Origin of the sequence: Brucella sp. HL-2, assembly GCF_025846885.2 — a bacterium.
Lineage (GTDB): Bacteria > Pseudomonadota > Alphaproteobacteria > Rhizobiales > Rhizobiaceae > Brucella > Brucella quorumnocens.
The window spans coordinates 1-57,671 of record NZ_JAOYTK010000017.1; the positions used below are offsets into that span (position 1 = coordinate 1).

A 57,671-nucleotide genomic window follows, 5' to 3' on the forward strand; every position below is an offset into this window, starting at 1 on the left:
CTCAAGGCAACACTGATCGCCATCGCAGCCGGACACCCCCAAAGCCGCATCGACAACCTGCTCCCATGGAACTTTAATACGTCAAGCTAGATCACAGGTGCTCCGCAGCGAACGCTTACCTTCTTTCGTCGAGAACGCGCCGATCATCGAGTCGGGCGGCCGCACTCTTGCGGTTGGCAGCTACCACGATTGGCCGAAGCGACACAGCACTGGGTGCGTTTTACCGACGTTTGGCAGGGCGTATCGGCAAGCAGAAAGCAGTGACGGCGACTGCACGCAAGATCGCTGTGCTCTTCTTCAACGCCCTTCGCTTCGGCATGGCTTATTGTGATCCTGGTGCAGAGGCATATGATGAGCGACATCGTGGCCGGGTTCTGGCAAACCTACAGCGCCGTGCTCGAGCTTTGGGATATCAGCTTAATCCCATCCCCGTTGCAGAGAGTGTTTCTTAGGAAGGCCACTGTGTTCTTTGCGAACCAAAGCAAATGAGGTTTGCTTTCGTCGAAGAACACCGCAGTCAGATTTCAGTCCACCGGTTGTGCCAGATTATGGACGTTACATCACGTGGTTATCGTGCGTGGCGCAGACGGCCATTAAGCAAGCGGCAGAGACAGGATATGGTGCTCCTCGCGCATATTCGAGAGCAATATCATGTTAGCCTTAAATCTTATGGTCGTCCTCGCATGACGCAAGAGCTGCAAAGTATAGGATTATCTGTTGGGCATCGACGCGTTGGCCGTCTGATGCGCCAAAACAATATTTATGCTCTCAGAACTCGCAAATATAAAGTTACGACGGACAGCAACCATACTTTCAATATAGCGCCGAACTTGCTGGATCAGGATTTCTCAGCTGAAAAGCCCAATCGGAAATGGGCGGGTGATATCAGTTACTTATGGACACGAGAAGGATGGTTATATCTGGCTGTCATAATTGATCTTCATTCACGGCGCGTTGTGGGTTGGGCTGTCAGCGACCGTCTGAAACAAGATCTTGCATTACAGGCATTGAACAGAGCAATTGCTTTGCGCAATCCAGAGCCCGGCTGCATTCATCATACAGACCGCGGCAGTCAATACTGTGCTCATGACTATCAAAAGCGGCTGAAGCAGCTCGAATTCCAAGTCTCAATGAGTGGGAAAGGAAACTGCTGGGATAATGCTGTGCCAGAAACATTCTTCAAAACATTGAAAGCGGAGCTAATTTGGCGACATACGTGGCAAACACGTCAGCAGCTGACCGATACGCTTTTCAAATACATCAACGGATTTTACAACATACGCAGAAGGCATTCGACACTCGGAGGAATATCGCCCGCTCAATTCGAACAAATAACCGCCGAAAAGAGATGATGAGGAGGAAATAAAGCGGGACAAGTCCAAACCATCACACGCGCGAAACAATTCCGCGGCCTTCCTCGTATGCATACCTTCAAGCTGCGTCTTGTCCAACTTCATAACAATCTCCGGACGGTTCAATCCGTCATAGCAGGGCGATTGCTCGGACACACTTCAATTTACAGTCTCTAATTTGATCCGCTGTAAAACTTATTCAGGAAGAGTGCCTCACCAACAAACAGACCACTCATTCCGCTGAGAGCCCCAATCATCTCAAAACCAGTCAAACCGAAATTAGTAGTGATCCCGTATAACTCGGTTTCCTTGCGTATTTTCTTTAGTATTTGAGTGCTATCTAGGTCGAGTGCACGTGTGAGCCAATAATCGGCGATCATTCCATGGCAAAGGCAAAGGGACGATTGTGGGTCACCTAGTCGCGATTTAACAATTCGCATGTCCGCTTCGTATACCTTCTCAGGAATATAGGGGCGGATATGCAACCGCGAATAACCAAAACCCACTGTGCCGTGGCACCAGGAGGTATTCGGTGCATTTTCGGTGGACCACCCTTCATTCGTGCGATAGTAAGTTTCACGTTCAATGTTGTTATTAATAATGCTAATCGCTTGGGCATCACGTTGAGAATAGTAGCTCATGTATTCGGCAAGTGCTGCAGAAACGCCGGCAGTGCCATGGGCAAAGCCAAGCAGTGTTTCATCATTGACTAATGATTTGGACTTGTTCTTAATTATACTAAATATAAAATCAGACAATGATGTAATTTTCTTGCTGATAGGATAATCATAATAGAGCCGATGTAACCTAAGAAGCATCATCAGGGTTCCGCTAAGGCCATTTACAATATCTAACTCTTCATACTTTCCCCAAGTTCCTGTCAGTACTTGGAATGAAATTTTACTCAGTTCCTGTTCCACCATTGGTAAAAGCCGCAACAATTGATCGTTCATGATAGCACAGATCGCCCATACGGTTCCGCTCGTGCCGGCATATGAACCTGTCTTTGCCACAGGCGCTTCGCTAAGATGGCGCAATGCTTGCTTAGCAAGTTGGTCTGCAAAATTCTTAAAACGAGAGCACGAAAGGCGCTGTCCTACGACATGAAACGCGAGCGCCGCACCTGAAAAGCCATCATACAGATTGGCTTGGCTCAGGCCTAAGCGAATATTCCCATTGTCTGACACATGAATATTATTCCAATAACAATTGTCTTCGTGATATTGAGCATTATCTAACAGATGATTAAGAACAACGCGTCCCAGTTCATCAAACCACGTATCGACTGATAGTTCAGCTAGGTTTGCGTACGTTGGACCTTTTGCTAAATCAGGCTCTTTGTTTCTTGCCCGGTATATTAAGAAAGATTGCTCAATATCCCTCAATGTTTGTTCTATATAAGCATGTGTAATTCTTGAAAGCTGATAGACAACCTTTTGACGCGGTGATTGAAAAATTGGAGTTGCCAGTCGTTGACCATTAGCGTTGAATAATATTGGCTCATTAAAGCGCATAAAAAAGTAAGGAACATCTCCCTTGCGTAGTTCTGAAAACTCTGCTTCAAGAATATCTGGATCAGAATGCGATCCAGATAGGGATAAAATATCTCGCTCTGCTTCTTTATAAAAAAGCGAATCCGGATGATAAATGTTTTGGAGAACGTTTACATAATCTTCTGTAGCTCTATTGAGAATACGCACGGGGGCATTTCCCATGCACTTACTTAAGTAATATAAAAATATTTCTTTATTCTCAATCAAGAACAAGAATGTTGTCCGCGCGCCTTCGATTAATTCTTTTTCATACGAAAGAAAATTGACTGCATCCCCCTTGAATATCGGCTGACAGTTAAAGGTTCCTGTGAGAAACTTTCTGCATTCCATTTTTAATGAACTGCGGCGATTTTGGGGGTTCACCAGAACATCAATATCAGTTTTTATATTTGATTTAGCACTAAGTGGGCTTATTTCTATTTGTTCACTCATTAAATCGGTGGGCAATAGAAGAGACCGATAAATATGATAGTTTTCTGGCATACTTCTCCTACTGGTTAAAGTACACGAGAATAATGTCTCAATATCTACGATAACAGGAAATTCTGACGAAGAAATTAGGTTTTCCATGTGTAAATCAGTTGATGAAAACACATGTGTTAGTGCAATCAGAGATCCATATCGTCTATAGAATAAGAAAACCTGATGTTCTGTATCACATTCTATATGTTCTATGTGCTCTGACCATCCGTAATCGTCCTTCACAATAACTTTTGGAACAATTTGGTTTATGGGAAAATAACTATTCCACCAAACAAAAAAGTTATAAATACCCTCGTCTATTGATAAGTTCCTTGGTTTATAAAAAACTTTACGCGTCTGTCCAGTGCCATTTACAAACTCCACCCGCACCGATTGTTGCATACCCTTGTGTGGGTCTCCCACGGTAGTAATCCGGGAAACTTCGGAAACTGAGTAATCATTATAAAAATATTGTGCAACTTGCTCTATATCGGCAATAATACGAGTTATTAGAAGCTCTAAGCTTGCTCTGTAAATAGTGAGAGCTTGGAGCCATTTCTCCCAAAGAGCAGGATATTTCAGGCATAACATCGTCAAATTTTCTTGTTTGCAAAGTTCGCGCACAAAATATTCGAAGCGCTGGGCTTCCGTTTCTCCTTGCAGCAGTCTTTCGCGGTCGGCGAAATTCATTTCCAATATAAATAGCCGCTCCCACATTCTTCGCATAATGGGCAGAAAGGAATTTTCGATAAAACTAGAGATTGTTGTGGCCGGGAGAAAGTTTGTTTGAAGCAAAATTAATCTGTTATATTCATCTTCTATAAGAAGATTATATAATTTGGAGAATATTTGATCTTTAAATATAGTGTCTTTATCGGCCATTATTGTCAGTTCCCTTCAGAAACATATAGCGATTTGTCTAGGTATGTATATCTGGGGCGTTCATATGGTGAAATTTTAATCACTGTACTGACATAAACTTCTTTTCCAGTGCAAATGTATAAAGCTTTAATCCATTGCGAGTTCTTTTTTCGGGAACCGACATATTGGCTCTTCCACAACAGATCAGAATAATCAGAGTGTTTGCTGATATCATGTAGATATAAAGAAGGATCAGCAATCTTCACGGGGCGGTATGCTCCGCGATGAACTCACGGCGTGCGATATTCTAATTTCCATTTAGGAATGAATCGTATGATAGTGCATGACCTATACAGGCAACGAAGTGATGGTAGCTTCAGCGCCAGGCACTGAATATACACTTGAGTAATCTATTGGTTTCACAAAAGCCTCCGCAATCCCATTAGATTCTGGGCGTCTGACAAACGGTACTCTGCCCTCTATCCGATGCCCTTGAGAGGGACTTATAGTTTTATTGCAATGAAGCAAGACGATGATGCCGCCCCCGACATTAAAGCGTATGTCGGTCTATTGAATAAGATCGTCGCTCCGATCATTTGCTTTTGGGGGTATTTTTTGAAAACCGCTTCGCACTTATCGGATGCGCTCTAGATTTTCGATTATGCACGTTCAATCGGAGATGAGAGTAGATCACAACAGTATGATTAATCACTATCGCGAGGATAGGGGTGGTGGCGGTAAATCAGATCACCATCAATTATTTTCTCCGCCTGAAACCACCCACAGGTATTCAACAAACCACCAACTTTACAACGCCATCATGGTTCTTTCTGGCAGTCTCTACAGTTACACCAAAAACTTAAGGAGTTCCGTTGAGAGAAAAATTTCAATTGTCGAGGCTACCTCTAGTATGACAAGCGGAAATGTTGCCGATGACATCATAATCGAAATCAGATTGATCCAACTTGATATACAGATGCTTTAGAAAAGACATCGATGGTAACATTGAACCGCGCCTTGTTACCGTTCACTGACCCGATGAAGTGATACACAGTTTTCTTACCTTCTGGCAGGGCTGTATAATCCACTTCAAATTTAACAGGATGATTCGGACGAATGAAGCCTGTAAAACTCCAGCTCATACTTTTTATAAGCAGGAACCGAGCAAACTTTCCTTGCTGTTTTAAGATATAGGCAATCAAGGAAAACCCAAGAGATTGGGAAACCCTATCCAAGAGCAAAAGGGAGGCATGAATTTTATCGTGTGCAGTTAAATTAACGACACATGATATATGTCCAGTATCAACAAATAATTCATCTATAGAAAAATCCTCCGCCTTAAAATGATCTCTGAAATAATCGTATTCAACTACTGAATGCGTTTCTTTCTCAGAAACACGTTGCGATGAGTCCAAAATACTACTCCATTGTTCATTATCGACCATTTTGCTGACGATTAAATGCAATGTCGAAATTATTTGAGCGGCTCTTGAGCACAAACAAATATATTGCCATCGGATCCTGATGTTTAACAAGCAAAAGACTGGGTACAATATTCGCTACATAAGACATTAGATGAAATTACAGGTTTTCGCGAACCGATAATATCCGACGAATGCTTAATGTCATAATTCATAGATATCATATTATTTTCCTATCACTTAGGTGAACGATACTTACTTATACTAACTGAAATATACCCCGTTGCAAGGACAGGGGATTTATCTCGCTTAAGGTCGGACTAGAGAAGCCGTTACATTTTTGTATTGTGGATAAAATGACTAAGATGCAGTGTTCACATTGCGTGATGTGACGAATAAATCACACATATACTAAACCATATGGATTAATTGATCTACGTAACGCCCTGTTAATGAAAATTAATCCATTGAACTGAATCACACGGATTTTATCCGCATCCACCAAGCGTTACGCTTGTGCAAGTGTGACCTGTACACATAGTTTCTTGAGAAATCGTCCTAATTCGGTTTCCAACTATTTCCAATGCAATATTCAAATCATAATGTTTCGATATCATTGCTTTTATCCCACACTTACAATGGTTCCAGTTAAGACAGAATCGTTTGAGCCGCTGTAACTATTTGTTTTTGCGCATTATCCAACGCAAAACCGCTTCGCACTTTTTGGCTCAAATGCTTTAGAGCATAATTCCTTAAACTTGGATCAGTTTAAGGTAAAATTATGCTCTCATTTTAAAGTGTTAGAGCGACCTTTGTGCGCCCAAGTGGGCGCACGGCGCTCTAATTGACCATATAATGATATTACGCAAAAAGGTATTCTTCAAATTCAACTATTAGCTAGTATGATTTTTGGCATCGCCCCCTTAACTTCTGTGTGTATGTAAGCGGCCTGAAGAGGATGAATGGTTCTGATGGTGTGGACACCCCCCGACTGTGTTTCGGGCCTTTAGAGCGTTTCACCTTTTCACGGAACCATATTCGGCATTTTCCAAATAGTTTTGGCATTCGGCGGGCCGGATGGTTTCGACCAGCCTGCCGATATGACGCCATGTGTCTTCGATGGTGCGCTTTTGTGCATTTCTCATCCAATGCTTGATCTTGAAAAAGGCTTGTTCGATCGGATTGAGGTCCGGCGAATAGGGTGGCAGGAACCAGGCATGTGCTGGAAACAGGCATCATTTGCTCGACATAGCCATCAAAGGCCGCGCGAACAGGACGTAAACCTTGCTTCTCACGCTCAAAACATTCGGCAATTGTCTGTTCGCTATAAGCGGGATGCTTTACGCTTTTCCAGTTCAAGTCAACTCAGCAATCGATCTTCAAAACAACCAAGCCGCCGACCGGGTTTAACAGCCCGCGAATATACAGGCGGTGTCGTCGTCAACAGATGTTTGCGCACCGTCGGTCGCGAAAGGCCAACTGAACGTGAAAGCGCACTTATGCTCTCGCCACCGACAAAATGTCGGCGACGTATCTCGGCTATCAATTCCATTGTTATCACCACAGGTTCTCCGGATATTCACCCGCCTATCTGGTCGCTCGCGATGTTAATATTCAAGGTCCTCGAACAATCACTGTAAACGGCAAACTTTGCTCTTTCGGGAACATCTATGTCGATCCGAGCGGGCGCGTGGTTAAAAAAGGCAAGCTTCTGTCAGGGCGTGGGCCAAATGCGGAGCAGAGCGAATGAAGCTTTTCTGGAGGCGTATGGAAGACGTGCGCATACGGGCCTTTACAGGAACAATCCTCAAAAAAGACGGATCAGACTGGGGCGCTAAAGAATACACTGACCATGAAATTGTCGGTCTTTATGGCATTCAAACGAAGGTCGGTTTTTTTGGGTTCATGCGTCTTGGCAGGTGGGGCTTTGGACACATTAAGCACTCCGATGCCGAAGCCGCTCGCCAAGCCCTGAAAGGCGGTGAAGGATGACTGAAAAAAACAAGGAGGGAACCAACATGCACCATGAAAACGACAACGAAGCCGATCTCCTTATGGGCGTCGAACCTATTGCTAAGTATCTAGGGGTTACGAGGCGCCAAGCTTATAGGCTTGTCTACGACAAAATTATGCCAAGCTTCAAACTTGGCGGCACGGTCGCCGCTCGCAAGTCCAGCCTCAAAAAATGGATGGAAAACTTAGAATCAGAGCACGCTGCGTAACCCGTGTGCCATGTGCCAAACCATGTGCCGTCGATTCCCCGCGCATTCCTGAAAATGCATGTTTTTCTGGGAATTTCTTGAACATTTGCGGCACATGGCTGAAACAGCCACACCAAACTCAAACAATTGATATCATTGAATGATTTTGGTGAGCGCGCAGGGATTCGAACCCTGGACCTACTGATTAAAAGTCAGTTGCTCTACCGGCTGAGCTACGCGCTCCCTTGAGGAACAAATCGTCCCTGGAAGTGCGGCGGAACATAAGGGCGGCTTTCGCATTGGTCAACACCATAAAATCAAGTTTCTCCAACATAAATTCAAAAAAGCAGTGCCAATTGATAGAAACTTCGAGCCCACAGGGCTTGTCGGTGAAATTGCCACGCTTGAGTTCGGCTTTTTGGCAGAGAATTTGATCTATTGCCTTCCGAAAAGGTAGAATCGCGCAACTCAATAGCGGTTACAAAGAGCCAAAAATGATTCCAGAAATCGATTCCGGTTGTTGAAATGATACTGTAGGCTCTTCCGTGTAATTCATTCCAACGTTTCGGTTTTTCATGTCATTTGTCACAAACGCCTTTTTTCGTTTCAGACATTCCCTTTCCGGCATCGGGCTGGCCCTGGGTACTCTGCTATTCGCAGCAGCTCTCACCCCGAGCCTCGTTCCACGAACATATGTGATGCAAGGCATTTTGTGTGGCGTGGCATTTGGTTCAGGATATGGTCTTGGCGTTTTTTGGCGTTGGATTTGGCATTACCTCGAATTGCCTGAGCCCAACGATCGTTTGCGCAGCCGCGTTAATCTGATCGTCGGACTTACTTGTCTAGTGGTCGCGATAGTGGCGCTTTATCGGTCAGCCGGTTGGCAGAACTCCGTGCGATCCGCAATGAGCATGGAGCCTGTTCCAAGCGCCTACCCCGCAAGCGTTTGTGGGCTGGCTATCGTTACGTTTTTGATCTTGTTGCTGTTGGCTCGCGCCCTGATCTGGCTTGGACGCTACATTTCAGCAAAGATACACCATGTCGTCCCTAGACGAGTGGCTAATGTCGTTGGCATAGCGCTGACAGTCGTTCTGATCTGGACAGTTGCGAACGGTCTTCTTATCCAGTCAACCTTCGAGGTGCTCGATCGTTCATTCCGCGAGTTTGATGCATTGATCGAGCCAGACCGCCCTCAACCTGTTGCTGCCGATAAGACCGGAAGTGCTGCGTCTCTCCTGAAATGGGATGAACTGGGACGCGCGGGCCGTGAATTTGTGGCGTCAGGACCGACAGCAGACGAAATTTCGTCGTTAACAGGACGTCAGGCGGTTGATCCTATCCGCGTTTATGCCGGACTGAATGTTGCCGATGAACCAAAACAGCGTGCAGAACGCGCGCTTGAAGAACTGAAGCGGCAGAACGGATTTGATCGTTCCATCCTTGTCATCATCACACCAACAGGCACGGGATGGGTCGACCCGGCGGCAATGAACGGCCTCGAATTTCTTCATGATGGCAATGTTGCCAGCATCGCTATGCAATATTCCTATCTCAACAGTCCGCTTTCGTTGCTCTTCCAGCCCGAATATGGCGCTGACGCCTCGCGGGCACTGTTCACAACCGTTTATAACTACTGGAAGACCCTGCCGAAAGACCAGCGTCCGCGTCTGTATCTCTATGGTCTTAGTCTGGGTGCAATGAATTCCGAGAAGTCGGTTTCACTGTTTGAGATGCTGGAAGATCCGATCAACGGCGCATTGTGGAGTGGTCCGCCCTTCCCGAGCCGCGACTGGAAACAGATCACGCGTGACAGAAATGAAGGCACACCGGAATGGCTGCCGGTTTTCCGGGACGGCGCTTTCGCTCGTTTCATGAACCAGAATGGAGAGGCTCCCGGCAACGGGACACGTTGGGGACCACTTCGTATCGTCTATTTGCAATATGCGAGCGATGCGGTGGTCTTCTTTGACAGTCATGCGTTCTATCGCCAGCCAGAGTGGATGAATGCTCCTCGCGGACATGATGTTTCACCGCAACTGCGATGGTATCCGGTGGTTACGATGTTACAATTAGCGCTGGATATGGCTTTCGCGACGACAACTCCAATGGGGTATGGCCACGTTTATGCGCCAGAACACTATGTAGATGCTTGGATTGAAGTCGCAGACGTCGATGGCTGGAGCGAAGATCAGATCAACCGGCTCAAGCAGTATCTGCATCATAAAATGACCGGTGAGAGCGTCGAAGGGTACGACCAGCGCGGCGGCTAGAGCACGTTCGAATTACCCGCCAAACAAAAACAGCCGCCCTTTTGAGGCGGCTATTTTCAGAAAGCTTAGTTTATCAACGGTAAGGCGAATAGCACTGCTGACGCGGACCGTTGTAAGGCTGGAACGTATTGTCCGAAGCACGGTAAGACCTGTAGCGGTTATAGCACCACTGAACGTGGTTGTTGCTATAACGATAAACCGGCTGAGGCGCTGGCTGCGCAATCGCACCGCCTATGATTGCACCAGCACCAAAGGCTGCCAGCGGATACCACCAGCCGTCATTATGACGACGATAGCCATTACGATAGTGGTTATAGCCGCGATGACCGTTCCAATAACCTGGGCGTGGGCGATGGTTTCCATTCCAGCCTGGACGACCTGGACGGTGACCATTCCAGCCTGGACGACCCGGACGATGACCATTCCAATTGCCGTGACCGCGACGATCCCAACGATCATTCCGAACAGGAACGACGTTATCGCTGCCAGCGACCTGTGCAGTGAGCAAGACCGGAGCAGCAGAAACTGGTGCCATCGCACCGATCATAAAAGTTGCGCCGATTAAGCCAACCATCATTTTTTTCAAGGTGGTAATCATCTTGTTCTCCAGTTCAACTGCACACATCATGGCTGATGCTAGATGAACGTGTGCTGAATGATAGCTAGGAATATATAGCACGCTATATATCTGACAAGTGATGCGCCTGAGCTCAACTCAAACATAATTAACGTAAAACCTGCTTGGTGCCGTTCCAGCGTGATGATAGCTAAGAGTAAATGTGATTTTATTCGCAATTGCTGCAATTATCAGCTAGTTTCGCAACATTCTAACTAGAGTTGTAGCGGCTTGTGTGCGTTGGGGGTGTCGTGTCAACTGAATTGGAATCGGCCAGCAATTTCGCTTCAAGCTTGATGTCGAAAGATACCAACCCTTTTCTGGCTGCGGTAGAGCATACGCCTACCCCGATGCTCATCACTGATCCGCGCTTGTCGGATAACCCCATCGTCTATGCAAACAAGGCCTTCCTGCAAGTTACAGGCTATTCGGCAGATGAAATCATCGGAAAGAATTGCAGGTTTCTACAGGGTTCGGGCACCTGCCCTGAGCATGTGACTGCGATCCGGACCGCTTTAGCAGCGGAAAAGCCGATCGATATCGACATATTGAACTACAAAAAATCTGGCGAAGCCTTCTGGAACAGACTGCATATCTCACCAGTCAAAGGCCCTGATGGCATAATTCAGCATTTCGTCTCCACTCAGCTCGACGTTACGCTTGAACTCAAACGGCTTGTCGAACTTCAACACGAACGGGACACACTCTCCAATGAAACCAAGCGTCGTCAAAACCATCTCGATTATATCGTAGATGTTGCAAATATCGGCTATTGGACACGTGAACTAAATACCGGCAACGTCACTGGGTCAGCCGAGTGTCGGCGGATTTTTGGATTTAAGGAAAACGAGAATATCCATTTTGACCAGATCATCGATATGGTGGTGCTTGAAGACAGAATGGCAGTGCTACAACAAACTGAAGAGGCCTTCGCGACAGGCGAGCCTTATTCCATGGAATATCGGATCGTTAACAGAGCCGGTGAAACCATATGGGTGGAAACGCGCGCAAAAGCGCTGCTCGGTGAACACCCGACATTGCTTGGTGTCATGCTAGACGTCACTGAACGCAAGCAAACCGAAGCCGATAAAGCCCTCGTTACCCGAGAGATTTCCCATCGCTTCAAGAACTCGATGGCAATGGTGCAATCCATTGCCAACCAGACATTGCGCAATGCCAGCAATTCCGAGCAGGCAAGTCAGCTCTTCAACGAACGCCTGCATGCGCTCGCACAAGCGCACGATATGTTGCTCCAAGAGGATTGGGGCGGCGCGACCATCCCGCAAATATCCGACATGGCGCTGGCTCCATTCAACAGAACATTTGGCAACCGTATCCGCATGAGCGGTCCTTCATTGTTCGTGAGTGACCGCGTAACCGTGGCACTGTCGCTGGGGCTTTATGAGCTCGCTACCAATGCCGTCAAATATGGCGCTCTATCCAATGAACAAGGTAGCATCGATTTCAGCTGGAACATCGTCAATGATGAGGGTCAAAAGAAATTCCAGATGCGCTGGGTGGAAACCAACGGCCCGTCTGTCGCACGCCCATCCCGCCGCGGTTTTGGCCAGCGCCTGTTGCGGTTGGTGTTGGCAGAAGAACTGAAAGCACGATGCGACATTGATTTCGCACCATCAGGTCTGACAATCAATGTCCTGGCGCCGATCACGCCTGATGTGTTTCCTGGGTTCGACCACAAGATGAAGTCAGGTCAATTGATCGCCTGAGTTTATTCGACGTCGATACGTAGAGGCATTTTGACATCTGGCAAAGGCGCAAAAAAAGCGCCATATGCTGCGATCATGAACGATAGCTCAGCCCCCCTCTTCACAGTCCATACGGATGAACCATCGCCCTCCACACACAATGTTGCGACCGGTGAAGTGCATTTCCTGCCGACATCCGCCGACGCTCCGGCAGTCGAATGGCTGATCGCTGATGGTTTGACGGATTATGAAGAGGCACTCGCCTTCATGGAAGCGCGTGTACAGGCCATTCGTGAAGGCACAGCGAACGAACTTGTCTGGCTCGTCGAGCATCCATCACTTTATACAGCAGGCACAAGCGCCCACACTGAAGATCTGCTGACACCGGATCGTTTCCCGGTCTTTAACACCGGACGCGGAGGTGAATACACCTATCATGGCCCCGGTCAGCGGGTGGCTTACATCATGCTCGACCTCAAAAGGCGCCGTGAAGATGTGCGTGCTTTTGTAACCGCGCTCGAACAATGGATCGTCGAGACACTTGCACAATTCAACGTCAAGGGTGAGCGACGTGCGGATCGCGTTGGTGTGTGGGTTGTACGCCCTGAAAAGCCGCCGCTTGCCAATGGTGGCATGTGCGAAGACAAGATCGCAGCCATCGGCATTCGCCTCCGTCGCTGGGTCAGCTTTCATGGCATTGCAATCAATGTCGAGCCGGAACTCGAACATTTCGGCGGCATCGTCCCCTGCGGCATCGCCGAATATGGCGTTACCAGCCTGGTCGACCTGGGGCTGCCGGTGGCTATGGGCGACGTGGATGTCGCGCTCGGCAGGGCCTTCGAAAGCGTTTTTGGCCCTCGCCAGACAAAATAAGATCAGACCGGCTTTACGCGTCGCTCGCGCATGAAGACATAGAAGCCTGACCCGACGATGATTGCGATTCCGAACCATTTCGACGGCGTCGGAAAATCACCAAAAACAATCAGTCCGACCAGAACAGCGTTGACGATTTCCAGATATTGGAATGGCGCAAGCATGGATGCGGGCGCGAGCTTGAACGCCTGCACGACCAGCAGATGACTGACCGTGCCAATCGTGCCCAGCAAAAGTAACAATAACCATGGTTGCAGGCTGTGCGGCAGCGAGAACGTCAAATCCTCAATGCCGATGGCCGTACCAAGCACCATGGCCAGACCTGCGAGAAAAGCACCGCCAATGCCTGCATAGAGTTGCATGACGACAGGGCTTTCCTTAGCGCCATATTTCCGGTTCAGGATAAGATAGATTGCGAAGGTGACAGCAGTCGCCAATGGCAGCAGCGATACGGCCCCAAAAATCTCAAAACTCGGCTGAATGACGATCATCGTACCGATCAACCCGATTCCGACTGCACTGAAGCGGCGCCAGCCAACTTTTTCTTTCAAGAACACAGCAGAAAGCAGCGTCAGGATCAGTGGTTCGGCGAAAAACACCGCCATAGCATCCGCCAGAGGCATATATTTGACGGCGGTGAAAAAGCACGTTCCGCCAAACCCCATCAGTGCACCGCGAACCAGATTGCCGGTAAGGTGCGTCGTCCGCAAAGCGGCCAAGCCGCCCATGACGATCAACGCCAGAAACATCAGCACGGATTGGATGAAAAAACGCATAAAGGTGACTGTTGCGGGCGGCATATTATCCATCATGGCAAGCCATTTGCCGATGGCATCCATAAGCGGCAGCAACAACACCGAGAGCACCATGATTGCCATGCCCCTCACATGCGCTTCTACGCTAACTGCTGCCCTACTCTGCATTTCACCACTCGCAATTTCCTCGCTACCCCTTGCGCTTACGCGAATGGGCTCTTCGTTTCCATCTTAAACAGCCCCGGAAAAGCGTGCGGTTTGACTTTCGCCACGTTTCTGGTGCAAATCCTGGTGCGGATGAATAAAACCCTTTGATAAAGCCCGACAAGATCAGAACGTAAGGCGAACTTTGGTCGCCTTTCGTGATTTCCCGTGGCATCATCTATGTGATTCGCAGACACACTATTTTCGGCTTAAGCGTGTATGACGCAGCCATCGTAAATTCAGACAGAAAGCTTTTCGGACAAAGATGGACGATAACGATCTCTTTTCCAGAGTAGTCAACAATGCCCGCGAACGGGTGCAGGAGCGACAGTCTGAAAAGGCGCCCGCTCCGCGACCTGTTGCGCAGCCGGCAGCGACGCCGTTGCCATCTGCCCCAAAGTCCGCGCCTGCTGCCACCAAGGCACCACCTGCTTCGTCGGGAAGTGACGACTATAATGCGTCGTCCATTCGCGTTCTTGAGGGTTTGGAGCCTGTCCGTTTGCGCCCCGGCATGTATATCGGCGGCACGGACGAAAAGGCTCTGCATCATCTTTTCGCTGAAGTCATCGACAACTCGATGGACGAAGCGGTTGCAGGCCACGCCAACTTCATTGAAGTCAGCCTCGATGCTGAAGGCTTCATAACCGTCAGCGACAATGGTCGCGGCATTCCAGTGGATGAACACCCACAGGTGCCGGGAAAATCCACGCTTGAAGTCATCATGACCAAGCTGCATGCGGGCGGTAAGTTTGACGGCAAAGCTTATGAAACATCCGGTGGTCTGCACGGCGTCGGTGTGTCCGTCGTCAATGCGCTTTCCGATGTTCTGGAAGTGGAAGTCGCGCGCAATCGCCGCCTTTATCGCCAACGCTTTTCACGCGGTATTCCGCAGGGTGGTCTGGAAGACGCCGGTGAGGTGCATAACCGTCGTGGCACGCGCGTCCGCTTCCATCCAGACCCGGATATTTTTGGCAAAAGCGCGCATTTCGACCCGCACCGGCTTTATCGCATGGCGCGTTCGAAAGCCTATCTATTTGGTGGTGTGGAAATCCGCTGGAGCTGCGACCCAGCTCTTCTCGACCCGAAAAAAGAAACGCCCGAAAAGGCTGTGTTTCACTTCCCAGGTGGCCTGAAAGATTATCTTTCTGCGTCGCTCGGCAAGGAACATCAGGTTACGCGCGAAATTTTTGCGGGCCGCACAGAAAAACAGGGTGGGCATGGCGCAGTTGAATGGGCTGTGTCGTGGTATGGCGGGGACGGCTTCGTCAACTCCTATTGTAATACGATCCCGACAGGCGATGGCGGCACGCACGAAGCTGGCCTGCGCATCGCTTTGACGCGTGGCCTGAAAGCCTATGCAGAACTGACTAATAACAAGCGCGCCTCAATTATCACCACCGATGACGTGATGATTTCGGCGGCGGCCATGATGTCGGTTTTCATTCGCGAACCCGAATTTGTCGGTCAGACCAAAGACAAGCTTGCGACCGTTGAAGCGCAGCGTATCGTGGAAAATGTCATCCGCGATCCGTTTGACCACTGGCTCACAGCTTCGCCGCAGGAAGCTTCGCGCTTGCTCGACTGGGTTGTCGACCGCGCTGAGGAACGTCTGCGTCGCCGTCAGGAAAAGGAAACTGTCCGCAAAAGTGCTACGCGTAAGCTGCGCCTTCCGGGTAAGCTTGCTGATTGCACGCAGAATGCGGCCGCAGGCGCAGAACTGTTCATCGTCGAGGGTGACTCGGCTGGTGGCTCCGCCAAGCAGGCGCGCAATCGTTCCAATCAGGCAATCCTGCCGCTGCGCGGCAAAATTCTGAACGTAGCAAGTGCAGGCCGCGAAAAGCTAACAGCCAACCAGCAGATTGCTGATCTCGTGCAGGCGCTTGGTAGCGGTACGCGCAAGAATTATCGCGAAGATGACCTTCGCTATGACCGCGTCATCGTCATGACCGATGCTGACGTGGATGGCGCGCATATCGCATCGCTTCTGATTACTTTCTTCTATCAGGAGATGCCGGACCTCATTCGTAACGGTCATCTCTATCTCGCCGTACCGCCGCTTTATCGTCTTAGCCAAGGCGGTAAAGTCGCCTATGCACGTGATGATGCACACAAGGATGAATTGCTTCGCACGCTGTTTACAGGACGTGGCAAGATTGAAATTGGCCGCTTCAAAGGCCTTGGCGAAATGCGCGCCGAGCAGCTCAAAGAAACGACCATGGATCCCAAGAAGCGTACGCTTTTGCGAGTACATGTCGATGAAGACTATATCGATGAAACCCGCAACACGGTCGACGATCTGATGGGCACCAAGCCAGAAGCCCGCTTCCGCTTCATTCAGGATCGTGCAGCTTTCGTGGAAGAGCTCGACATCTGATCGAGTTCATTCGAATAAGAAGGCGTAAATACCAAAGCGGCAACTCGTCAACCCGGGTTGCCGTTCTTGTTTAGAAACTCAGCTTTTCACGTCGATACCGAGCCTGCTCTCAATCTCTTCGGTGGATTCTTTAACAAAGAAAGTCAGATCGGTGCTCAGCGTTACGATGCGGGTTCCTGTCCCATATGCGTTATAGGAAAGAACGTGATTGAAATTCACGGCAACTCTTTCACCGCTGACATCAGTAAGCATGATCCACATAAGCCCCTCCTCCTGAAAATTGATTCCTTACAAGAGGATAGGCGCATATGTGCAAATGACAATGGAGCTTTACGGGGGGCTTTATAAGCCGACCTTCATGCGAACCTTTTCCACCCGACGACCAAAGCTCTCAGACCACTCTTCTTCTTGCCAGTAAACAGCGAAGCCAGCTTTTCTATAAAGCCCGATTGCCGGAAGATTATCAGCATGCGTTCCGATTTCCGCTTCTGCGAAGCTCTCAAGAAGAATCTCCGCCATCAACGCATTGAGCAACAAGCCACCCAGCCCCTGACCGTGATAGGCGGGATCGATCCAAAGATCGGAGATATAATTGGATTTGGGTATGCGTGCGCCCCAGCCGCACACCTGACCTTGTCGCTCAGCCACCAGAATTCCATCGGCATTCTCGTTGATATCGCACAGGAATTTGGTGTGTAGTGCAGCCCGGCTTTCATCCGTCACTTCAATGTGGTCGCGAGCAGCAGTTTGCCATGCGCGAACCGCTAACTCAGCCATAAAAACAGTTTCGCCGGGCGTTTTGGCCCGGCGAATAAGAAGTTCAGATTTTACCACCATTTCTTAGGGGTAAAGCGTCCAGCTGCCTGTTCAATAGCGCCTGCAGCCTGAAACAACGTTTCTTCTTCGAATGGACGTCCGATAAGCTGCAAACCAAGCGGCAGCCCCTGATCGTTCAGACCCGCTGGAACTGAAATACCCGGCAGACCCGCCATATTGAGCGTAATTGTGAAAATGTCGTTGAGGTACATTTTGACCGGATCGTTCGCCAGTTCCTTGTCGCCGATGCTGAATGCAGCAGAAGGCGTGACTGGCGTCAGGATTGCATGGACACCGCTCGCGAAGACGTTTTCAAAGTCCTTCTTGATCAGCGTACGTACCTTCTGCGCGCGCAAATAATAGGCATCGTAATAACCAGCCGATAGAACATAGGTGCCGGTCAAAATACGGCGCTTCACTTCCTTACCAAAGCCTGCAGCACGGCTCTGCTCATACAGGTCGGCAATGTCTTTGCCCGGTACACGCAGACCATAACGCACGCCATCATAACGTGCGAGATTGGACGAGGCTTCCGCAGGGGCAACGATATAATAGGCAGCGAGCGCGTATTTGGTATGCGGCAGCGAAATATCGACGATTTCTGCACCAGCATCCTTGAGATACTGAACGCCCTTCTGCCAGAGCGCCTCAATCTCTTCCGGCATGCCGTCGGCACGGTATTCTTTCGGAATGCCGATCTTCATGCCCTTGAGGGACTTGCCAATGACTGCTTCATAATCAGGCACCGGCAGATCAACCGAAGTTGTGTCCTTAAGATCGAGCGAGGCCATGGATTTCAACAGGATCGCAGCATCGCGAACATCGCGTGCAATCGGACCAGCCTGATCGAGCGACGACGCATAAGCAACGACACCCCAGCGCGACACGCGGCCATAGGTCGGCTTGATACCAACTGTACCTGTGAAAGCAGCTGGCTGACGAATTGAACCGCCGGTGTCGGTTGCAGTGGCGCCCGCGCAAAGCTGCGCGGCAACAGCCGCTGCTGAACCACCAGACGAACCACCTGGCACCAGATCGACATCGGAGCCGTTCGCGCGCCACGGATTCTTTACTGCACCATAATAGGAATTTTCATTCGACGAGCCCATGGCGAACTCATCCATATTGAGCTTACCAAGCATGACTGCACCGTCTGCCCAAAGATTGGCCGTGACGGTTGATTCATATTCAGGCTTAAAGCCATCGAGAATATGCGAGCAAGCCTGAGTATGGATACCCTTGGTCGCAAACAGATCTTTCACGCCAAGTGGAATGCCTTCAAGAGCGCCAGCTTTGCCTTCAGCAATGCGCGCATCCGAAGCTTTTGCCATTTCCCGCGCCTTTTCAGGCGTCACGGCAACATAGGCATTGATCGTCTCATTGGCGGAATCAATCGCCGCAATATAGGCTTCCGTCAGTTCGGTCGCGGTAATCGCCTTGGCCTTCAGCTTGTCGCGCGCCTCGGCAATGGTCAGTGCGGTCAGTTCGCTCATCGTCAAATCCTGTCAGTGCGCCTCAACGAGACGCTTTTCAAAAAAGGCGCTGTATTCGGAGTCCGGATAATCCAGAACCACACCGCAGCGCGCAAAACCTGAATTCTCATAAAGCCGCCAGGCACCATCAAAGCCGGGACCAGTGCCCGTTTCAAGGACCAGACGCGAAACACCTTTGGCTCTTGCCAGCTCAACAATCGCTTCGACAAGTAGTGAGCCTACGCGTTTTCCGCGGACTTCAGGTCGGGTGAACATGCGCTTCAATTCGCCCACACCGTCTTCGTGCATTTTTAATGCACCGCAACCGACAGCCCTATCGTCTTCATCGCGAGCCACGAAAACCGTTGTCGCAGGCTCAGCCATCTGCTCAACCGTCATCTTGAACTGAAATTCGAGCGGCGACAGCGGCAACATATGTGCGTTCAAGGCTTCAACCAGATCACGCACATCATCCTGCAACGGGGTCTCGATGGAAACCCGAACGGCCATGACTTACTCCACGACCTTTGGAACGACGAAGAAATTATCTTCCGTGACCGGCGCATTCGCAACGACAGCATTGGCAATATCACCGTCTGTTACTGCATCTTCACGCAAACGCATCTTCATTGGCGAGACCGATGTCATCGGCTCAATGCCATCAATATCGACTTCGTTCAACTGCTCGACAAAGCCCAGAATTGCATTGAGCTCCCCGGTCATGCGTTCAGCTTCATCTTCGCTGACAGCAATGCGCGCGAGATGCGCTACACGCTTGACGGTGGAAATATCGACGGACATCCTGTTCTCCGCAAATGCTTGATTAGGGCAGCATGAAGCTGCCCCGAAAAGGTTCTTTTACCGGCTATAACGGTGCAGGTGGGGAAGCGCAACATTTCTTGCGCTTCCATACGCAGTTAGAGTGCATCCCGAAAAGTGTGAAGCGGCTTTCGGACAAGATGCGCGTTATAGAAAATCGCTAGAGCGCCTGTCTGATTCCATCAGATCGAAAGACGCTCTAGAAACTGTGAACAGTGCCGGGTTTGGCCACCAGAACCTTCGTTTCCTTATGATCGGCCATCGCCGCAACGAATTTGTCGGCGGTCTTTTCTATGAATGGGAATGATCCGTAATGGCACGGCAACACGGTCCTGAAGTTGAAATAACGCTGGCAGGCAAGGGCTGCAACAGCACCACCCATGGTAAAGCGATCACCAACCGGCACGATGCCGATTTCTGGCTGATGTAGTTCGTTGATCAGCGCCATGTCGGAAAATATATCCGTATCACCCATATGATATAGTGTCGGAGCATTTTCGAAATGGAAAACCAGACCATTCGGATTGCCCATCGATTGTGTGATGCCGTCTTCTGTCATGAGCGCTGAAGAATGCAGCGCATTAACAAATGTCACGCTAAAGCCGTCGCGAACAATGGTGCCGCCGGTATTGCCCATGCTGAATTTTTCAAGGCCCTGGCGACCGAGCCAGCCGGTGATTTCAGGGTTTGCAATGACCGTTGCGCCATGCTCTTTGGCGATTTCGACAGTGTCGCCAATATGGTCGCCATGACCATGGGTTAGCGTAATATGCGTGACACCCTGCGTTGCTTCCTTAAAATCGATGCCTTTGGCGCCAGGGTTTCCATTGATGAATGGATCGATCAGAATGACCGCTTTGTCCGTTTCAACACGATAGGCTGCGTGGCCCAACCAGGTGATTTTCATTGCAGTACTCCTTGCGGCTCGATTTTCAGTTTTAAAACAGATATTACGCCAATGAAGTTTCAGGCAATATGACGCCTGATCAAATTGCCCTGATCAGAAAGCTATGAGGAACAATGGCCGTCGTTGAAATCGAAGACGTTTTGGAAATCCTGCAGCCCGGCCAAACCATTGCGGGGCTTGATCTTGGCACCAAAACCATCGGCCTCGCAGTTTCCGATCTTGGCCTGTCATTCGCCAACCCTCGCACTGTTATCAAACGCGCCAAATTCACAATCGATGCACAGGTGCTGCTTAAAGCACTCGTAGCAGACAAGGTTGGCATCATCATTATCGGTCTGCCAATGAACATGGATGGCACTGCCGGACCACGCGTTCAGGCGACGCGTGCATTTGTCCGCACCATGCAGCCACTTACTGATCTACCATTCGTCTTCTGGGACGAACGGCTTTCGACAGTCGCTGCAGAACGCGCATTGATCGGCATGGATGTCTCGCGCGGCAAGCGGGCCGAACGCATTGATTCAGCAGCTGCTTCATTCATTCTGCAAGGCGCGCTGGATCGCTTGCACCTGCTTCGATCATCGCATCAAGACGATAGTGATTACGACGCCGGATAGAGCTGATCAAGAATCCTGTTGGCATTGTGGCGCGCGTCTAACATGCCATAGGTCGAGCGCCACTGCCCGCCGAGCCGGGTTTCAATGAAAGCATCTGCAATGTCATCTGCACCAAGGTTACGCAGTTCGGCGGCGGCAGCGGCATAGGCGAGCTGTTCTGTAAGAAGACGCGCGACACCCTGATCGGTCTCAGTCAGTTGCAATGCAGCCTGAAGTACATCAATTGTGCCCTGCCCACGCACGCCCAACTGTTCGCTGATCCAGTCTAGCACTTCATCAAAAAGTGCCGGTGCGCGCGACAGCACCCGCGCCACATCGAGCGCCATAACATTGCCGGAACCTTCCCAGATCGCGTTGACAGGGGCTTCACGATAGGCGCGGGCGAGATTGCCCTCCTCAATATAGCCATTCCCACCAAGGCATTCCATCGCTTCATAAAGCAGTGCTGGAGCGATCTTGCAGACCCAATATTTGACGACTGGTGTCATGCAGCGAGCGAAAGCGGCTTCCGCCCGGTCGCTTGCCGCCATGTCGAACGCACGGGCAAGGCGCATGGAAAGTGCAGTCGCACCCGCTACATCCAGCGCCATATCAGCGAGAACACGGCTCATCAGCGGCTGTTCTATCAATGGTTTATCGAACACCACGCGATGACGCGCATGATGAACGGCTTCAGCCAGACCTGAACGCATCAAACCGGCAGAAGCAACCGCACAATCAAGACGGGTCAGCGTCACCATATCCATGATGGTTTTCACACCTTCGCCGGGATTTCCGACGAGATGGCCGATAGCATCGTCGAATTCGACTTCTGCGGAAGCGTTCGACTTATTGCCCAGCTTGTCTTTCAGACGCTGGAAGAAAAAGCCATTTCCGGCCGCTTCATTGGTCAAACGTGGCAACAGGAAGCAAGAAAGTCCTTCTTCCGCTTGGGCCAATACGAGAAACGCATCCGACATTGGAGCCGACATAAACCACTTGTGGCCGCTCAGCGTGTAAGTACCATCCTCATTGCGCTCTGCACGGGTCGTATTGGCACGCACGTCTGTGCCGCCCTGCTTTTCGGTCATACCCATGCCGAGCGTGATACCCTGCTTGCTAAACGCAGGCTTTTGCGAGGAATCATATTTGTGCGACAGAATCTGCGGCGACCAATCCTTGTAAAGATCAGGCGAAGCCATCACGGCAGCAAGCGACGCGTTCGTCATCGTCAACGGACAAAGATGTCCCGCTTCAAGTTGCGCTGTCAGATAGAAACGCGCGGCACGTGCCTGATGACGGCGTCCGGTTTCAAGAGGATTCGCCTCCCATATCGAGCAATGCAGCCCCTGCGCAATCGAGCGGCGCATCAAGGCGTGGTAAGCTGGATGATATTCAACCAGATCGGCGCGTCGTCCCTGTCGGTCATGCGTACGAAGTTTCGGCAGCTCAGTATTTGCCAAGCGCGCAAGATCTTGCGCCTCCACTGACAAGACAAAACGTCCGGTATTCTCCAGATCGGTATGGAGTTCTTTCGGAAAACGTGCTGCGATTTGTATCAGAAGCGGGTCGCCCAGATATGCATTGGTGCCCGTCATGGACGGTGTCTGGTTGGTGACTTCGTGCGTTTTCACAGGCTTATCCGTTCGGCTTTGTTCAACTCAAAATCAGCTTGCGAGCCGATTGAGGCGCGCAGAGCTGACATTCTATGCGTTCTTGCATTGTAATTTACTAACATTTTCCGACAGCTCACCGCTTTATGCCCAAAGAATACAGGTTTTTCTTTGTGAATCCGCCAAAGCCATTATAACGGCGGTTGCGGTCCAGCTTTCGCAGCTCTATACGGATGACTTGCCATGACAAATCAAACGGTCTCACCGATTTTCCCTCATCGCCACCTGCTTGGCATCAAGGGGCTATCGCCCCTGGACATTAATTGTCTTCTCGATCTTGCGGATCAGGAAGTGGCTGTCTCCAGACAGTCCGAGAAGAAAAAGTCCGTGCTGCGCGGTCGCACCCAGATCAACCTCTTCTTTGAAGCATCGACGCGAACGCAATCATCGTTCGAACTCGCCGGAAAACGGCTGGGCGCGGACGTGATGAACATGTCGGTCGGCAACTCGTCGGTCAAGAAGGGCGAAACGCTCATCGACACCGCGATGACGCTGAACGCCATGCAGCCAGACATTCTCGTCATACGCCATGCGTCTGCCGGTGCTGCGGCGCTCCTTGCGCAAAAAGTCGGCTGTGCAGTCGTCAATGCTGGCGACGGTGCGCACGAGCACCCGACACAGGCGCTGCTCGACGCGCTGACCATCCGCCGCGCCAAGGGCGACATCGGAAACCTGATCGTTGCCATTTGCGGCGATGTGCTACACTCGCGCGTTGCGCGCTCCAACATTCTGCTTCTCAATGCACTTGGCGCACGCGTTCGCGTCGTCGCCCCTTCGACCCTGCTACCTTCCGGCATCGCCGATATGAGTGTTGAAGTTTACAACACCATGGAAGAAGGCCTGAAAGACGCAGATGTCGTCATGATGCTGCGCCTTCAACGTGAGCGGATGGCAGGATCTTTCGTACCTTCGGTGCGCGAATACTTCCATTTCTATGGCCTCGACAACGAAAAGCTCAAATATGCAAAGCCTGACGCACTCGTCATGCATCCCGGTCCGATGAACCGCGGCGTAGAAATCGCCTCGAATGTTGCCGATGGTCCGCAAAGCATGATCCAGCAGCAGGTTGAGATGGGCGTCGCCGTTCGCATGGCGGTCATGGAAGCGCTGCTTGATCCCCGACGTAACCAGACGAGCGACGGAGAGCGAGCATGAGCACGACCTTATTTGAAAATGCCCGTATCGTTGACCCTTCGCGTGGACTGGACGAAAGCGGCAGCCTGCTCATCCAGGATGGCAAGATTGTTGCCAGCGGTGCCGATGTTCGCAATCAAGGCGCTCCGGAAGGCACAGAGATTATCGATCTCAACGGCATGGCGATCCTACCGGGTCTGGTCGATTCCCGTGTTTTCATCGGTGAACCCGGTGCCGAACATCGCGAAACCATTGCTTCCGCAAGCCACGCGGCCGCAGCCGGCGGTGTCACCTCCATCATCATGATGCCTGATACCGATCCGGTCATCGATGATGTCGCACTTGTTGAATTCGTCAAGCGGACAGCGCGCGACACGGCCATCGTCAATGTCTATCCTGCGGCAGCCATCACCAAAGGGTTGCGTGGCGAGGAAATGACAGAGATCGGCCTGCTTCGTAATGCGGGAGCCGTGGCTTTCACCGAAGGACGTCATACGATTGCCAACACGCAGTTGATGCGGCGTGCGCTGACCTATGCCCGCGACTTCGACGCGGTCATAGCCTGCGAAACCCGCGACACCTATCTCGGCGCAAATGGCGTGATGAATGAAGGTCTTTTCGCAAGCTGGCTCGGCCTGTCCGGCAGCCCACGTGAAGCTGAAGTCATCCCGCTCGAGCGCGATCTGCGCCTTGCTGCGCTGACCAGAAGCAGATATCACGCGGCCCAGATTTCCTGCGCCATGTCTGCCGATGCTTTGCGCCGCTCAAAAGAACTCGGCACGAAAGTCACCGCCGGTGTTTCTATCAATCATCTGTCGCTCAACGAAAACGATATTGGTGAATTCCGGACATTCTTTCGTCTTTCCCCACCTCTGCGCAGCGAGGAAGATCGCCTTGCGATGGTTGAAGCGGTCAAAAACGGTACGATTGATATCGTCGTTTCTGCCCATGACCCGCAGGATGTCGACACTAAGCGTCTTCCCTTCGCAGATGCAGAAGCCGGTGCGATTGGCCTGGAAACACTGCTCGCAGCGGCCCTTCGTCTCTACCACAATGACAGCATTCCTTTGCTGCGTCTTGCGGAAGTCCTTTCGACCGCGCCCGCACGTATTTTCGGTCTTGATGCCGGGACGCTCAAGCCGGGTGCAAAAGCTGACCTCGCCATTGTTGATCTCGACGAGCCTTGGGTCGTTCGCGAGCAGGATTTGCATTCGCGCTCGAAGAACAGCTGCTTTGAGGGCGCTCGCTTTCAGGGACGTGTGAACCGCACCGTAGTTGGCGGCAAAACGGTTTATTCGGCCTAACAAATTTGGGCAAGCCGTCTTGCTTTTGGGCGGCTTTTCTTCTCAATTAGAGTGGTTTCAGTGAAGGCTGAATCGTTGAAACCACTCTAATTCTTTGTTTTAACGCATTATCCAACGCAAAACCGCTTCGCACTTTTGCTGGAAATGCTTTAATTAGAGCGGTTCAGTGGAGGCTGAATCGTTGAAACTGCTCTAACTATTTGTTTTGACGTATTATCCTACACAAAGCCGCTTCGTACTTTTGCTCGAAACGCGATAATTTATATATGGAACATATGGGGAGTTTCATGGCCGAAGCAGGTCTGTTCAATTTGGTGCCGCTCGGCACGCTGGTTTTCGGTTACATTCTCGGTTCTATTCCTTTCGGGCTTATCCTGACCCGGTTTGCCGGACTTGGCGATGTGCGCTCCATCGGCTCCGGCAATATTGGCGCGACCAACGTCCTGCGCACCGGAAATAAGAAACTCGCTGCTGCAACGCTTCTTCTTGATGCATTTAAAGGCACAGTCGCTGTCCTGATTGCTTTGCGCTTTGGTGAATATGCTGCCATTGCAGCCGGGTTTGGTGCTTTTATCGGCCACCTCTTCCCTGTCTGGATCGGCTTCAAAGGCGGCAAGGGCGTTGCGACCTATCTGGGTATCCTGCTTGGGCTTGCCTGGCCCGGTGCGCTGGTATTCATCGCCGCCTGGATCATCACGGCCTTGCTGACCCGCTATTCGTCGCTTTCGGCTCTTGTCGCGACCCTTATTGTCCCAATAGCACTTTACGTGCGTGGAGATCTTGCGATTGCAGCATTATTTGCTGTCATGACAATTATCATCTTCATCAAACATCATGCCAACATTTCGCGGCTCCTAAGCGGCACCGAAAGCAAGATCGGTAAAAAGGGATGAAAGAGGGCGCGAATTCGAAGACTGGAATTCGCCTCTCCGACCGCCAGCGGATCAACTGGCTACGCCTTATCCGGACCGAAAACATCGGTCCGGTTGCTTTCCGCGACCTGATTCTCTTTTGTGGCTCCGCAGCCAACGCAATCGAACGATTGCCCGACCTCAATATTCGTGGCGGCGGCTCGCGGCCAGTGCGTGTTTCGTCCTTGGACGATGCCGAGCGTGAGCTTGACGCCATTGAGAATATGGGAGCCCGCCTTGTTGGCATGGGCGAGCCCGACTATCCGCAACAATTGAAAAATTGCGAAGCACCGCCACCGCTGGTTATCATCAAGGGCGATGCGAATGTGTTTCGCAAACCACCCGTAGCAATCGTTGGGTCGCGCAATGCGTCTGTCGTTGGCGCACGTTTCACCGAAAAATTAGCACGCGATCTGGGCGATTCCGGTTTCGCTATCGTTTCAGGGCTGGCACGCGGCATCGATGCAGCCGCCCATAAGGCCAGCATGATGAGCGGCACCGTTGCCGTCCTGGCTGGTGGCCTCGACCGGCCCTACCCGCCCGAGAACTTACCGATCTATCGTGCGATTCCCGAAAATGGCGGTGCATTGATTACAGAAATGCCAATGGGTGCCGAGCCCCGCGCGCGGGATTTTCCGCGACGCAATCGAATTATCGCAGGACTGTCGTTGGGTCTGATTGTCATTGAAGCGGCCGAACGCTCCGGCTCGCTTATCAGCGCGCGCATGGCGGGCGAAATGGGCCGTACCGTTTTTGCTGTGCCGGGCTCTCCCCTCGACCCACGTGCTCGCGGTACGAACGCCCTGCTCAAGCAAGGCGCAACACTCGTTACCAGCGCAGACGACGTTATCGAATCTCTTGCACCACTTATGCCCGATGGCAGCATTTTATCCGATTTGGAACAGGCTGATCTCTTAAACCAGCTTGATGAAGAACCGGCAGTGCTGCAGCCCATCACCACAGACATGGAGCGCGATCTGATGGTCGACGCACTTGGCCCTGTACCGATTGATGTGGACACTTTGGTCAGGCATGTCGGCATCAGCGCCGGTTCCGCACAACTGATCTTGCTCGAGCTTGATCTTGCCGGGAGGCTGTTACGCTATCCCGGCAATCAGGTAGCTCTTATGCCGCAAGAGGAGCATTTATAAAGTCAGTCATATGTATAGCTATGTTGATTGTCTCGCGCTTCCTGCAATGCCATGTCCATCAGATAGGCCAAAAGATGACTATCGGTTGTCCTTGCCATCTTGACGAGTTCTTGCAACATTTCTTCGATATACGCCAATGTCTCACGGTGAGCTGTCTCCCGTTGAACCATTTATGCCCCCACGACGTTTCTGTTTCCATCACGTGAAAATCACCCTCCTGGTTCAAACCCATCGGATATACCCCACCATAATACTACCATTGGTTTTATAACCAGTAACAGCAATCCTAAGTTGTATTTGACGAATTTTGTCGTCATGCTCTTGACCAAACGCAAACCGCTGTTCATGTGAAAGGCAACAATTTGAACGCGATGAATAGGCATTTTGCCTTAGAAGGTCGCGAATCTAGGCTGCTTTAATGAACGTTGTCGTTGTCGAATCGCCTGCCAAGGCCAAAACTATCAACAAATATCTCGGCTCGAACTATAAGGTTCTGGCCTCGTTTGGTCATGTGCGAGATCTACCAGCTAAGGACGGTTCCGTCCGCCCGGACGAAGATTTTGCCATGTCTTGGGAAGTGGACAGCAATTCCGCCAAGCGTCTGGCAGATATTGTCAAAGCGCTGAAGGACAGCGACGGCCTGTTTCTGGCAACTGACCCTGATCGCGAAGGGGAAGCCATTTCGTGGCACGTGCTGGAAGTTCTCAATCAAAAGAAAGCTCTTAAGGGCAAAACGGTAAAACGCGTTGCATTCAATGCAATCACCAAGAAGGCTGTCCTTGATGCTATCGCCAATCCGCGTGACATCGACGAGCCTCTGGTTGACGCCTATCTGGCTCGCCGTGCTCTCGATTATCTGGTCGGCTTTACCTTGTCGCCGGTCCTGTGGCGCAAGCTGCCAGGTGCGCGCTCGGCTGGCCGCGTTCAGTCAGTAGCACTTCGTCTGGTCTGTGATCGCGAGTCCGAGATCGAGCGCTTCATCCGTGAAGAATACTGGAACATTGCCGCACTTTTAAAAACACCACGCAATGATAACTTCACGGCACGCCTGACAGCTGTCGATGGCAAACGTCTTGGCAAGCTCGACATCAAGAATGAAGAGCAGGCAAGCGCGATCCGCACAATGCTTGAAGGCGCAAGCTTCAAGGCAGTCTCGGTCGAAGCAAAGCCAACCAAGCGTAACCCCGGACCTCCATTCACAACCTCGACCCTGCAGCAGGCAGCGTCAGGTCAGCTCGGTTTCTCCGCTTCGCGCACCATGCAGGTGGCGCAGCGCCTTTATGAAGGCGTAGACATTGGCGGTGAAACCACCGGTCTCATCACCTATATGCGTACCGACGGTGTGCAAATAGCACCCGAAGCGATCACTGCAGCACGTGACGCCATTGGCAAAAGTTTCGGGCCGAACTACGTGCCGGAAAAGCCACGTTATTATGCCAGCAAGGCAAAGAACGCTCAGGAAGCGCACGAAGCAATCCGCCCGACTGACTTCATGCGCCACCCCAAAGAAGTGCGCCGCTATCTCGATGAAGATCAGGCACGTCTTTATGAGCTGATCTGGAAGCGTGCTATCGCAAGTCAGATGCAGGCTGCCGACATCGAACGCACGACAGCAGACATCGAAGCCTTGAACGGCTCGAAGTCGGCAATGCTGCGCGCCAATGGTTCGGTCACGAAGTTCGACGGCTTCCTTGCTGCCTATACGGATCATCGCGAGGAAGAGGACGAGGATGAAGACAGCGCAAAACTGCCGGAAATCCGCTCTGGTGAAACGATTGCGCGCGAAAAGATCGATGCCACGCAGCACTCCACAGAACCACCACCGCGCTATTCAGAAGCCTCTCTCATCAAGAAGATGGAAGAGCTCGGCATTGGCCGCCCTTCAACCTATGCGGCGACACTCGCCACCTTGCGTGATCGCGAATATATCACCATTGACAAGCGCAAGCTGACGCCAGACCCGAAAGGCCGTCTGGTAACATCGTTCCTTGAAAGCTTCTTCAAGCGCTATGTCGAATATGATTTCACGGCTGACCTGGAAGAAAAGCTTGATCTGATTTCCGATGGCAAGCTGTCGTGGAAGGACGTTCTGCGCGATTTCTGGCGTGATTTCTCGGGCTCTGTCGACGACATCAAGGAACTGCGTGTTACCAATGTTCTCGATGCGCTCAATGAAGAACTGGCACCGCTTGCTTTCCCGGATCGCGGTGATGACAGCGATCCACGCACCTGCCCGACTTGCGGAACTGGTCAGCTCTCGCTGAAGCTCGGCAAGTATGGCGCATTTGTCGGCTGCTCCAATTATCCCGAATGCAAGTTCACCCGTCAGCTTGGAGGCGAGGGCAATGGGGATGCGGCAGCTTCTGACGAGCCAAAGTCGCTCGGCAAAGATCCTTTCACCGGCGAAGAAATCACTGCCCGCACCGGACGCTTCGGACCTTATATCCAGCGCGGCGAAGGCAAAGAAGCCAAGCGCGCAAGCTTGCCGAAAGGTTGGTCGGTCGATACGCTTGATCATGAAAAGGCGATTGCCCTTCTGTCGCTGCCACGCGATGTCGGACAGCACCCTGAAACCGGCAAAATGATTTCAGCCGGCATTGGACGCTATGGTCCTTATGTCAGCCATGACGGTACGTTCGCGAACCTCGAAAATGCTGACGAAGTTTTCTCGGTCGGCCTTAACCGTGCGGTTGCTGTGCTTGCCGACAAACAGTCCAAGGGTGCTGGTCGCGGGCGTTCCACACCTGCAGCGCTTGCAACGCTTGGCGATCATCCTGATGGCGGCTCAATCACCGTCCGTGATGGCCGCTATGGTCCGTATGTCAACTGGGGCAAAGTCAATGCGACTCTGCCAAAGGGCAAAGACCCGGCAAGTGTGACGCTTGAAGAAGCGCTCGCCCTGATTACGGAAAAAGCTGGCAGCACGAAACCCAAAAAGGCTCCGGCACGTAAAGCCGCCAGCAAGTCAGCGACTGCTGAAAAGAAGACAACAACGAAAAAGACCGCCGCAAAGAAGCCTGCTGCTAAATCAAAAAGCAAGGCGAAAGCGGCAGAGGAGTAAGACTTGGCGCGCCGTTTCCCCAAACCAGATACCGGACGATCCGCGCGGACCGAACGGCGTGCAACAACAGCAAAATCAAATGCGGCGAAATCTGGCGATCCGATTTCCTTTTTGCCGTCGCGTGACGAAGTTCTCAAGTTCATTGAGGAAAATCCGGATCGCGCTGGCAAGCGTGAACTTGCCAAAGCCTTCAACATCAAAGGTGATGCGCGGGTCTATCTGAAAGACCTGTTGCGTGAACTTGCCGATGAAGGGCTCGTTCAAAAGCGCGATCGCAAATTGTCGCGACCGGGTTCGCTGCCCCCGATCACAACTTTGAACGTAACCGGACGGGACAATGACGGTGGTCTTGTTGCGCGTCCAACGGATTGGGACGAAGCCGAACATGGTAAGGCACCGGTAGTGCTGATCCGCCGTACGCGTCTCAATAAAGCCTCCGATGGCCCCACTGTGGGTGTTGGCGACCGCGTATTGGCCAAGATTTTCCGCAGCAAGGAAAATGACGGTCCAGAATATTCGGCTCGCGTGATCAAGGTAATCGACCACAGCAGCAATGCAGTGCTCGGCGTGTTACGCAAGCTCAGCAACGGCGAATGGCGGTTGGAACCGGTTAACCGCAAGCAGCCGGAAGTGCAGCTTGACCCACAATCGCTGCTGGATGCTCAAAGCGGCGATCTGGTTGAAGTCGAGCTTACATCGTCGCGTCGCTATGGCCTGCCAGCTGGCAAGGTGCGTCAGGTAGTCGGTTCCATCGACAGTGAAAAAGCGCTGTCGATGATTGCAATCCATGAACATGAAATCCCGCATATTTTCCCGGATGATGTCATCCGCGAAGCTGAAAGCGCCAAGCCTGCGACGCTTGATGGCAATCGGGAAGACTGGCGTAAGATTCAGCTCGTCACCATAGATCCGGCAGATGCAAAGGATCATGACGACGCGGTTTATGCAGAACCCGATACTGACCCGGATAATGCTGGCGGACATATTGTTATCGTCGCTATTGCCGATGTCGCTGCTTATATTCGCCCGAATTCCGCACTTGATCGTGAAGCGCTGAAACGCGGCAATTCGGTCTACTTCCCCGACCGCGTTGTACCGATGTTGCCCGAGCGCATTTCCAACGATCTCTGCTCATTGCGTGAACTGGAAGATCGTCCAGCGCTTGCGGTGCGTATGGTGTTTGACGCCAACGGTCACAAGAAGTCACACAAGTTCCACCGCATTCTGATGCGTTCAGCTGCAAAACTAGCCTATCAGCAGGCACAAGCAGCGATTGACGGTGCGACCGACGATAAGACCGCACCCATTCTTGATACCATTCTCAAGCCGCTATGGAATGCCTATGCAGCCTTGAAGCGTGGTCGTGATGCACGTGAACCGCTTGAGCTGGACCTGCCAGAAAAGAAAATTCTGCTGGCACCCGATGGCAAGGTCGACAAGGTCATAGTGCCCGAACGACTTGATGCGCATAAGCTCATTGAAGAGTTCATGATTCAGGCCAATGTGGCCGCGGCTGAAGTGCTTGAAGCGCGTCGCCAGCCGCTGATCTTCCGAATTCACGATGCGCCTGCACTGGCAAAGCAGGAAAGCCTGCGTGAATTCCTGCGCACGCTTGATATGAACCTCGCAAAGGGTGCCGAACTCAGGCCGGGCCAGTTCAATCGCATCTTGGAAGCTGTTGATGGCACAGATCATCAGGATCTGGTCAATCAGGTTGTGCTACGCACACAAAGTCAGGCTATCTACAGCCCTGATAATATCGGTCATTTCGGTTTGAATTTGCACAAATATGCGCATTTCACGTCGCCAATTCGCCGTTATGCCGATCTCATTGTCCATCGCGCACTGATCAAGGCCCTTGGCCTGGGTAATGATGGGCTGACCGCGATAGAAGAATCGCAACTTGAAGAAACTGCGGCGCTGATTTCTTCGACTGAGCGTCGCGCCATGCTCGCCGAACGAGAAACTGTTGATCGTCTTATCGCACACTTCCTCGCTGCCCATCTTGGTGACGATTATGAAGCCCGCGTCACAGGCGTCACCAGAGCCGGTCTTTTCGTGTCTCTTGCGACATATGGCGCAGACGGACTTGTGCCCATTTCAACTTTGGGTGATGAATACTATCTATATGACGAAGCGAACCATGCGATCGCCGGAGAAAGAAGCGGAAAAGGCTTCCGTCTGGGCGATACTGTCACGGTAAGGCTTGTAGAAGCGCTCCCCGTTGCGGGTGCGCTTCGTTTTGAGATGGTTTCCGAACCGCATTCCCTGCCGATGTCGACACGTTCGCATCATAAGGCAAGCAAGGGAATGCGCGGGCGCAAGGGAAAGCCAGCAGGCTTTTCCGGCTCCCCCAAAACAGGACCCAAGAAAACAGGTCCTAAGAGAAAAGGTCGCAGATGAGCACGTTAGAGGCCAATTCCACAAATAGTCATGTTCAGGTTTTCGGCGGCGAAAGCCAGAAAACCGCGCGTCCGAGCCGCCCTCTCGGCCAGGCTCTCTGGCGCGGATTTAAATGCCGCTGCCCGCATTGTGGCGAGGGAAAGCTGTTTCGTGCCTTTGTAAAGCCAGTAGATCATTGCTCTGTCTGTGGAGAAGATTATACCGAGCAGCGCGCTGATGATCTTCCAGCCTACCTGACGATCCTCATCGTCGGACACATCGTAGTTGGCGCATTCATGGGCGTGGAAGCCACGACCAACCTGTCATTGTGGGTTCATATGGCGATATGGGGTCCGATGATTGTAATCATGTCCCTGCTCTTGCTACAGCCTATCAAGGGCGCAACCATCGGCCTGCAATGGGCATTGTTCATGCACGGTTTTGGTGGACAGGGCGAAGGCGATTACGGCGACGTCACATAACAGGCGGTTCTGCCGTGGCCTCCCCCGCCCCTTTCAATCAGTCATCAACTAAATCGGCGCTGCGTCCACACGATGCAGCGTCGTTGTTGTTGATTGACCGGACAGGTCGCACACCACGCATTCTGATGGGCAAACGCCATTCCAGTCTGGTTTTCATGCCAGGCAAATTTGTCTTCCCCGGTGGACGGGCAGACGCAGGGGACGGCGCGGTAGCGGCGGCAACAGAACTCAGTCAGAACGATACCCAAAAACTGATGACAGGCATGGGAACGCGCGCTTCGCAGCGCAGGGCTCGTGCACTTGGACTTTGTGCTATCCGAGAAACTTTTGAGGAAACCGGGCTACGGATTGCACGTACATTCTTTGACAAGCCGACCTCCGATCAAACCTCTTCTGCCCGACGTTTGCCATCCACCAACATAATAATGCCTGATAACAAGGATTGGTGTGCATTCCTTGAACGTGGTGCGTTGCCAGCGCTTGGTGATCTACGCTATTTCGCTCGAGCGGTAACGCCACCCGGCAATGTCCGTCGGTTTGATGCGCGTTTTTTTATCGCCTTTCGCGACAGCCTGCCGGAACTTGAACGAGCATCACTTGTTCCGAGTGGGGAACTGGAAGATTTGGATTGGGTGGCCATTGATGAAGTTGATAAACTCGACGTCGCCCGAATTACTCAGGCCATTCTAAAGGAAGCGCGAATGCTGCTCACAGAAACCCGGCTCGACCTGCCTGCCACTTTGCCTGTGGCACAATACAGCAAGCGGCATGGCCGCTTTGTCCGCGAAGTGATCTGACCATATGAACAAAGAAATCCACCCTACCGATCTTGCCTCCCGGGAACCGGAAGGCGGGCCGAAAGAGGGCCAGATGCATTGGCGTTCGCTTGCTGCAGCAATTGCTACGATCAGCGCCATGGGCGCTGCAATTGGCTTGGGCATACCGCTTCTGAGCGTGCTTCTTGAAGCACGTGGTCACTCAGCAAGCCTGATCGGCGCCAACACGGCTGTCGCTGGCCTTGCGTCGATTGTCGCCGCACCACTCGCGGCACCGATAGCGGCCCGGCTCGGCGTTGCTCGCGCCATTGTGCTGATGCTTGTCATCGGCAGTGTTGCTTTTCTAGGCTTCCACTTCCTACAGCCGCTCTGGGCATGGTTCGCCTTGCGAATCGTTCTGCATTTTGCCCTGACCGTGCTGTTCGTTTTATCTGAATACTGGATTAACGCCTCCGCCCCGCCTGAAAAGCGCGGACTTGTGCTCGGTATTTATGCGACATCTCTTTCGCTTGGTTTCGCACTCGGCCCGTGGCTGTTCTCGAAGATCGGGAGTGCGGGGGGCATGCCCTTTTATGTTGGTTTTGCAATCATCATAGTGGCTACCATACCTGTGCTACTCGCATGGCGCGACAGCCCGGATTTCGAGGAAGGCGACCATGTCCCCTTCCTTCCATTCATCTTTGCCGTTCCGACAGCAACGATGGCTGTCTTCGTATTCGGTGCCGTTGAAACAGGCGGTTTCGCTCTCTTCCCGGTCTTTGGCGCGCGAGTCGGATATAGTGAAGGGGATGCTGCGCTGCTGCTGACAATGATCGGGCTTGGCAATGTATTGATGCAGATACCGCTCGGCATCATAAGCGACCGTATTTCAGACCGGCGCAAGCTGCTTCTGTTCTGCGCTGTGACAGGCCTCATAGGTATGATCGCACTGCCGTACCTCATGCAAAGCTGGTATCTGATGGCAGCCGTCCTGTTCTTATGGGGTGGTGTCGTGGCTGGACTTTACACGGTCGGCCTCGCACATCTTGGCTCTGAGCTGACCGGCCGCGAGTTGGCTTCCGCAAACGCCGCCTTTGTTTTCTGCTATGCAATCGGCATGCTCGCCGGGCCTCAAGCGGTCGGTGTTGGCATGGATGCCATGGGACCAAAGGGCTTTCCACTCACTCTCGGCATCTTTTTTGCAGCTTTTGCACTCTTTGCTGCGATAAGACTTGTTCAAAGGAAGAAGCGGGGTTGACTTTTCGCCCTCAATCCGTAGTGTCGCGCCGAATTTCCGCTTCTAGCCAATTGGCGAGACTCGCAGCGGTTTAATCATGAAAGAGCAGGTATTTCGATATGGCCAAGGCTACGACCATCAAGATCAAGCTTTTGTCGACCGCTGACACCGGCTTCTTCTACGTAACGAAGAAGAACAGCCGCACGATGACGGAAAAGATGACAAAGACAAAGTACGACCCGATTGCGCGCAAGCACGTCGACTTCAAGGAAACGAAGATCAAGTAATTTTCGTTTCCGCCGCCAGACATCACTGGCAGGAATCGAAAAAGCCGTCTCTCACGAGACGGCTTTTTTCGTTTAAGCGTTGGATGTGCCCTAACTTTTTTGACGCACATCTTGTCCGAAAGCCGCTTCGCACTTTTCGGGATGCGTTTTTTATCCGTCACGCATCTTGTCCGAAAGCCGCTTCGCACTTTTCGGGATGCGTTTTTTATCCGTCACGCATCTTGTCCGAAAACCGCTTCGCACTTTTCGGGATGCGCTCTAAGCAGCAGACAGAGCAATCCTGTTGCGACCGTTTTTCTTGGCTTCATAAAGTGCAGCATCAGTTCTTGAGAAGAGCGCCTCGGCAGTGTCGCCTCCCATAAGACGCAGCGATGCGATACCAATACTGATCGTCATACTGATCTTATGCTTGCCACCAGCCAGCAGGAAAGGCGTTTCTGCCACCGCTTCGCGAATACGTTCGGCCACCGCAGCTGCAGCCATTATATCGGTATCGGGTAGGATGATTGCAAATTCCTCGCCGCCATAACGGCACATGACATCCATACCGCGAATCTTCTTGCGCAGCCGCACCGCGAATTCTCGCAGCACGTCATCGCCACCATCATGACCATATTTGTCGTTCACACGCTTGAAATAGTCAAAGTCGATCATAACGACTGATAAAGGCCGCTCACGCCCCGTAGCGCGCGAAAGCAGCACCGGCATGTGTGTATCGAGGTAACGACGGTTATGCAGTCCTGTGAGGCTGTCTGTCACCGCCATGGTGATTGTACGGTGCAGGCTTTGACGCAAAAGGTCGTTGTAGCACTTGCGCTTGATTTGCGTGCGCAACCGCGCATAAAGCTCAAGCTTCTCCAGCGGCCGCATCACATAGTCATTTACGCCAAGCTCAAGGGCGCGGACGACCAGCGAGCCTTCATCTTCGTTCACGATCAGGATGATCGGCACAAGCCTTGTGCGCTCGATTGTGCGCATTTGCGAACAGAGTCGTAGCGGATCGTAATAGGTAAAATCGGCAGAAATAACGATGCTGTCATAGTCACTCTCAATCGCCTTGATCAGCGCACCATTGGCGTCATGAGCAACATCGACAAAATAGTCCTCGCCCAGAATCATGCGAAGGCGAGCGGCAGCCAGTTCGTTCTCATCAACAACGAGAATGCGGGCGGCATCCTCTCCCCCCCCAAACCGACCAGAAAGCTTGGTGACAAGCAGCGCTTCCACTTCCGTGTCGGCAACCGTGCCTGTGCGCTGGAACAATTCGTCGGAAACCATTTTGAGCCGGGCAAGGCTCTTGACGCGGGAAAGCAGCTGAAGATCTTTGACCGGCTTCGACATGAAGTCATCTGCGCCTGCTTCAAGTCCCTTGATTTTATCTTCTGGGCTATCCAGTGCCGTCAGGATCCCAACGGGAATATTGGTTGTGCGTGGGTCATCTTTCAAGCAACGGCAAACTTCAAACCCATCCATTCCCGGCAATAAGACATCGAGAATGACCACATCAATCTGGCCGCCAAGGCAAATTTCGATAGCATCTGTGCCGTTAGAGGCCGTTACCACCTCGTAATACTCGCGCAACAGGAGAGCTTCCAGCAGCTTTACGTGTGATTCCGCGTCGTCAACGACGAGAATTCTTGCCGTCATGATGCCTAGCCCCCCAGATTCTCACTCCGTAAACTTCCCCACATTGAAAATAATCAGGCGTCGCCCAAATAAGATTTTATCGTCTCAATAAAACGCGGAACAGAAATCGGCTTGGATATATAGGCCTCACAGCCTCCCTGACGAATACGCTCCTCATCGCCTTTCATGGCAAAGGCCGTCACTGCGATCACCGGTATGTGGCGCAGTTCTTCATCATCCTTGAGCCATTTCGTCACTTCCAGCCCGGACACTTCAGGAAGCTGAATATCCATCAAGATAAGATCAGGGCGGTGCTCTCGGGCAAGATCAAGCGCCTCAAGACCATTTCTGGTCCTGATGGTTTCATATCCGCTGGCTTCGATAAGATCGCGAAACAACTTCATATTAAGTTCGTTGTCCTCGACGATCATCACACTTTTGGTCATCGAATATTCCCTGGCCTTATTCTTTCCTGTTCAAAGACAGGTTTGTTCTGCCCATCACACCGATATGGATCCTATATAGTTTAAGCGCATTTCATTGACGAATGGCAAATATTCGCCAAATCTCGCATTGTCGCGCGGCTATTGTAAGATATATCCCGGAAGAACAGGAAACGGCCTTTCCGGAACCTCAAATGCCAAAACAATGATTTAAAGCGGAGAAGCAGATGAAAAGTCACATGAGCCAAGCGGATGCAGAAAACCTTGCAGTCGAAGCGCTTGTATGGCTGGCTCAGGACAAGGACCTGATGCCGCGCTTTCTCGCACTCACTGGGATCGAGGTCTCATCAATTCGATCTGCGGCTCAAGAACCGGGTTTTCTGGCGGGCGTCCTGCAATTTTATCTCAGCCACGAACCAACCCTGCTGCGCTTTTGCGAGGAAACCGGGCGCGATCCAGCGAGCATCGAAAGGGCCGCTTCACTGTTGCCTGGTGGGTTAAATCAGCATCTTTAGAACTGTACAGCGAATGCTGGACCGCCTCAACAGCTCCCCAATACAAAAAGCGCCCTTTCGAGGCGCTTTTTTGCCGTTACCAAAATTTACTCTGCGCCTGCGACTTCTGCAGCAGACACACTCAAAACGCTCAACTCGTGAGCTTTGCCGTCGCGTGCAATCCATGACATGGATTGGCCTGGCGTCAGGCCGATAAGTGCCGTGCCGATTGGCGTCAGAATAGAAATCTTGCCCTGAGCAATATCCGCCTCGCCCGGATAAACCAGCGTTACCTTACGCTCGTGTCCGTCATTGGAGCGAAACTCGACAGTCGAGCCCATATGAACGACATCCGCTGGCAGTTTCTTCTGCGGCACCACCTTGGCGCGGTCGAGTTCCTGCAACAATTCCTCGGCCACTTCCTCCAGCTTTTCGGAGACGTTACCGGCCAGAATTGTCAGGCGTTCGTGATCGATGTCGCTGACGACGATCTTAGGCTTCTTGCGATTCTTTACGCTCATGACGATAGCTCACTGCTGTCTAATGATAATTGTTCTCCGTAACGATTCCGGTCCGGAGTAACTGATTGAATTTTGGAAGAAAGCGCTTTTAGTAATTCCGCTTGAAGGCAAGCGGCAAACCGTCCCCCGGAATCCTCTGCGCTGAGCAGGACTCGAGGGTTGCTATCCCGTGATCGGTTGAACCCGATGGAGTATGGAAGCAAAACGGTTGTTCATAGTGCTAAACTTGGTGATATCCTTGCCAATGTCAAGTGCACAGCTGACAGGACATCAGTGTGACGATGGCATTGCCAAGCTTTAGTGCTATAAAACGATGTTCCTTTTATGTTCATCAAACCGCACGCAGCTATGGCCGATCAATTCGCAGAAAATAGTTCAGAACAAGGTTTCTGCCGCGATTGTTTATCGCTGCAAAAACTCGAAACCACGCGACGCTGCCGCGCCTGTGGCAGCCCACGTCTGGTTCGCCATGCAGAGCTTTACAAGCTGTCGCTCGCCCATGTCGATTGCGACGCCTTTTATGCATCGGTAGAAAAGAGGGATAATCCGGAGCTTCGCGACAAACCGCTTATCATTGGTGGTGGCAAGCGTGGCGTAGTTTCGACCGCTTGCTATATTGCGCGCATTCATGGTGTTCGGTCTGCCATGCCAATGTTCAAAGCGCTGGAAGCTTGCCCCGAAGCGGTTGTCGTTAAACCGAATATGGAGAAATATGCGCACGTAGGGCGTGAAGTTCGACAACTGATGCGCGATCTTACTCCACTCGTCGAACCCATTTCCATTGATGAGGCATTCCTCGATCTGGGAGGTACGGAGCGACTGCATCGTGCACCGGCCGCGATTGTGCTGGCGCGCTTTGCCAAACGTGTCGAAGAAGAAATTGGCATCACTATTTCGGTTGGTTTATCCTATTGCAAATATCTGGCCAAAGTGGCCTCTGACCTTGAAAAGCCGCGCGGATTTTCGGTCATCGGCGAAGCCGAAGCGCTCGATTTTCTGCGTAACAAACCGGTCAGCATGATCTGGGGTGTAGGCAAATCCTTCAATACCAAGCTCGAGAGCGACGGCATTCGCACAATCGGACAACTTCAGACGATGGATGAAGGTGCCCTGATGAAAGCCTATGGCACAATGGGTCAGCGGCTATTCAGGCTGTCACGCGGACAAGATAGCCGCAAGGTTGAACCCGAACATGATATGAAAAGTGTTTCAGCCGAAACAACATTCAACAAAGACCTCTCGCAAGCAAGCGATCTGGTCCCTGTCCTGCGCGCGTTGTCTGAGAAGGTATCGCAGCGCCTGAAGATTGGTGACATTGCCGGACGGACGGTCGTGCTCAAGCTTAAAACACAAGACTTCAAGTTGCGGACACGCAATCGCCAACTGGCTGACCCTACTCAGCTTGCGGATCGTATTTTCCGTACTGGCCTTCAGCTTCTGGAAAAAGAACTGGATGGAACCAAGTTTCGGCTGCTTGGCATTGGTGTGGGTGAACTTTCATCAGACGACCGCGCCGACCCGCCGGATCTGGTCGACACACAGGCCACAAAACGCGCTGTCGCAGAAGGTGCTATTGATCGCCTACGCAACAAGTTCGGCCGTAACGCAGTCGAAACCGGCTACACGTTTTCAAAAGGTAATCTTGCGCGCCCGCAAACGCCCGCCGACCGTGACCCAGAGGATTGACCCACTTCTCAGGAACGCGCAACAAAGCCTTGGAGAAAAATAAATCAATCACGGCTAACCGCTTGACGAAGCGTGTCTGGATCAATATTGGAACTGCTCAAGAGGGCGCTGACTGATTTGACTGACCTCTTACGGATGGCCTCATGGCGGAGTGGTTACGCAGAGGACTGCAAATCCTTGCACCCCGGTTCGATTCCGGGTGAGGCCTCCAACTTTTTTCCATTTAAAATCAATGCATTAATCCAGCAGAGCTATTTGTTTATGCGGCATTTCATGTCGCGTCTTGTTGCAAATAGATTCCCTGCAATTACAACTGGTTACAAAAAACCCCGGCAAATCCACGCAACATGAAACGCAACATGCTTGACTCTTTTGCTGATGCGAACAAAATAAGAACATTCACATAAACACAGATACGCGTGGTGGCGTGTGTGTCTGCTTTTAACGGAGCAGAACAATGAATGCAGTTGTGCAAGAGAATGAATACGACGAAGAAATTGAATTGGTGCTAGCCTATCACAAGGGCGATGTACGGGCCGCAATCGAATCGCTTTTGAAAGACAGAGACTTTCTCGTCAAAGAAATCGAGTACGCCAGCCTTGCTATGTCGATGGGCTTTGCGCGTGGCTGGAAACCAACGATCATAAAATGAAAACGATCTTGAGAAGTTTGCGACACACGAATGTCGTTCGCTTCTCCTGTGGGCTGTGCAGGCACCACTATGAGAGGTCAGCACCGTTTATGGCTGCTCAATTAGGAGAATGACGAACGCTGGAAGAACTGGAAAATCGACGCCCGGCATTAGTGACCTGATCGAAGTTGCCAAGGCAGCAGGTTGGCATGAGACAGAGGTTGCGAACGCTATTAAGATCGTCGCTGCTGGAATGGCGAACGGTTATGCGGGAACGGACCCGGAGGAATAAATCCCGTTTATTTGCCCGCAGCTTCAATATCCTCCAACCTCAAATAATTTAACCGATACCATCCCCGATAGTATCGAATGAAGAATGCATGCCGGTTGTGCGAACTTTTTGACGCATTTAACCTGAGATATGCAGCTATTCTCTTCTCATCAACTCGCGGTAAATACGGCGCCAATGACTGAGCGCTAAATGGTTCGGAAACCAAGCAATCGACAATAACAAGTTGATATATGTCTCTAAGCATGCCCCTCCCTCCTGCTTAAGACTACTTAATCTAGACCAGTGCTGGATTTAATTAAAGAGAAAATGGGAATATAGGTGAGTGGGGAACCGTTCCGAGCGAGTAGACATTCTCAACAAACGCATCATATTGACGGCTTGCTCATTTCTTGAAAAAAGTCCAAGTTGATACAGCATGGGAATTACTCGGGGATAATCGCGATGAAAGCAATAACAACGATGATTTGCTTAATCGTGTTTGCCACTACAATTGCTGGCTGCGCAAACAGATCATGCAGAGACTGGCCGGGGACGTGCATTATTCAATAATTGAAGCAGAGTTTCGGACATATTATTGAACGACTTGGCTTTGCAATTATTTGAAAAATTGGCCGCTGTTCAACCGACGGCAGCAGCCCAAATCTTTTACCGAAAGTCACCAGCAAGTCACCAAGCGAGGCTGCAACAAACGATACGAGCATGATTGCACCGACCCCGCGTTCTCGCCAACGGTTGAAGTCTGCGAAGGGCTCTCTGCCACACTAACGAAGAGTGTGGCCGTCTGTTCACAGCAGCCGCCGAGAACACATACCGAACGATCCGTTCCTTAAATTGAAATCAGAGACAACCCAAACAAAACAGCCCTTTAATCGGAGTTTCCAGCCTGACTTATCCACAAAGCGCTCCACAGGATAAGCACAAATTGTCCACAGGTTGTTCTAAACTCGACCGCACACTCTATCCAGTGTATTACGCTGGCAATCAGTCCAGTCCGTACCTACCTTGTTCATACTAGGTTAGTAACCAAACTGGCCTGCAAGGGAGACGTATGAAAAACTTGATCTTACTTGGAATTGCCACACTCACATTGAACCCAGCCGTCGCGTTTGCTGCCACGGATGCGGAAATAGTGACAGAAATGGCAACCAAGTGTTGGACACTCCCTGAAGGTGTTGATTATCAGAGGGCATCAGCGACATTTGAAGTCACCTACAACTCAGACGGTGAGTTGTTGCGCGTTGTGACAGTCGATTATCAGCCCGTACGCAAAGCCGGCGAGGAATTTGCTGTTAGTGCCCAACAGGCATTGATGGAATGCGCAAGCAAGACTTCTGTTAAATCAAGAACCGTTCGCGTTGTGATGAGATTTACGGCCCCTCAATCGAATGGCCCGTTAATAATGAAAAAACCTCTTCGTTAATCTTCGCCAGAAAGAAATATTAGCGCTTTCACCGTTAGAGCGCTGAATACTATGCGATTAAAACGTAATGTTTCTATTCCATTCTGGGAAGAGGCAGAATGAGAAGACATCGGAGATATTCGGTTTTTTGCTATCGGTCCTGATTGCTGTTTTTGGCATAAAACACACGATGTTTAACGCGCTGAACGGATTGCATCAGCGTAGTGAAAATACTTTAGGTCTGGCATCTTCTGCGCTCACGGGCCAATTGGCACACTATGAAAAGCTTCCGGCGCTCATCGCCGAACATGATACCCTTCAAAATCTGGTTCGCGACCCTGCCGCTGAAAATGTCGCGGCAGTGAACCAATATCTGCAGTCAATCAATAACCTGCTTGAGTCTTCAGACATTTATCGGCCTGATCCATTGGTTGCGCTTGGTGCAAGATTTTGCGAGCGAGCCACAACCTTGACCACCCAATCGGCAAATACGCGCAAACGATTACTAAGATGGCGATTTGGTGGATAAACAAGATGAATCGGCATGGGATCTATTTGCCAGTCTTGCAAAACCGGGCGCAACGTACCTTTCTCGATGTCGTCCTGGACCATGAAGAATGGAGCCTGCACAACACCTAGCCCGGCCCGCGCTGCCGCGAGATAGGTTGTCGATTCATTGGCGGCTACAATGTAACGGCCACTGATCTCGACCTCTTCAGTGCCGCGCCTGAAATGAAAGGGCATCTGTTGGCCAGTCAAAGGTCGGAAATACCCCACGACATAACAGTCTCTGCTCAAATCTGATGGATGTTGCGGTGCCGAACAACGGTCAAGATATTCAGCTGAGGCGCAGGCGATGAAATGCATGTCGCCAATGCGTCGCGCGATCAGAGACTGATCTGTCAGATCACCAATACGAATCGCGCAGTCAACGTTTTCTGCCACATAATCGACAGGACGATCTGATACGCCAAGGTCAATCTGGATATCCGGATAGCGCTGATGAAACTCAAGCAGAGCCGGAATGATGATGAGATTTGCAACGGCACTCGCCATTTCCACGCGCAACCGCCCTTTCGGCAGGGTTTGAGCGCTCGAAAGACTGCCATCCAGTTCCTCCAGATCGGAAAGCAATCGTGCAGCCCGCTCATAGTAAAGTGCGCCATCCGGTGTTACGAGAACACGGCGGGTCGTACGATTGAGGAGTTTTGTACGAAGATGGGCTTCCAACCCTTGGATAAGATTACTGATTGTGGCCTTGGGCACATTGAGAGACGCGGAAGCGCGTGTGAAATTTCCGGTTTCAACGACCCGGAGAAACGCGCGCATGGCCGAGAGTTGATCCATTTTAAATAGCCATCATTGTTCGAGATTATGGATAGTGTAACCAATTCGAGGGGACTATTCCAGATAATAGACAATGATAATATCTCACCATGGCAGTTTGCCGCTAGTGGTTTGATTCCAACATTTGCCGACACCTAAATCTAAGCAATGCAAATGTCGAAAACAGCCCCCTAGTAACGAAAGCAAGAAAGATGTGCGAGAAATTCACGGTTGGAACAATGCAGGCTGGCGATACCACCTGCACGGCACGCATCTATCGCGGTGCCAAATTGCTTTCGCCGCCGCCAGTGGTACTGCATCTCCACGGTGGAGCTTTTTCGGTCAGCTGTCTTGGTGCCTGCGAGCGCGTTGCTGAAACACTTGCCGAGGCAGGTGCAGTGGTCGTTTCGCCGGAATATTCATCGGCCTGTCTCAATCCGTTCCCGGCGGCACTTGAGATAGCCTATTCAATTATGACTTCGATGCGCGCGCGTTGCCCGGAGTTTGCGCACAAGAAGTCGATGCTGTTCGTCGCCGGTGAAGAGGCGGGTGGCAACATTGCAGCTGGTTTGGCGCTTATGGCGCGAGATCAAAATCTGACAGAGCTCAAGGGTCAGATATTGCTTTCGCCGATGCTCGACCCCTGCCTCGCTACGGCGTCTTTCCGCAAGTATTGTCCGGAAAGTGCAGTGCAGTCGATGGCGGATGGCTGGCAGAATTATCTTGGCGAGTGCGCAGGGTTTACGCACCCTTATGCCGCTCCCGCACTTTGTACGCGTCTGGCGGGGCTAGTGCCAACTCTGCTCGTGTCCAGCGCCCAATGCCCGATGCGGGATGAAACGCAGGCTTATGCCGAGCGTCTGCGGCAGGCAGGTGTGAAGGTTCAGTCGCATATTCTGCCCGGAAAAGCCGGGTGGATACCTGAAAATAAAGTGGTGGGTACGGAGTGGTCGCCGCAGGAACACAAACTAATTGACCTGTTTTCCGATTTTTTCCGGCAATCAGGCGCAAAGCAAATCGCAGCTTAGCCTCAGCTCGTATGGTCTCCCAACCGTCGGACTGAGGTTCAAAATGAAACCGGCCCCCACCGGTTAGGAGATATAACATGACATCGAACATTGTCCGCCGGGCCCTATGGGGCGCCGGCCTCGGTATCCTATTGTCTGCAGCAGGTGGCGGTGCCATTTTCTTTGGCGCTCCGCACCTTAATGCTGACGCGGCTACCGACGTTTCCGCTCCTCCGCCTGCTGTTCCTGTTTCGGTTACCCAGGCGGAATCCCGCTCGATCAACAGCTGGGAAGAGTTTTCCGGTCGTCTGGAAGCAATCGAACGCGTCGAAATTCGCCCACGCGTCGGCGGCGCGATTCAGAAAGCGAATTTCCGCGAAGGCAGCCTCGTCAAGCAAGGCGATCTTCTGATCACCATTGATCCAGAACCATATGCAGCAGCCGTTGATAAAGCCAAAGCGCAAGTTTCTGCCGAAGAAGCGCGCACAGCACTGGCCAAAACCGAGCTTGAACGTGGACGTCAGCTGGTAACAACGCGTACAATCGCTCAGAGTGGTCTTGATCAGCGTTCAAGCGCTTATGATGAGGCACAAGCGAGCCTTCGTTCAGCCAAGGCAGCACTTCGTTCTGCCGAACTCGACCTCCAATATACCGAAGTACGCGCACCGATCTCTGGTCGTGTCGGACGGCTGGATGTCACCGCAGGCAATCTCGTTGCCGCAAGTTCGGCCTCCCCGGTTCTGACAACGCTTGTTTCGGTTGATCCAATCTATGCAAGCTTTAGCGCCAATGAGGAAGTCGTCACCAAGGCACTTGCCAAGCTGGCTACTTCGCCCGGCGGCAGTGCCATCGAACGCATCCCGGTTCAGATCGGTACTGCGGCAGATGACGGCACACCAATTTCCGGCCATATCCAGCTTATCAACAATGAAGTCGATGCCACCACCGGCACAATCCGTGTTCGCGCGGCCATAGACAATCCGGATGGCAGGCTCATTCCGGGCCAGTTCGTCCGCATCCGCTTTGGTGAACCCGACCCGGATCAGAAGCTCGTAGTCAGCGATCGCGCTATCTCATCCGATCAGGACAAGAAGTTTGTCTTCGTCGTTGGCGCAGACAACAAGGTTGAATACCGACAGGTTGTATTGGGCCGCAATTATGATGGGCTCCGTATCGTTGAGAGCGGGCTGAAAGCTGGCGAAAACATCGTCGTCAACGGCCTTCAGCGCATTCGTCCCGGTGTCGTCGTCGCCCCGCAACCAGTGACTGAAACGCTCGCCAAGAACTGATTGAAACGGCGCAGGCTGAAAGCCTGCGCATAAACGCAACGAACTCAGCCTATTCAACTCGCGAGAACACATGTTTTCGCGGGACAGGAGAGTTTTTGCTTTCCCGCTTAAGGGGGATAAAAAGATGAACTTTTCACGCTTTTTCGTCGACCGCCCGGTCTTCGCTGGCGTTCTGTCGGTCCTGATCTTCGTCGGCGGCCTGCTCGGCATGACGGGTCTGCCGATCTCAGAATATCCGGAAGTCGTGCCACCACAGATCGTGGTACGCGCGCAATATCCAGGCGCTAATCCCGCCGTAATTTCCGAAACGGTGGCAACACCGCTCGAAGAACAGATCAACGGCGTCGAAGGCATGCTCTACATGCAGAGCCAGGCGACGGCTGACGGCGTCATGACATTGACCGTCACTTTCGCGCTTGGTACCGATCCCGATCAGGCCCAACAGCTTGTGCAAAACCGTATTTCGCAGGCCGAACCGCGCCTGCCTGCGGAAGTGCGTACGCTTGGTGTCACGACAGCTAAAAGCTCGCCCGACCTGACGCTTGTTGTTCACCTCATCTCGCCCAATGGCCAGTATGACGTGAACTATCTGCGCAATTACGCCGTCCTCAAAGTCAAAGACCGTCTGGCTCGTATCCCGGGCGTCGGACAGGTGCAGATATTCGGCGGCGGCGATTATTCGATGCGTGTATGGATCGACCCGCAAAAGGCAGCAGAGCGCGGACTTTCAGCTGGCGATATCGCCAATGCTGTGCGTCAGCAAAACGTTCAGGCTGCAGCAGGCGTCATCGGCGCTTCGCCTTCCGTTCCGGGCCTCGACATGCAGCTTTCCGTCAACGCACAAGGCCGCCTCCAGAACCCCGAAGACTTCGCCAATATCGTCGTGAAATCGGGTAGTGAAGGTGAAATCACCCGTCTTGGTGATGTTGCCCGCGTTGAAATGGGTGCTGCAGATTATTCGCTGCGCTCACTTCTCGACAATAAGTCGGCAGTGGGTATGGGCGTTTTTCAGGCACCGGGTTCCAATGCTTTGGAAATCTCTGAAAACATTCATGCGGCCATGGCAGACTTGAAGAAATCAATGCCTGAAGGCGTCGATTTCGATATCGTCTATGACACCACGCAGTTCGTGAAGGCCTCTATTGAGTCCGTGGTTCACACTCTGCTTGAAGCCATCGTTCTCGTCGTGATCGTGGTTATCCTGTTTCTGCAAACATGGCGTGCCTCGATCATTCCGCTGGTTGCCGTACCCGTCTCCATCGTCGGTACGTTTGCGGTAATGTATATATTTGGCTTCTCCATCAATGCACTCAGCCTTTTCGGTCTCGTACTTGCCATCGGTATCGTCGTCGATGATGCCATTGTGGTGGTGGAAAACGTCGAGCGTAACATCGAGCAAGGGTTATCACCGGTAGAGGCCACCTATCGTGCCATGAAGGAAGTGTCGGGTCCGATCATCGCAATCGCGCTGGTGCTGGTCGCAGTCTTCGTGCCGCTTGCCTTCATCACCGGATTGACCGGCCAGTTCTATCGCCAGTTTGCACTGACGATTGCGATCTCGACAGTGATCTCTGCCTTCAATTCACTGACGCTTTCGCCTGCTCTTGCAGCTCTTTTGCTGCGCGGCCATGATGCACCGAAAGACCGTCTGACCCGCATTATGGACAAGTTGTTTGGCTGGTTCTTCCGTGGCTTTAACCGAGCCTTTGGCGCAAGTTCAAACGCGTATGGTCGCGGCGTTGGCAGCATTCTCTCGCGCAAGTCGCTGGTGATGGGGCTTTATGTCGTCTTGCTGGGGGTTACCTTCGTTCTGTTCCGCGCAGTACCTGGCGGCTTCGTTCCAGCACAGGACAAGCAATATCTGATCGGCTTCGCGCAATTGCCCGATGCGGCAACGCTCGACCGCTCGGAAGACGTGATCCGTCGCATGACCGACATTGCGCTCAAGCAGCCAGGTGTCGCGAATGCTATCGCCTTCCCCGGCCTGTCGATCAATGGTTTCACCAACTCGTCGAACTCCGGTATTGTTTTCGTAACCTTGAAGCCGTTCGAGGAACGCAAGACACCTGATCTTTCGGCCAATGCCATCACCATGCAGCTTAACCAGCAGTTTGGTGCCATTCAGGATGCCTTTATCGCCATGTTCCCGCCGCCACCGGTTCAGGGACTGGGTACGACTGGCGGCTTCAAGCTTCAGCTCGAGGACCGTAATGGACTTGGCTTCCGGGCGCTGGATGATGCGACGAAGGCGTTTCTTGCCAAGGCCTATCAAACACCGGAACTGGCTGGTCTTTATTCGAGCTACCAGGTCAACGTACCACAGCTTTATGCCGATCTTGATCGTGTGAAAGCGCGTCAGCTTGGCGTTGCTGTCACGGATGTTTTTGAAACCCTGCAGATCTATCTGGGTTCCCTTTATGTCAATGACTTCAATGCCTTCGGACGCACCTACAGCGTACGAATCCAGGCGGATGCAAATTACCGCAGTCATTCCGAGGATATAGGTAAGCTGAAAGTGCGCTCACAATCAGGAGAAATGATCCCGCTATCAGCGCTTCTGAAAGTTGACCAGACGGTAGGTGCGGAACGGGCAATTCGCTATAACGGCTTCCTTTCTGCCGATATCAACGGCAATCCCGCACCCGGATTCTCGTCCGGCCAGGCACAGGCTGCCATTGAACGGATCGCCGCCGAAACCTTGCCTGCTGGCATTGCCTTCGAGTGGACTGATCTGACCTATCAACAGATCCTCGCTGGTAATTCCGGTTTCCTGGTATTCCCGCTTGCACTGCTGCTGGTCTATCTGGTTCTGGCTGCGCAATATGAAAGCCTTGCTCTGCCGCTGTCGATCATCATGATCGTGCCAATGGGTATTATGGCGGCACTGACGGGCGTCTGGCTGACAGGAGGCGATAACAACGTCTTCACCCAGATCGGCTTAATAGTGCTTGTGGGGCTGTCTGCGAAAAACGCAATCCTCATCGTCGAGTTCGCGCGCGAACTGGAAATGTCAGGACGAAGTGCCGTTGATGCAGCCATCGAAGCAAGCCGGCTGCGTCTGCGTCCCATCCTGATGACATCGCTTGCTTTCATCATGGGCGTAGTCCCGCTGGTGATTTCGACAGGTGCGGGTGCGGAAATGCGCTCGGCAATGGGTATTGCGGTCTTTGCAGGCATGATTGGCGTGACGGCCTTCGGTATCTTCATGACACCGGTATTCTATGTGCTGATCCGTAAGTTGAGCGGTGAACGCCCATTGAAACATGCAGGTGCCAAGATTGAAGCTCCGCATCTGGCACCGGGCGAATAATCCTGTCGCCAAAACAAAAGCCTAGGTATTAAGGCCGGAGGATACACCTCCGGCCTTTCTGCAAATGAACACCTGACGGTTATAACTGACAGCCGTCTCTCATGAATTTCTTTATTGAGAGCAGAAAATTCTAAGTCTTTGTAAATGAATATCGTTCCGTCGGTGACTGGTGGGGGATTGTCACTTTCGAAGCCAAAGCTGTAGAGCTTGTTTGAGCGCCTTCCCTGTTACAGGCGTTCCAATAGCCGCATCAGAAGCGGTAGTTTACGCCTGCCTTGATGACGTGATCATGCACATTGGTTTTGCTCGTGCCATATGATGTCGTCGTCGAGACATCCTTGGTGGTCACATAATTATATTCGATCTTTGCCGACAGACCGCCACCAAATCCCTGCTCGATACCACCACCCAAAAGATAGCCCGGCTTCCAGCCGCTCGGACCGGTAACGTCGTCATCATCCTTGAACTTTGTCATGGTTAGACCGGCTGTGCCATAAATGAGCGATTGGTCAAACGACAGACCAGCCTTGGCTTTGGCTGCTGCACGAAAGCGTTCTTTCAAACGACCATGTGGCACGCGCGCTTCATTACCCATATACGAGCCTTCAAGCTCAGCACCGATGACCCCCGGACCAAACTGAAGATTATAACCAGCCTGCACACCGCCGGTCATACCTTTTCCGCCATTGAAAGGGTTGATCTTTGGAGAAGCGAAGCCCCCATGCGCGCCAATATATGCGCCACTCCATGAGAATGCCGGTGGTGTTTCGTAATCGAACGATCCCGATGAATTATTGCTGAGATCAGCAGCATATGCGGTTGTTGCAAGCGCGATAGAAACGGTCGCGGCCGCAAGTGGTTTTGCGATGAAAGACATGGTATAACTCCAGACGAAACCTGCGCGCCATTGACTGGCGCTTACAAGGCTTCAGTTCGCGTTGAAGAACCAGAAGTTGGCTCCTGTTGATCTTCCAAGCCGGCCAGCACGATGCACTGACTAATTCAGAAGATGCTGCCATTCTCATCGCGAGAGTTGCGTCTAGATTGCATAAATAATTATTTCAGAGAATTTATTTATTATTTTGATCTAGTTACTGGTGATTCTTTAACTAAATAGTAAGCATTACATCTACAAGCCATATCGCTTGGCTTCCTTATTCTCGTACGCTAGCCACTGTGCGTTCAGCGACGGACCTAATTTGCAGGCGGACGCAAAAGCCCGGTTTCAGATCAAAAAACAAAACTTTTCCGCCGTGAATTTCCGCTGCTTTTTGCACCAAGTTCAATCCAAGACCTGCCCCCGATGAATGGGTATTTATACGGCGAAACGGCTCAAACACATGCTCCCGCTCCGACAGCGGAATGCCTGCACCCTCATCACAAACGTCAATAGTTCCGGATGCACTGACCTTGATAATTATTAAGCCCTTACCGCCAGCATGATCGATTGCATTGCGGATAAGATTGACCACAGCCATCTCGATGATCGACGTTTGGACCGTAAAAATGGCCTCTTCATTGCTTGGTTCGAAATCAAAATCGTAACCAGCATCGAGTGCCAGCGGTGCAAGATCGGCAGCCAACCGCTGAACAAGGTTATTCAGATCCTGGCGTTCTGCACGCAGTTCAACCACACCTATAGCCTGCATCTCCAGAAGCTGATGCGCCACGCGTGCGAGGCGATCAATATCAGACCGCAATTGCTTGCTGACATCGTCATCGGCCAGCAGGTCTGCTCGGGTGCGAGCAATCGCAATCGGCGTCCTTAATTCATGCGCAGCATCGGCCAGAAACCGGTTTCGGCGATTATATCCTTCATCCAGTTTGGAGAGCGCGGTATTGAAGGCATCCACCAGCGGGATAATCTCTTGTGGAACTTTGGATCGATCAATGCGAGCTGATCGATTTTCAAAATTGATCCCCTGCGCCTGTTTGACCGTTTGCATGAGTCCCCGCAGAGAGCGGCCAACAGCTCGCGGCGTAACAATCAGTGTCGCAATACTTGTCAGAACGAGCATAGGCACAACGGCTATAAGGACGATCAATCCCAAACCGGGCAACACATTCGTCCAGTGAATTTCACCGTCTGGATATTTAGCCAAATCGACCTGCATGCTGATCCCTTCATTGTCGAATCCCTTCTCGGTCGCAGCGATCACCTGTAATTTTCCGACAGAGGTCTTACGGTTTTCTACAGTCGCACGCGTCGTATTCGCGGTCTGCACACGCGCCCGGTCAATCGTCCATGGGAAAGCTGTGTCGAGGCCTGCCCAAGGTATCCTGCCGTACTGCAAGACAATCTCTTTATCGTCCCGCACAATGAACCAAAGATCGGGATATTGCTGTTTTAATTGGGTAAGTTCAGGTGTCTCCAGCAGTTGAACACGCCCTTGGCCGTCCTTCATCACGCTTTCTGCAACGACACGAACAGCTTCTTCATTGGCGTCTTCCAGCTCTGGATTGATAATCCAGATCCACCCGACAAGCAGAACGACAAAAAGCACTAGAAGAAACGCCTGCAACACAAACAGTCGCTTCATCAGTGCCCATCGTAACGACCGACTACGTTCTTTCTTCATGCTTTCGACCGGATGAGATAGCCTATGTTTCGTACAGCTCTTATCTCAACTGTGGCGTTGGCCTGAGCGAGCTTTTTGCGAATGCTAGAAATGTGAGCGTCGAGAGCATTTGACTCTATCTCGTCATCAAGCGTGTAAACGGCCTCCACGAGATTTGATCTCGTCACAATGCGGTTCGGTCGTCGCATGAGGGCCTCCAAAGCGAGATATTCGCGGCGTGGAAACTCAATAATGCTGTCGTGCACACTGACCTGATTGCTACGTGGATCGATTATCAGATTTCCAAAGCTCAGATACTTATCAGACAGCGAAGAGCCGCGTCGCCGGAGCGCCCGCAACCGCGCGAGCAATTCCTCAATCGCGAAAGGCTTGGCAAGATAGTCGTCAGCACCGGCATCGAGGCCATCAACGCGATGGTCTACGCTGCCGAGTGCCGTCAAGACCAGAATAGGCACAGAAAGCTTGCTTTGACGAAGCGAGGCGACCAGATTTAGCCCCTCTCCATCGGGAAGACGACGATCCAGAACCAGCGCATCATAATTGCCATCGCGCGCCAGGGCATCGGCATCAGCAATGGTCCCAACATGGTCAACCAGAACATCATGCCGTCGCAACGCCTCAAGCAGGGCACGCGCCATTTCAGGTTCATCTTCAAGAAGCAAGATACGCAATGGTTGTCCCTCAGAGGCCAGTTTTTGCCCTCGTCCCCCAATAGCCACTCAACATTGCGACTACATTGCAATTGGCAGCGGCCACTATCTAGCATCTTGCGATAGGCATTCCGAGCAACTTTGTGGAGCCGTCGCAACATCGACGCGCAATGTGCGTGCAATGTTGATCCATATGGTTGCTGTAACAAACAGCAATCAATAGGAACAAACATGGCATCCAGATTATTACCTGCATCGTTGTCGGGAATAGTCGCACTGGGCGGGACGATTTTGCTGACAGCCTGTGCGTCACAAGTCATGAAATCTTATATTGGAACGCCGATCAGCAGCGTCATGTTGGACTATGGTCCGCCCGATAATGTTTACAAGCTAAGCGCAAACGAACAGGCCTATCAATGGCGGCGAACCAAGACACAGGCCGTGGCAAGCGAGTTTAATGGTGAGGTGCGTGAAACGCGGCGCGGCGAACGTTATAAAGGAACTGAAACTCCGGGATATATCGAGCACACCGAGTGCTTCTATACCTTCTACACACGCAGATCAGGTCACGATTGGTACGTGACGAACTTCCGTCAACCGTCTCTGGAATGCGAATAAATTCAAAATTCTAGCCGTATCTTTTAATAGGACAAACAAGCGGAAAACGTTCAGTTTTTCTTCCACTGAATTTCTTCGATTGCGACTTTGCCAGAACGCTTATCATAGAGACAAATGATGGTGGTATCTTTGGGCTGCTTGCGATTACGGGTCGATCCCTCGCGCAACAGCAACGCAACCTTGCCGACACTATCATCGAAATCGACAGGCTCGGAAACGAATGGGCTGACCATCGCCGACTTGGCCATGCATGAGCTGATAACTTTAGTATGAAGCGCTTCCCAAGCAGCGGGGCTCGATGCATGCGCCGAAACCACGCAGAAAGCAAATACAGTGAGAGTAAATGCTGCCGTCTTCATTGGGATACCCTTCGCTTAAAAGCCGGATGGCTGCTTCTTGCCGGCCAGTTACCTAAATGGGTAAATGCGGTCGGCCAAACTAACTCTAACGATGAATAAGCCGCAAACAAGGCCTTGTTTGCATGAAGTGTGGATGCAAGAGGGCGTGGATCGCCCTCTTGCCATTCAGTCTGGCTAAATCAAGTCTCAGCGTGAGTTGATAGTCCAGAAGTCCTGCCAATCCTGAAGTTTGGAATAGTCACTTTCGGAGGTTTCAGAATGCGGAACGTAAAGCTTATCGATCACCTTCACGATGCCTGAAACTTCCCCTTCAGGAATTTTCGCGTTCTTGTTCGACGAAATCTTTCCGTCTGCCAGCTGTGGTGCCATGCCCTCTTCTGTCATCATGTAATGAACGAAGAGCTTTGCAGCATTCGGGCTTTTGGTGCCCGATGCGATGACGGCAACACGCGGCGTCAACTGACCTACCCACGGCTTCATATCGGCACAAATGCCCATCGTGTAACCGTTTTTCTTGGCATCACGATAAATGGCGGTGCTGAGGAAACCCATGAACGGCTTTTCCTGACCCTTGGCACCAATGATTGGACCAACTTCCGTGTCGCTGCGGGTGACAGTCGGGCGGTTTTTAGCGAAACGCTTGACCCATTCTGCGGTCGCGCTGGCTTCTTCTGTCTTCAGCGGCTCACCGAAAAACTCTTCATATGCCTTGCGCATGGCTTCGTCGTCATGTTCGGCAATCTGATTGAACCAGAACATCGTTTCGTTGCGCAGAAGTGGATCAGGAATTGCTATACGGCCTTTCCACTCCTCAGTGGTCAGCGCCCAGATATTGTCGATCGGGCATTTATCACCGTGAACGTCCGAGTTATATGTCCAAACCCACGGGTTTAGGCTGGTGATCGCAGGATTCTGATATTGAGCAGGAATCTGATCCTTAAGATCGACCGGAAGCCAGCTGAGACCTGCACCCTGAACGATGATTTCCGACGTTACCGAAGGCAGATTGCTCATGTTGAAAACGTCTGTACGAACATTGTTCGCCGCCGCTTCACGCAGAATGACCTGCTCCTGGTTCTGACCGTTCATCTTCACGCCAGTGGCCTTAACACCGTATTTGGCGGTGAAAGCCTCGGCCATGGTCACGATCTTGCCAGTCGCATCCACAACAGTGATGCCCGGCTCTTTCTTGGCGGCTTCGATCAGAGCTTCGAGCGAGTAATCCGCATCCTTGATGCCGATCTCAGCAGCAGGCTCGGCAAAAACTGCAGTGCTCGCCAGAAGTGCGGCACTCAAAGAGAGAGCAGCATAAGTGCGAAGGGTTAAAGTCATTATTTCCTCCAACGTTGATGATTAATATTTGAGATCACGCAGCGGCTTCGGCGTTTGCCACGCTTTAATCAGCCGCTGATACGCTTGCCTTCTTTGTCGAACACATGGACGTGACTGCGTTCGACGTGGAACCAGATTTCATCGCCAGCCTTTTGAGCGGGAGCATCTGAAGCGATGGCAAAATACTGCTCGCCATGAACCGACAATTCGACGATCCAGCTGCCGCCGGTCGGGACGATATCGACCACTTTGGCGACGCATCCGTGTTCAATCGGCTTGTCACTCAGGCGCACGGATTCGGGCCGAATGCCAACAGATCCAACACCGCTTGCCGCAAAATTCTGAGCCTTCAGATAATCGCGAGCCCATGTCGCCAGTGCGCCATTGTTGCTTTCGTTCAGCTCTGTGATGTTGATTGGCAGGTTGCCTATGAACTCAGCTACAAAGCGATTAGCCGGACGTTCATAAATGTCATCAGGCGTCCCAAGCTGCTGCAACTCACCTTCGCTCATCACCGCAATGGTGGTAGCCAATGTCATCGCCTCCCACTGATCATGAGTCACAAACACAACTGTCGAGCCCATTTCCTGATGAATGCGCTTAAGCTCTGCACGCATTTCGAGGCGCAGTTTGGCATCTAGATTAGAGAGGGGCTCATCCAGCAAAATGATGTCGGGCTTGAGCGCCAGCATACGGGCGAGCGCCACGCGCTGCTGCTGACCACCGGACATTTGCGCAGGCAGTCGGTCGCGATAACGCTCAATTCCAAGCTTCTGCAAGACGTCATCGACAATACGCTGACGTTCGGCCTTAGCGACCTTATGCAGCTTCAAACCGAACTCGACGTTCTGCTCCACAGTCATGTGCGGCCAGAGGGCATAGTTCTGGAACACCAGCCCCATGCCGCGCTTTTCTGGCGGCACATAGATACCATCGTCCACCGAAACGATCTTTTTGCCGTCGACCAGAATTTGGCCTTCAGTTGGATATTCCAGCCCCGCGATCATGCGCAGCGTTGTCGTCTTTCCGCAGCCCGAAGGTCCGAGCAGGCAGAGAAACTCCGACTTTGGAATCTCGAGGGAAAGTTTTTCAACTGCGGCGCGGGCAGCTTTGCCGTAACTCTTTCTGACATCGTGAATAGTAATGCTGGACATTATTTGCCTCCCAATCCGTCAGACAATTTGCTGTTGGTGAGTTTTTGAACGATGACCGTGCCGCCAAAGGCAATGACGCAGATCATCAAAACAACTGCATTTGCGGCCTGACTGTAGCTGTAATCGACAAGGCGCAATGCATAGGTGGTGAGAACGTCAGTACCCGGAACAGCCAACACGACAACAAGGCTCAGGCCCTTGATTCCCGAGATGAACGGCAGCAGAATTCCGGAAACCAGAGAGCCTTTTTGGATTGGCGCCACGATAGAAACGAGGCGACGCCAGAAACCGGCACCCGCGATCTGAGCCGCTTCTTCGGGGGCTTTGCCAAGCTGCATCATTGCCGAGATACCCGCACGCGATGCGAATGGCATCTGATCGGCAAGGATCGCGAGAACCAGCAGGATCGGCGTTCCGTAAAGGGCCGGAAGTGGACCACGCTGCACTGCAAACATCGTGAGATAAGCTGCGGCAAAGGCAATGCCCGGCACCAGATAGGGCAGGAAAGTCACCTGTCGCAGGAAGCTTCCAACCAGAGAAACCGGTGTGCGCGCAACGACATACCCAACCAGCAGACCAAGGAAGCCTGCACCGATCGCGGCAGAGCCAACAATCCAGAGTGTGTTCCAGGTTGCTTTCCAGAACTCGCCCGTCAGCAAAATGCCATTGCTCATCGCGGTGGTGTTGAGATCGGTTCCGATCCAGAAATCCAGCGTGAAATTATCAAGCGTAAACACGCCCGGAACACGCATGACAGTGGTCAGCAGCAGTGCCATTAGCGGAATAAACGCGCTGACAACAAACATCAGCATGGCAAAGCTGAATGCAGGCACACGGAAACGTCCAAGATCAGTCTGACGGTTCATCGAACCTTTATTGCCAATCGTCACGAAACGACGGGCTTCCTTGAGCAGATACATATCGAGGAAGATCGAGATGCTGCCCAAGACAACAATGGTTGCCGCGAGAACTGCGCTCATGCCAGCCTGGCTGGTCGAGATTGCACGGAACAGGGACGTTGCCAGCACGTCAAAGCCGATCGGCACGCCCAGAATATAGGCGACGCCGAAGTCACCGAGGCACTTCGCGAAAATCAGTGTTGAAGCCGAAACAAGCGACGGCAGCATGAGTGGCAGAATGATGCGGCGCGCGATCAATAATTTGCCTGCGCCCATGACACGAGCCGAATCTTCCAACGTGGAATCAAACTGGCGTAACGCGTTGCCAAACAGCAGAATTACGAACGGCGTGTAGTGCATCGCCAAAATGAGGGTGATCGGCAACATGCCATAGGCAAGCCAATCAGGTGGCGAAAAGCCC

General features: G+C 51.8%; 49 protein-coding genes, 2 tRNA genes and 3 pseudogenes (1 of these 54 running past the window's edge). 29 read left to right on the forward strand and 25 right to left on the reverse strand.

Annotation, left to right across the window (positions count from 1 at the left end):
* Positions 1-119: 119 nt before the first annotated feature.
* A pseudogene (locus OIV19_RS16565) lies at positions 120-452 on the forward strand (IS110 family transposase); the annotation flags it as partial.
* A pseudogene (locus tag OIV19_RS16570) lies at positions 453-1,352 on the forward strand (IS3 family transposase); the annotation flags it as partial. It abuts the pseudogene before it with no gap.
* A 173-nt stretch (positions 1,353-1,525) separates the two neighbouring features.
* On the opposite strand, the gene lanM reads toward OIV19_RS16570, so the two are convergent.
* The 3 genes and pseudogenes from lanM to OIV19_RS16585 form a co-directional block, all read right to left on the reverse strand.
* Positions 1,526-4,249: a type 2 lanthipeptide synthetase LanM gene (gene lanM, locus OIV19_RS16575; RefSeq protein ID WP_264232314.1), complete on the reverse strand. Its 2,724-nt coding sequence runs from the start codon at positions 4,247-4,249 to the stop codon at positions 1,526-1,528.
* A gap of 929 nt (positions 4,250-5,178) precedes the next feature.
* Entirely contained in the window at positions 5,179-5,673 is a 495-nt protein-coding gene (locus OIV19_RS16580) for a hypothetical protein (RefSeq protein ID WP_264232315.1), read from the reverse strand.
* 992 nt (positions 5,674-6,665) lie between these two features.
* Positions 6,666-6,872 (reverse strand): annotated as a pseudogene (locus OIV19_RS16585) (transposase); the annotation flags it as partial.
* Between the two features lie 544 nt (positions 6,873-7,416).
* Here OIV19_RS16585 and OIV19_RS16590 point away from each other — a divergent pair.
* Together OIV19_RS16590 and OIV19_RS16595 are read left to right on the forward strand one after the other, a co-directional pair.
* Complete coding sequence (locus OIV19_RS16590; protein WP_264232316.1) at positions 7,417-7,641, forward strand: hypothetical protein; 225 nt, start codon at positions 7,417-7,419, stop codon at positions 7,639-7,641.
* The gene (locus tag OIV19_RS16595) at positions 7,638-7,871 is read left to right on the forward strand and encodes a helix-turn-helix domain-containing protein (RefSeq protein WP_264232317.1); all 234 of its coding nucleotides are present in this window, start codon (positions 7,638-7,640) and stop codon (positions 7,869-7,871) included. The genes OIV19_RS16590 and OIV19_RS16595 overlap by 4 nt, the downstream gene beginning before the upstream one ends.
* A gap of 146 nt (positions 7,872-8,017) precedes the next feature.
* Here OIV19_RS16595 and OIV19_RS16600 read toward each other — a convergent pair.
* A tRNA-Lys gene (locus OIV19_RS16600) sits at positions 8,018-8,093 on the reverse strand.
* 332 nt (positions 8,094-8,425) lie between these two features.
* Between OIV19_RS16600 and OIV19_RS16605 the strand changes: the two genes are divergently transcribed.
* The gene (locus OIV19_RS16605) at positions 8,426-10,120 is read left to right on the forward strand and encodes an alpha/beta-hydrolase family protein (RefSeq protein ID WP_264232318.1); all 1,695 of its coding nucleotides are present in this window, start codon (positions 8,426-8,428) and stop codon (positions 10,118-10,120) included.
* Positions 10,121-10,193: 73 nt separating this feature from the next.
* On the opposite strand, the gene OIV19_RS16610 is transcribed toward OIV19_RS16605, so the two are convergent.
* The gene (locus OIV19_RS16610; RefSeq protein WP_151092821.1) at positions 10,194-10,718 is read right to left on the reverse strand and encodes a BA14K family protein; all 525 of its coding nucleotides are present in this window, start codon (positions 10,716-10,718) and stop codon (positions 10,194-10,196) included.
* A 314-nt stretch (positions 10,719-11,032) separates the two neighbouring features.
* Here OIV19_RS16610 and OIV19_RS16615 point away from each other — a divergent pair, with 314 nt between their 5' ends.
* On the forward strand, positions 11,033-12,463 hold the full coding sequence (locus OIV19_RS16615; protein WP_264232357.1) for an HWE histidine kinase domain-containing protein: 1,431 nt from the start codon (positions 11,033-11,035) through the stop codon (positions 12,461-12,463).
* A 75-nt stretch (positions 12,464-12,538) separates the two neighbouring features.
* Positions 12,539-13,315, forward strand: a complete 777-nt coding sequence (gene lipB, locus OIV19_RS16620; RefSeq protein ID WP_412535000.1) for a lipoyl(octanoyl) transferase LipB — start codon at positions 12,539-12,541, stop codon at positions 13,313-13,315.
* A gap of 2 nt (positions 13,316-13,317) precedes the next feature.
* On the opposite strand, the gene OIV19_RS16625 is transcribed toward lipB, so the two are convergent.
* Positions 13,318-14,238 (reverse strand): DMT family transporter, encoded by a 921-nt coding sequence (locus tag OIV19_RS16625; protein WP_264232319.1) that lies wholly within the window; start codon positions 14,236-14,238, stop codon positions 13,318-13,320.
* 301 nt (positions 14,239-14,539) lie between these two features.
* Here OIV19_RS16625 and parE point away from each other — a divergent pair, with 301 nt between their 5' ends.
* The gene (gene parE / locus OIV19_RS16630; RefSeq protein ID WP_151092816.1) at positions 14,540-16,648 is read left to right on the forward strand and encodes a DNA topoisomerase IV subunit B; all 2,109 of its coding nucleotides are present in this window, start codon (positions 14,540-14,542) and stop codon (positions 16,646-16,648) included.
* Between the two features lie 78 nt (positions 16,649-16,726).
* Here the strand turns inward: parE and OIV19_RS16635 are convergent, their stop codons facing one another.
* The 6 genes from OIV19_RS16635 to OIV19_RS16660 all read right to left on the reverse strand — a co-directional run bounded on the left by OIV19_RS16635 (position 16,727) and on the right by OIV19_RS16660 (position 20,662).
* Positions 16,727-16,909: a hypothetical protein gene (locus OIV19_RS16635; RefSeq protein ID WP_024900242.1), complete on the reverse strand. Its 183-nt coding sequence runs from the start codon at positions 16,907-16,909 to the stop codon at positions 16,727-16,729.
* 81 nt (positions 16,910-16,990) lie between these two features.
* The gene (locus OIV19_RS16640) at positions 16,991-17,425 is read right to left on the reverse strand and encodes a GNAT family N-acetyltransferase (protein ID WP_264232320.1); all 435 of its coding nucleotides are present in this window, start codon (positions 17,423-17,425) and stop codon (positions 16,991-16,993) included.
* 50 nt (positions 17,426-17,475) lie between these two features.
* Positions 17,476-18,957: an Asp-tRNA(Asn)/Glu-tRNA(Gln) amidotransferase subunit GatA gene (gatA, locus tag OIV19_RS16645; RefSeq protein ID WP_151092811.1), complete on the reverse strand. Its 1,482-nt coding sequence runs from the start codon at positions 18,955-18,957 to the stop codon at positions 17,476-17,478.
* A 12-nt stretch (positions 18,958-18,969) separates the two neighbouring features.
* Positions 18,970-19,446 (reverse strand): GNAT family N-acetyltransferase, encoded by a 477-nt coding sequence (locus OIV19_RS16650; RefSeq protein WP_264232321.1) that lies wholly within the window; start codon positions 19,444-19,446, stop codon positions 18,970-18,972.
* Positions 19,447-19,449: 3 nt separating this feature from the next.
* A complete protein-coding gene (gene gatC, locus OIV19_RS16655; protein WP_264232322.1) occupies positions 19,450-19,737 on the reverse strand; it encodes an Asp-tRNA(Asn)/Glu-tRNA(Gln) amidotransferase subunit GatC in 288 nt (95 codons plus the stop codon).
* A gap of 217 nt (positions 19,738-19,954) precedes the next feature.
* Positions 19,955-20,662 (reverse strand): metal-dependent hydrolase, encoded by a 708-nt coding sequence (locus tag OIV19_RS16660; protein WP_151092805.1) that lies wholly within the window; start codon positions 20,660-20,662, stop codon positions 19,955-19,957.
* Positions 20,663-20,775: 113 nt separating this feature from the next.
* Between OIV19_RS16660 and ruvX the strand changes: the two genes are divergently transcribed.
* Positions 20,776-21,279 carry a Holliday junction resolvase RuvX gene (gene ruvX, locus OIV19_RS16665; protein ID WP_264232323.1) on the forward strand — a complete coding sequence of 168 codons (504 nt, stop codon included), beginning with the start codon at positions 20,776-20,778 and terminating at the stop codon, positions 21,277-21,279.
* On the opposite strand, the gene OIV19_RS16670 is transcribed toward ruvX, so the two are convergent.
* Positions 21,264-22,892: an acyl-CoA dehydrogenase family protein gene (locus tag OIV19_RS16670; RefSeq protein ID WP_264232324.1), complete on the reverse strand. Its 1,629-nt coding sequence runs from the start codon at positions 22,890-22,892 to the stop codon at positions 21,264-21,266. The genes ruvX and OIV19_RS16670 overlap by 16 nt on opposite strands.
* Before the next feature lie 222 nt (positions 22,893-23,114).
* Between OIV19_RS16670 and OIV19_RS16675 the strand changes: the two genes are divergently transcribed.
* The 4 genes from OIV19_RS16675 to dprA all read left to right on the forward strand — a co-directional run bounded on the left by OIV19_RS16675 (position 23,115) and on the right by dprA (position 27,431).
* On the forward strand, positions 23,115-24,086 hold the full coding sequence (locus OIV19_RS16675; RefSeq protein ID WP_191793125.1) for an aspartate carbamoyltransferase catalytic subunit: 972 nt from the start codon (positions 23,115-23,117) through the stop codon (positions 24,084-24,086).
* Positions 24,083-25,369 carry a dihydroorotase gene (locus OIV19_RS16680; RefSeq protein WP_264232325.1) on the forward strand — a complete coding sequence of 429 codons (1,287 nt, stop codon included), beginning with the start codon at positions 24,083-24,085 and terminating at the stop codon, positions 25,367-25,369. Before OIV19_RS16675 ends, OIV19_RS16680 begins: the two co-directional genes overlap by 4 nt.
* A 287-nt stretch (positions 25,370-25,656) precedes the next feature.
* Positions 25,657-26,262: a glycerol-3-phosphate 1-O-acyltransferase PlsY gene (plsY, locus tag OIV19_RS16685; RefSeq protein ID WP_264232326.1), complete on the forward strand. Its 606-nt coding sequence runs from the start codon at positions 25,657-25,659 to the stop codon at positions 26,260-26,262.
* Entirely contained in the window at positions 26,259-27,431 is a 1,173-nt protein-coding gene (gene dprA / locus OIV19_RS16690; protein ID WP_264232327.1) for a DNA-processing protein DprA, read from the forward strand. The genes plsY and dprA overlap by 4 nt, the downstream gene beginning before the upstream one ends.
* A gap of 2 nt (positions 27,432-27,433) precedes the next feature.
* Here the strand turns inward: dprA and OIV19_RS16695 are convergent, their stop codons facing one another.
* Positions 27,434-27,601, reverse strand: coding sequence for a hypothetical protein (locus OIV19_RS16695; protein WP_191793122.1), 168 nt, complete (start codon positions 27,599-27,601; stop codon positions 27,434-27,436).
* A 248-nt stretch (positions 27,602-27,849) separates the two neighbouring features.
* Here OIV19_RS16695 and topA point away from each other — a divergent pair, with 248 nt between their 5' ends.
* From topA to rpmG, 6 genes are all read left to right on the forward strand, one after another.
* Entirely contained in the window at positions 27,850-30,492 is a 2,643-nt protein-coding gene (gene topA, locus OIV19_RS16700; RefSeq protein WP_264232328.1) for a type I DNA topoisomerase, read from the forward strand.
* 3 nt (positions 30,493-30,495) lie between these two features.
* On the forward strand, positions 30,496-32,895 hold the full coding sequence (gene rnr, locus OIV19_RS16705) for a ribonuclease R (RefSeq protein ID WP_264232329.1): 2,400 nt from the start codon (positions 30,496-30,498) through the stop codon (positions 32,893-32,895).
* Complete coding sequence (locus tag OIV19_RS16710; RefSeq protein WP_264232330.1) at positions 32,892-33,356, forward strand: DUF983 domain-containing protein; 465 nt, start codon at positions 32,892-32,894, stop codon at positions 33,354-33,356. The genes rnr and OIV19_RS16710 overlap by 4 nt, the downstream gene beginning before the upstream one ends.
* Positions 33,357-33,370: 14 nt before the next feature.
* The gene (locus tag OIV19_RS16715) at positions 33,371-34,153 is read left to right on the forward strand and encodes an NUDIX hydrolase (protein WP_498831058.1); all 783 of its coding nucleotides are present in this window, start codon (positions 33,371-33,373) and stop codon (positions 34,151-34,153) included.
* A 73-nt stretch (positions 34,154-34,226) separates the two neighbouring features.
* Complete coding sequence (locus OIV19_RS16720) at positions 34,227-35,369, forward strand: MFS transporter (RefSeq protein WP_151092876.1); 1,143 nt, start codon at positions 34,227-34,229, stop codon at positions 35,367-35,369.
* 98 nt (positions 35,370-35,467) lie between these two features.
* Entirely contained in the window at positions 35,468-35,635 is a 168-nt protein-coding gene (gene rpmG, locus OIV19_RS16725) for a 50S ribosomal protein L33 (RefSeq protein ID WP_007878621.1), read from the forward strand.
* A 258-nt stretch (positions 35,636-35,893) separates the two neighbouring features.
* On the opposite strand, the gene OIV19_RS16730 is transcribed toward rpmG, so the two are convergent.
* Together OIV19_RS16730 and OIV19_RS16735 are read right to left on the reverse strand one after the other, a co-directional pair.
* A complete protein-coding gene (locus OIV19_RS16730; RefSeq protein WP_264232331.1) occupies positions 35,894-37,282 on the reverse strand; it encodes a PleD family two-component system response regulator in 1,389 nt (462 codons plus the stop codon).
* A 53-nt stretch (positions 37,283-37,335) separates the two neighbouring features.
* Complete coding sequence (locus OIV19_RS16735) at positions 37,336-37,707, reverse strand: response regulator (protein WP_007878616.1); 372 nt, start codon at positions 37,705-37,707, stop codon at positions 37,336-37,338.
* Between the two features lie 224 nt (positions 37,708-37,931).
* On the opposite strand from OIV19_RS16735, the gene OIV19_RS16740 reads away from it, so the two are divergent.
* Positions 37,932-38,219: a DUF3572 domain-containing protein gene (locus tag OIV19_RS16740; RefSeq protein WP_191793120.1), complete on the forward strand. Its 288-nt coding sequence runs from the start codon at positions 37,932-37,934 to the stop codon at positions 38,217-38,219.
* 86 nt (positions 38,220-38,305) lie between these two features.
* On the opposite strand, the gene rnk is transcribed toward OIV19_RS16740, so the two are convergent.
* Positions 38,306-38,719, reverse strand: coding sequence for a nucleoside diphosphate kinase regulator (rnk, locus tag OIV19_RS16745; protein WP_095444151.1), 414 nt, complete (start codon positions 38,717-38,719; stop codon positions 38,306-38,308).
* 348 nt (positions 38,720-39,067) lie between these two features.
* On the opposite strand from rnk, the gene OIV19_RS16750 reads away from it, so the two are divergent.
* The 5 genes from OIV19_RS16750 to OIV19_RS16770 all read left to right on the forward strand — a co-directional run bounded on the left by OIV19_RS16750 (position 39,068) and on the right by OIV19_RS16770 (position 42,748).
* Positions 39,068-40,405 carry a DNA polymerase IV gene (locus tag OIV19_RS16750; protein ID WP_151092779.1) on the forward strand — a complete coding sequence of 446 codons (1,338 nt, stop codon included), beginning with the start codon at positions 39,068-39,070 and terminating at the stop codon, positions 40,403-40,405.
* 137 nt (positions 40,406-40,542) lie between these two features.
* Positions 40,543-40,616, forward strand: a tRNA-Cys gene (locus OIV19_RS16755).
* 246 nt (positions 40,617-40,862) lie between these two features.
* Entirely contained in the window at positions 40,863-41,057 is a 195-nt protein-coding gene (locus OIV19_RS16760; protein WP_151092777.1) for a CUE domain-containing protein, read from the forward strand.
* A 109-nt stretch (positions 41,058-41,166) separates the two neighbouring features.
* Entirely contained in the window at positions 41,167-41,328 is a 162-nt protein-coding gene (locus OIV19_RS16765; protein WP_191907267.1) for a hypothetical protein, read from the forward strand.
* Positions 41,329-42,376: 1,048 nt separating this feature from the next.
* Complete coding sequence (locus OIV19_RS16770; RefSeq protein ID WP_191793118.1) at positions 42,377-42,748, forward strand: hypothetical protein; 372 nt, start codon at positions 42,377-42,379, stop codon at positions 42,746-42,748.
* Positions 42,749-43,138: 390 nt separating this feature from the next.
* Here OIV19_RS16770 and OIV19_RS16775 read toward each other — a convergent pair whose 3' ends face one another.
* Positions 43,139-44,074: a LysR family transcriptional regulator gene (locus OIV19_RS16775; RefSeq protein ID WP_151092773.1), complete on the reverse strand. Its 936-nt coding sequence runs from the start codon at positions 44,072-44,074 to the stop codon at positions 43,139-43,141.
* Positions 44,075-44,265: 191 nt separating this feature from the next.
* Here OIV19_RS16775 and OIV19_RS16780 point away from each other — a divergent pair, with 191 nt between their 5' ends.
* The 3 genes from OIV19_RS16780 to OIV19_RS16790 all read left to right on the forward strand — a co-directional run bounded on the left by OIV19_RS16780 (position 44,266) and on the right by OIV19_RS16790 (position 49,659).
* A complete protein-coding gene (locus OIV19_RS16780) occupies positions 44,266-45,081 on the forward strand; it encodes an alpha/beta hydrolase (RefSeq protein WP_151092771.1) in 816 nt (271 codons plus the stop codon).
* Between the two features lie 77 nt (positions 45,082-45,158).
* Positions 45,159-46,349 carry an efflux RND transporter periplasmic adaptor subunit gene (locus tag OIV19_RS16785; RefSeq protein ID WP_264232332.1) on the forward strand — a complete coding sequence of 397 codons (1,191 nt, stop codon included), beginning with the start codon at positions 45,159-45,161 and terminating at the stop codon, positions 46,347-46,349.
* 124 nt (positions 46,350-46,473) lie between these two features.
* Complete coding sequence (locus OIV19_RS16790) at positions 46,474-49,659, forward strand: efflux RND transporter permease subunit (protein WP_151092767.1); 3,186 nt, start codon at positions 46,474-46,476, stop codon at positions 49,657-49,659.
* Positions 49,660-49,909: 250 nt separating this feature from the next.
* Here OIV19_RS16790 and OIV19_RS16795 read toward each other — a convergent pair whose 3' ends face one another.
* The 3 genes from OIV19_RS16795 to OIV19_RS16805 all read right to left on the reverse strand — a co-directional run bounded on the left by OIV19_RS16795 (position 49,910) and on the right by OIV19_RS16805 (position 52,909).
* Positions 49,910-50,536: an outer membrane beta-barrel protein gene (locus OIV19_RS16795; protein ID WP_264232333.1), complete on the reverse strand. Its 627-nt coding sequence runs from the start codon at positions 50,534-50,536 to the stop codon at positions 49,910-49,912.
* 277 nt (positions 50,537-50,813) lie between these two features.
* A complete protein-coding gene (locus OIV19_RS16800) occupies positions 50,814-52,238 on the reverse strand; it encodes a sensor histidine kinase (RefSeq protein ID WP_264232334.1) in 1,425 nt (474 codons plus the stop codon).
* Positions 52,235-52,909 (reverse strand): response regulator transcription factor, encoded by a 675-nt coding sequence (locus tag OIV19_RS16805; RefSeq protein ID WP_264232335.1) that lies wholly within the window; start codon positions 52,907-52,909, stop codon positions 52,235-52,237. Before OIV19_RS16805 ends, OIV19_RS16800 begins: the two co-directional genes overlap by 4 nt.
* 210 nt (positions 52,910-53,119) lie before the next feature.
* Here OIV19_RS16805 and OIV19_RS16810 point away from each other — a divergent pair, with 210 nt between their 5' ends.
* Positions 53,120-53,506, forward strand: a complete 387-nt coding sequence (locus OIV19_RS16810; RefSeq protein ID WP_264232336.1) for a hypothetical protein — start codon at positions 53,120-53,122, stop codon at positions 53,504-53,506.
* Between the two features lie 50 nt (positions 53,507-53,556).
* On the opposite strand, the gene OIV19_RS16815 is transcribed toward OIV19_RS16810, so the two are convergent.
* The 4 genes from OIV19_RS16815 to OIV19_RS16830 form a co-directional block, all read right to left on the reverse strand.
* Positions 53,557-53,865, reverse strand: a complete 309-nt coding sequence (locus tag OIV19_RS16815; protein ID WP_264232337.1) for a hypothetical protein — start codon at positions 53,863-53,865, stop codon at positions 53,557-53,559.
* Between the two features lie 186 nt (positions 53,866-54,051).
* Positions 54,052-55,197 (reverse strand): ABC transporter substrate-binding protein, encoded by a 1,146-nt coding sequence (locus tag OIV19_RS16820; RefSeq protein ID WP_264232338.1) that lies wholly within the window; start codon positions 55,195-55,197, stop codon positions 54,052-54,054.
* 68 nt (positions 55,198-55,265) lie between these two features.
* The gene (locus tag OIV19_RS16825) at positions 55,266-56,351 is read right to left on the reverse strand and encodes an ABC transporter ATP-binding protein (protein WP_264232339.1); all 1,086 of its coding nucleotides are present in this window, start codon (positions 56,349-56,351) and stop codon (positions 55,266-55,268) included.
* A protein-coding gene (locus OIV19_RS16830; RefSeq protein ID WP_264232340.1) for an ABC transporter permease crosses the window boundary here: on the reverse strand, positions 56,351-57,671 show its 3' portion. It continues 476 nt past the right edge of the window; the window shows 1,321 of its 1,797 coding nt (coding positions 477-1,797); its start codon lies beyond the right edge, outside the window; the stop codon is at positions 56,351-56,353. Before OIV19_RS16830 ends, OIV19_RS16825 begins: the two co-directional genes overlap by 1 nt.

Excerpts from the sequence above, each read along its gene's own strand:
- lanM (WP_264232314.1), bottom strand. The coding sequence starts at position 4,249 with ATGGCCGATAAAGACACTATATTTAAAGATCAAATATTCTCCAAATTA.
- OIV19_RS16580 (WP_264232315.1), bottom strand. The coding sequence starts at position 5,673 with ATGGTCGATAATGAACAATGGAGTAGTATTTTGGACTCATCGCAACGT.
- OIV19_RS16590 (WP_264232316.1), top strand. The coding sequence starts at position 7,417 with ATGGAAGACGTGCGCATACGGGCCTTTACAGGAACAATCCTCAAAAAA.
- OIV19_RS16595 (WP_264232317.1), top strand. The coding sequence starts at position 7,638 with ATGACTGAAAAAAACAAGGAGGGAACCAACATGCACCATGAAAACGAC.
- OIV19_RS16605 (WP_264232318.1), top strand. The coding sequence starts at position 8,426 with ATGTCATTTGTCACAAACGCCTTTTTTCGTTTCAGACATTCCCTTTCC.
- OIV19_RS16610 (WP_151092821.1), bottom strand. The coding sequence starts at position 10,718 with ATGATTACCACCTTGAAAAAAATGATGGTTGGCTTAATCGGCGCAACT.
- OIV19_RS16615 (WP_264232357.1), top strand. The coding sequence starts at position 11,033 with ATGTCGAAAGATACCAACCCTTTTCTGGCTGCGGTAGAGCATACGCCT.
- lipB (WP_412535000.1), top strand. The coding sequence starts at position 12,539 with ATGAACGATAGCTCAGCCCCCCTCTTCACAGTCCATACGGATGAACCA.
- OIV19_RS16625 (WP_264232319.1), bottom strand. The coding sequence starts at position 14,238 with ATGCAGAGTAGGGCAGCAGTTAGCGTAGAAGCGCATGTGAGGGGCATG.
- parE (WP_151092816.1), top strand. The coding sequence starts at position 14,540 with ATGGACGATAACGATCTCTTTTCCAGAGTAGTCAACAATGCCCGCGAA.
- OIV19_RS16635 (WP_024900242.1), bottom strand. The coding sequence starts at position 16,909 with ATGTGGATCATGCTTACTGATGTCAGCGGTGAAAGAGTTGCCGTGAAT.
- OIV19_RS16640 (WP_264232320.1), bottom strand. The coding sequence starts at position 17,425 with ATGGCTGAGTTAGCGGTTCGCGCATGGCAAACTGCTGCTCGCGACCAC.
- gatA (WP_151092811.1), bottom strand. The coding sequence starts at position 18,957 with ATGAGCGAACTGACCGCACTGACCATTGCCGAGGCGCGCGACAAGCTG.
- OIV19_RS16650 (WP_264232321.1), bottom strand. The coding sequence starts at position 19,446 with ATGGCCGTTCGGGTTTCCATCGAGACCCCGTTGCAGGATGATGTGCGT.
- gatC (WP_264232322.1), bottom strand. The coding sequence starts at position 19,737 with ATGTCCGTCGATATTTCCACCGTCAAGCGTGTAGCGCATCTCGCGCGC.
- OIV19_RS16660 (WP_151092805.1), bottom strand. The coding sequence starts at position 20,662 with ATGAAAATCACCTGGTTGGGCCACGCAGCCTATCGTGTTGAAACGGAC.
- ruvX (WP_264232323.1), top strand. The coding sequence starts at position 20,776 with ATGGCCGTCGTTGAAATCGAAGACGTTTTGGAAATCCTGCAGCCCGGC.
- OIV19_RS16675 (WP_191793125.1), top strand. The coding sequence starts at position 23,115 with ATGACAAATCAAACGGTCTCACCGATTTTCCCTCATCGCCACCTGCTT.
- OIV19_RS16680 (WP_264232325.1), top strand. The coding sequence starts at position 24,083 with ATGAGCACGACCTTATTTGAAAATGCCCGTATCGTTGACCCTTCGCGT.
- plsY (WP_264232326.1), top strand. The coding sequence starts at position 25,657 with ATGGCCGAAGCAGGTCTGTTCAATTTGGTGCCGCTCGGCACGCTGGTT.
- dprA (WP_264232327.1), top strand. The coding sequence starts at position 26,259 with ATGAAAGAGGGCGCGAATTCGAAGACTGGAATTCGCCTCTCCGACCGC.
- OIV19_RS16695 (WP_191793122.1), bottom strand. The coding sequence starts at position 27,601 with ATGGTTCAACGGGAGACAGCTCACCGTGAGACATTGGCGTATATCGAA.
- topA (WP_264232328.1), top strand. The coding sequence starts at position 27,850 with ATGAACGTTGTCGTTGTCGAATCGCCTGCCAAGGCCAAAACTATCAAC.
- OIV19_RS16710 (WP_264232330.1), top strand. The coding sequence starts at position 32,892 with ATGAGCACGTTAGAGGCCAATTCCACAAATAGTCATGTTCAGGTTTTC.
- OIV19_RS16720 (WP_151092876.1), top strand. The coding sequence starts at position 34,227 with ATGCATTGGCGTTCGCTTGCTGCAGCAATTGCTACGATCAGCGCCATG.
- rpmG (WP_007878621.1), top strand. The coding sequence starts at position 35,468 with ATGGCCAAGGCTACGACCATCAAGATCAAGCTTTTGTCGACCGCTGAC.
- OIV19_RS16730 (WP_264232331.1), bottom strand. The coding sequence starts at position 37,282 with ATGACGGCAAGAATTCTCGTCGTTGACGACGCGGAATCACACGTAAAG.
- OIV19_RS16735 (WP_007878616.1), bottom strand. The coding sequence starts at position 37,707 with ATGACCAAAAGTGTGATGATCGTCGAGGACAACGAACTTAATATGAAG.
- OIV19_RS16740 (WP_191793120.1), top strand. The coding sequence starts at position 37,932 with ATGAAAAGTCACATGAGCCAAGCGGATGCAGAAAACCTTGCAGTCGAA.
- rnk (WP_095444151.1), bottom strand. The coding sequence starts at position 38,719 with ATGAGCGTAAAGAATCGCAAGAAGCCTAAGATCGTCGTCAGCGACATC.
- OIV19_RS16750 (WP_151092779.1), top strand. The coding sequence starts at position 39,068 with ATGGCCGATCAATTCGCAGAAAATAGTTCAGAACAAGGTTTCTGCCGC.
- OIV19_RS16760 (WP_151092777.1), top strand. The coding sequence starts at position 40,863 with ATGAATGCAGTTGTGCAAGAGAATGAATACGACGAAGAAATTGAATTG.
- OIV19_RS16765 (WP_191907267.1), top strand. The coding sequence starts at position 41,167 with ATGACGAACGCTGGAAGAACTGGAAAATCGACGCCCGGCATTAGTGAC.
- OIV19_RS16770 (WP_191793118.1), top strand. The coding sequence starts at position 42,377 with ATGAAAAACTTGATCTTACTTGGAATTGCCACACTCACATTGAACCCA.
- OIV19_RS16775 (WP_151092773.1), bottom strand. The coding sequence starts at position 44,074 with ATGGATCAACTCTCGGCCATGCGCGCGTTTCTCCGGGTCGTTGAAACC.
- OIV19_RS16780 (WP_151092771.1), top strand. The coding sequence starts at position 44,266 with ATGTGCGAGAAATTCACGGTTGGAACAATGCAGGCTGGCGATACCACC.
- OIV19_RS16785 (WP_264232332.1), top strand. The coding sequence starts at position 45,159 with ATGACATCGAACATTGTCCGCCGGGCCCTATGGGGCGCCGGCCTCGGT.
- OIV19_RS16790 (WP_151092767.1), top strand. The coding sequence starts at position 46,474 with ATGAACTTTTCACGCTTTTTCGTCGACCGCCCGGTCTTCGCTGGCGTT.
- OIV19_RS16795 (WP_264232333.1), bottom strand. The coding sequence starts at position 50,536 with ATGTCTTTCATCGCAAAACCACTTGCGGCCGCGACCGTTTCTATCGCG.
- OIV19_RS16800 (WP_264232334.1), bottom strand. The coding sequence starts at position 52,238 with ATGAAGAAAGAACGTAGTCGGTCGTTACGATGGGCACTGATGAAGCGA.
- OIV19_RS16810 (WP_264232336.1), top strand. The coding sequence starts at position 53,120 with ATGGCATCCAGATTATTACCTGCATCGTTGTCGGGAATAGTCGCACTG.
- OIV19_RS16815 (WP_264232337.1), bottom strand. The coding sequence starts at position 53,865 with ATGAAGACGGCAGCATTTACTCTCACTGTATTTGCTTTCTGCGTGGTT.
- OIV19_RS16820 (WP_264232338.1), bottom strand. The coding sequence starts at position 55,197 with ATGACTTTAACCCTTCGCACTTATGCTGCTCTCTCTTTGAGTGCCGCA.
- OIV19_RS16825 (WP_264232339.1), bottom strand. The coding sequence starts at position 56,351 with ATGTCCAGCATTACTATTCACGATGTCAGAAAGAGTTACGGCAAAGCT.